This is a genomic window from Desulfonauticus submarinus, from assembly GCF_900104045.1.
Lineage (GTDB): Bacteria > Desulfobacterota > Desulfovibrionia > Desulfovibrionales > Desulfonatronovibrionaceae > Desulfonauticus > Desulfonauticus submarinus.
The window spans coordinates 228,366-286,036 of record NZ_FNIN01000002.1; the positions used below are offsets into that span (position 1 = coordinate 228,366).

The window sequence follows — 57,671 nt, forward strand, 5'->3', positions numbered from 1 at the left end:
ACAAGTAGTATATGCTAGTTCATTAGTGAGACTAAAACCAAGAACATCTAATTGAGTAAGAGGGGTATCTGATTCTAAAGTACAAAGAGGAGTGTTATATTTTCTTAAAATATCTGCTACCTCAAAACTAGGGGCAAAAACTCTTTCTGCATAAAACTCTTTTCTTGAATTGATCTCTTGATACAAAATCTTATGTCCATAATAAGACATTCCCACTTCATAGAGATCAGGAAATGCTAAGCCCACATGGACTTTTACTTGCTCTAAATCCTTATGATAAGAATTAGGTTCTGTACCTAAATAATGTGTAGGTCTTTTAAAAAATTTAAGATATTGCTTCACAATCTTTCTCTAAAAAGCAAAAAAGGCAGACCTGGGCCTGCCTTTTTTGCTTTTCCCAAGTTTAATTAGTATTTATTTCTTTAAAAAACCAGATAAATCTGTAATCTTCCCTCCAGGCCCAGCCAAATTAGATAAATCTTTTAAATCTGAAGGAGTAGATAATGTCAAATTACTAGAAGCCTCTAAATACTTTGTTTTTAACTCTTCTGGAACACTTTTATATTCATATAAAATATGCTTTCCATCTATCTCACCTGTTAACTCAGAGTCAAAAGGATACCCAAAAGGTAAAAGCATCATTTGAACTCCTGTTTGAGTTGGAACCATTTGCAAAGTAGCAGGGTCTTTGAGTTGTTTTTTCTCTTCATCCCATTTTGCTAAAACCATATCTCCATTTATAAGCTTTACTAACTTAACCTCATACGCCATTTTAAACTCCTTAATAAATATTTTTTTTGAGCTACATCTCAAAAAATAATTTATTGAAGTTAATTAGGCTTTAAGGTAGTGTCAAGAAACTTAATGGAGTAAAAAAACAAAAATCTTGTAAAAATTATCACAGAAAAAATAGGGGAGGAAACACAATGAACTTTTTAGACATAGTTTTTATAATAATAATCACTTTTTTTCTATTAAGAGGTATTTATAGAGGACTTGTGCAAGAAGTCTCTTCCCTTGTTGCTTTGTTCTTAGGATTTTTTCTTGCCAATAAATACTGGCAAGATGTCTTGCCTTATGTAGAAAAGATATTACCTCCTTCTTCTTGGACCAATGTAATTAGTTATTTTGTTGTTCTTTTAGGAGTAATGCTTGGCGTATATATCATCTCCACCATTTTAAAACATATCCTTAAAATGGCCTTTTTAGGTTGGTTTGATAGAATTGCTGGGGGGAGCTTAGGATTATTAAAAGCCATTATTCTCTGTTCTATTATGTTAATGATAATGACCTCTTTTTTGCCTACCAACGCTCCAGTACTTAAAGAATCAAAATTAGCCCCTTACATTCACCAAGCTAGCACCTCTTTAAGTGAACTTTTACCTGAAGAACTAAAAAATAATTTTGAACGAAAGAAACTTTTTTGGGAAAGAAAATGGAGGAAAACACTCCTTCCAAAATTGGAGAATAATTAATGAGCACAGCAGGTTTACATAAAATAAAAGAAGTAATCTCTACTCTCCTAGGACCTAATGGGTGCCCATGGGACAAAGAACAGACTCCTCAAAGCCTATGTGACTATCTCATAGAGGAATGTTTTGAATTAGTAGAGGCAATCCAAGAAAATAAAATAGAAGACGTAAAAGAAGAACTAGGAGACGTATTTTTTCTTCTTTTATTTATTATTCAGTTATATCAAGATAAGCTGAGTTTAGATGAAGTCTTAAATCTCTCTGCAGCTAAAATGATCGGCAGACACCCCCATGTCTTTGGAAACAAAAAAATTAAAGACATAAACGAATTACTTTCCATGTGGGAAAAAATCAAAAAACAAGAATTAGATAAAAAGAAACAATCTCGATCTATTTTTGACTCCATTCCCAAAAATCTTCCTCCTCTTTTAAAAGCATACCGTATTAATTCCAAAGCAGCACGCATTGGTTTTACTTGGCCAGACAATAAAAGCCAAGAACAAAAACTTGAAGAAGAATGGAAGGAGTGGTTAAAGGCTAAAAACGAACAAGCTCTATCTAAAATGGAAGAAGAGTTCGGGGATTATCTTTTTACGTTAACTGAATACGCTAGAAGACACAATATAAAACCAAATACAGCGTTACATCGAGCAAATCAAAAATTTCTTCTTAGATATAAAAAAATGGAAGAGCTTGCTAAACAATACAACCTAAATTTAGACTCTTTGTCTACAGAGGAACTAAATCAACTCTGGGAAAAGGCTAAAAAAGAAGTATAAAATTTATGTTTTTAAACCAAACCAAAATCAGATAAATGCTTTTTTAAGGCATTAAAAACATCTTCAAGGCTCAAATCCGTTGTATCTATAATAATTGCATCTTGCGCTGGACATAATGGAGCTATTTTTCTGGTTCTATCCTGCCTATCTCTAGCAATTATCTGTTCAAGTATTTTCTTATAATCTACCTCTATACCCTGCATTTTTAATTGTGCTAATCTTCTCCTTGCTCTTTCCTCAGGAGTAGCATCTAGAAAAAACTTCAGAGAAGCATCTTTAAAAACCACAGTTCCCATATCTCTTCCTTCAGCTACTAACGAAAATCTTTTACCTATCTCTCTTTGAGCTTGTTTTAAAAATTCTCGCACAACTCCTTTAGTAGCCAAAGCTGAAGCTAACATGCCAACTTCTTCTGTTCTAATTTCTGGTCCTAATTTTCTATTATTTAAACTTAAAACAAATTTATTGTCCTTGGAGTCTTTCTTTAAATCAAATTTAAATTCTAAAAGTTTTGTCTGTAAAGTTGTATCTGAATAATGCAAAGCTTCTTGCCCAAGCAAATAAGCTATCCCCCTAAACATTGCTCCTGTATCCAAATAGGCTATCTTTAGATAATCAGCTAATTTTCTAGCCATAGTAGTCTTACCAACTCCTGCTGGTCCATCTAAAGTGAGAATTATATGTTTAGACATTTAAAATCTCCTTCAAAACTTGAAGAAAAAAATTATTTTCATCTTCAGTGCCTACACTAACTCTAAGAAAATCATTTAAACCATAGGAACTGAGAGTTCTTATAATAATGCCTCTCTGTAACAAAAGGTTAAAAAGCTCATTCGCCTCATAAGGTGGTTTAAAAAGAATAAAATTAGCCTGCGAAGGAAATACTTCACATCCCATTTTTTTAAGAGCTGAGCTTAAATATTCTCTACCCTGCAAAACAACTTCTCTGGTCTTAGAATAAAAAAAACTGTCTTTGAGTGCTGCAATCCCTGCCTTTTCAGCTAAAATATTTACACTAAAAGGCAACCGAACTCTCCAAAAATAATCTGCAATATCTTCATTAGCTACAGCATACCCTAACCTTAAACCAGCTAAGCCAAATAATTTAGAAAAAGTTCTTAAAAAAATAACCTGAGGATAAAGCAAAAATTCATTTATAAAAGAATAATCCTCTAAAGGGTCCGCAAAGTCAATATAAGCTTCATCTAAGACTAAAAAACACCCTTGGGGAAGATTCTCTATAAATTCTTTTAAAATATCTTTTTTTACTGCATATCCTGAAGGATTATCTGGATTAGTAATAAATATTAGCTTAGTATTAGAAGTAATGCTTTGGCTTAGTTTATCAAAATTAAAACTAAAATCCTCGTTCAAAGATACCTGCTTTATACGAATTTTTTGCAATTTGGCCTGAGTTTTATAAATACTAAAACACGGTTTAAAAGTTAAGATCTCATCTTTTTCTGGATCTACCAATAAACGGATTAATATATCTATAATTTCATCAGAACCATTACCAACTATAATATTCTTTTCAGGAACTTTTAAAAAATTAGCTAATTCTTTTCTTAGCGACAAATTGCCACTTTGAGGATAGCGAAAACTATAGGCACTATATTTGTTTAAAACTTGTAAAACACAAGGAGAAACTCCTAAAGGATTTTCATTGCTTGCCATCTTGATAATCTTTCCAAGACCATATTTTCCCTTTATTTCCGATATACTCAATCCAGGTTCATAGGCCTTAAAATCCAGAAGATGTTTTTGAATGAACTGCTGCATAAATAACTCCTCCTCATTATAAAAAAAGCTCCCTTAAAACATTTTAAGGGAGCTTTAAAAAACTTATTAAAAGCTAGCAAGAAAATAATTACTCTAAAATCTTTGGTCTTATAAAAATTAAAAGCTCTTGTTTAGTCACAGCCTTATAATCATTTTTAAATAACCACCCCAATAAAGGAATTTTATGCAATCCAGGAACTCTATCTTGGGCTTCTGTAGTAGAAATCTTTCTAACTCCACCAATCACAATAGTTTCTCCATCATTCACTATTAACTTAGTTTTTGCCGTTTTTGTCTCTATATCTCCCCCTCCGCCAGGTACTGGAGTGTCATCAGATATATCCAAAGATAACACGATTTTATTGTCTGGTGTAATTTGAGGAGTGACACTTAATTTTAGAATTGCATCTTTATATTCAACTGTTGTCCCACCACTTTCTGATTCTGCAGTTACGGCAATTTTTGTTCCTTGAGTAATCTCTGCAGCTTGATTATTTAAGGTTACAATACGAGGAGAAGAAATAGTTTTGGCTAAATTCTGTGTTTCAGCCAGTTTTAATTCAGCATCCAATGTAAAAAGATCCTTACCTGCAATTTTAGCTAATTCTCCTGTAAATGTAATAGTAGAAGCAGGGGCATTTGCAGGATAATTCAATGTTGTAACACCATATTGTTTATAGTAAGCATTATTTTGACCAAAATTTTCTCCAGGATTTTGAGCTCCCCACTTTACTCCAAGAGCTCTTTTAAATTCATCCGTGGCATATACTATCCTTGCCTCTATAAGTACCTGTTTTTCGGGTCTATCTAATTTTTCTATTACTGCTTTAATTTGCTGAATATTAGATGCTGTATCTTCTATAATAAGTTGATTAGTTCTTGAATCAGAAGTTACCTTACCTCGCTCTGAGAGAAATGACTTAATTTTTGGTTCTATTTCCGCAGCTGTAGTATAATTTATTTGAATATACTCTCTAACTAGAGGCTCTAATTTTTTCATACTCTCTTTTGCCTTTTGAGCCTCTTCCCTTGCACGTCGTAAAGCTTCCCTTTCTGCCTGCAACTTTTCTTGGGTAGCAATCCGCATTATATTTCCACGAACAACCATTCCCAAATTTTTTTGCAACAACACTAAATCCAAAGCCTGATCCCAAGGAATATTAAATAATCTTAAAGAAATTTTCCCTGTAACGTCATCATCAATAATTAAATTATAATCTGTAACTGAAGTAATTAATCTTAATACATGCTCTATATCAGCGTCTTGTAAATCAATAGAAATCTTCTTCCCTGTATACTTTTTCTTCATGCCTGGTAAAATGGTATTTAACTCAGGCAAATCATTTTGAGCCTCAAAGTCGTTTTTCAATTTTTCTTTTTCTTCTGCAGTCTGTTCCCGCTTAAAATTATCAGAAGTAAGGAAAACCAAAGAAGATTTGCCTTCTATCATATCTAAATTAAACGGGACCCTCTCTGCCGTTGACAACATAATATTTAAATCACTTCCCTTATTTTGAAAGAATACGCTTTTAATTGGGGTATTAAACTTGTCCAACCGAAACACTTTTTCATAATTTGAAACAACATTTACCCCTAGTACCCTAATAAACATCTTATTCTTTTCACTTTTTAAGGGCAGCAAATTTAAAGGAACTTGAGTATCAAAACAGATAATAAGATTTCCTTTTCTATTTTTTAAAAAATCTATCTTTTGAATCTTATTTACTGCTGAACTTTGTTTATTAACTGTCTGTGCTACCTGAGAAGGTACAAAAGTAACCTCCAAAACCCCCTTCACTCTATCTCTAGATAACAAAAATTGACAAGGCTGCTTTAACTCTACCCGCAAAGATGTAGCCTTATCTCCATCTGAAGGATTATAAAAAATACCTTTTATAACTCCAGAAGGGTTGGGTAATGGAACCTTCTTATACTCTGGCAAAAACTTTAGCTCAAAGGTACTTCCATCCATTGCAGTTGTAATATTAATATTTAAAAGACCTGGAATATGAAGTGTCGTACGTTTATCCTTTATACTTATTTTAAATCTATCAACAGATTTTTCTTTTGTCTTAATCTCTGTTTTTAAAGGAGATGTTTCTAAATTATTAACATCTACCTTTTTAGGGGTATTCTTTTTAGAGGCACACCCCATACCCAAAACAAAAAGCACTACCAATAAATAAACAAAAATTCTCTTACCCATTATTCTTCCCCCTTTTTCGGGTGAAGTTTTAAAACAACTTGTTTCTTTTTTAGTTCACCAAAAATATCTACCACTTCTTCCTCCACAATAACATTATCTGGGGTAATTTTAACCACCTTACCATCATTTCTACCTACCACAAGACCAGGTTTTAAAATAAAACCTTTTCCATCTGGCAATTCAACCATTGCCCGTGCCCTATCTGGATGATCTGGATCCCACAGAATACCAACAACTCTTAATTGAGTCACCTCTATTTTTTCCAAAGGAGTTAAGCCAGCCTTTTTTCGTTTCTTAGAAGTAGAAACAACCTTATTAATAAAAGGTACAAAAGGATCTGGTTTTCCCTTTGTAGTATATCTATAATCAGAAGGTCTTAGCCACTTTGGCAAACTAGATAAAGTTTTGATAAACTTCTCCCCTTCTTCTTCCAATTGCTTTTCCACCTTGGGAGTTGTTTTAGTAAACCCTACATTACTCCACAATAAATTCATTATTATAATTCCAAAGAAAAAAATCTTTGTATTCATCTTTTATTCTTACCTTATCTTCTTCTTTTCTTTTTCTTAGCCTGTTGTTGAGCCAAAATCTCTTCCTCTGTCAAAGCCCTATATACTCTTAAATTACAATCTACTAAAAGATTACTTACATTTGTTTGTTTTCCCCGTGGAGCAAACTTTATATTTTCGATACTAACTAGTCTATTTAATCTAGTTAATTCGTCTAAATAACTCACAATATCATGAAAACTTCCAACTATCCGAATATTCACCCGTCTGGCAGCATAAAAGTCAAATTTAACTTCATTAAGAGGACGAAAATAAACAAATTCTATCCCCTTTTCTCGTCCTTTCATCTCAAAAGAGGCCAAAAGCTTTTCCAAGGCCTTTGCTCCCTCTGGCAATAAGGTTTTTGCTAAAACAAACTGTCTTTCATAAAATTTTAAATCCTTTCTCACTGCTTTCAATCTTGAAGCAATAACTCTATAGCGAGCAATCTCTGTATCTAATCTTTTCAAATTACTGGAGAGTCTATTCTGTTCCTCTAAATTAGCCCAAATACCAAAGTAACCCCATACTGCTATAATTAAAACAATAATCACTCCATAAACAATAAATCTCTTCTTTTCAGGAAGAGCAAAAAAATCCTGGATAGCTTTTTTTATCTTTTCCATTTACGACGTCTTCCCCATTACAAGATGGCATTTAAAATCTACTAATTCATATGGCCCAACTTTTTTCCTATTGGTCAACAAAATTTCTACTTGTTTGACATAAGGCGAACGCTTAAGTCTCTCAATATAAAAGGCTAGAACCTGATTATCTAAAGCCACTCCTTGAACCATTATATCTCCACTACTTGAAAGACTAAAACTTTCATACCATAATTTATTTTCTGGAATTGCCTTTATTGCTTCATCTATATAAATTACTGGTAGATTCTGTCTTTCTCTAATCTTTCTTATAGCATCTATTTTTTGTTGTAATCCTTCTACATTTTTTTTAAGTTTTTTTACTTTTGCTATAGTAAGCTGCAGTTGTCTTTTTTGACTCAACTTCTCTTTCTCTAAAGCTTTTAAAGCATCTACCTTTACTCCCAACCACCAACTTGCCCCCCCACATATACCAACAACCAACACTAAAACAACTAAAAAAACCCAAAAGTCTCCCTTTATTGGAAGGCGTTTCTTTTTTTCTTTTACAAGTAAATTTATTTTAAGCACTATAAAACACCCCTTAAAGCAAGTCCTGTAGCGGTCACCATTTGGTATTTTATTTCATCTAAATACTTTGCATCAAAAAATTTGGCATTCCGTTCTATCTTTCTCCAAGGATCTAGAAAATCTACAGGGATTTCAAACTCTTCAGACAACTTTCTATCTATCCCCACAATAGAAGTACATCCTCCGGACAAAAAGATTTTTTCTGCTTCTCCAGATTGAGGATATGTAGTCTTATAAAAATTTACTACTTTCCGCAACTCTGCAAGCCAATTTTCTATTTCTTCTTCTAATCTTTTAAAAACTTCTTTTCTTTGTTGTTTATCTAGCTCAATACCCCCATTTAACTTAACTCTCTCAGCATCTTCTACACTCACACCCAAGTAAGAAGCAATTCTATTTGTTAAATTAAATCCTCCAAAGCCCATTTCTCTAAACAACACTAGTTCTCCTTGAGAATAAACAGAAAAAATACTCTGACGTTCTCCTATATCAAACAAAAAAACTGTTTTAGCCTTTTCTTCTGGATAATTAAATTCAAAGACATTTGAGATAGCAAAAGCATCAATATCTATACACTCTACCTTTATTTTTGCTTTTGACAACCAGTTTATTTGATTATTAATAAACTCTTTCTTACAGGCTACTAAATATACTTCATACGCACTTTCCTGCTTATCTACCTTCAACACCTGATAATCTAAAACCACCTCATTCATATCAAAAGGAATGTATTGTTTAGCCTCTTTTAGTATAACTTCTTCTAAATCCTCTTCATCTTTTGCTTTAAAAATAACTTTTTTAACAATTGAGGCCTGCCCACTTACAGAAGTTGTTACTCGCACACCCTTTAATTTTAAACTCTGAAAAAATAATTTTAATTTATCCCCAAACTCTTCCTTACCTCGTTCTTCCATAGGGACAATAAAACGACCTGTTCTTAATAAAGAAAGTTTCTTACCTTTCTTTTCCAATGCCACAAGCTTAATCCATCTTGCGCCTAAATCTAAACCTACACCTGTCTTTTGCCCAAACACTTTTTAATCTCACTCCTTTTATTAAGGACGCACAGTTAACACTGGTTTGTCTGAACTTTTAACCACCTTTTCTGCTACAGAACCAAACAAAATCCTATCAATTCCTTTACGTCCATGAGTCCCCATTACTATCAGATCTACATCTTCTGTCTTAGCTAAATCCAAAATTTCTTCAGCAGCATATCCTGTACGCACAATACCAGTCGCCTTCATATCCTCAAAATTCTCTTGAATAAAGACTTCCATTGTTTTTTCTGCACCAGAAACTATCTCTCCCACAAAAGTTTCTATAGAAGCAGGAGGAACATGAAAACCAACATACTGAGAAAGAGACGGTGCTACATATAAAACAACAATTTCTCCTTTTAAAGCCTCTGCTAAAGTCTTAGCGTATTCTGCAACTTTTTTACTCATATCAGAAAAATCAATTGCACATAAAATTTTCTTAATATTCACCATAACCGCCTCCTTTTCAAAAATCAACCACTCTTTTATAAATTTACTTATCCTAAAATTAAAATTATAACAACCTTTTTTCTAACTTTTATTTAAAATATCAAAACTATGAAATTTCATCATTACACTAGCTCGTCCTTGAGTAACAGAACGCAGGTCAGTAGAGAATCCAAACATCCTTTCTAAAGCAGCAAGACATTGTATTATTCGCTGTCCTCCTCGTTCATACATATTTTCTATTCTCCCACCCTTACTACCTATTAAACTCACACATTCTCCTACAAATTCTTCAGGCGTATATATCTCTACCCACACAATAGGCTCTAGCAAAATTGGCGAAGCCTTTTCTAAAGCATTTTTCACAGCTTTAACTGCAGCCATTCTAAATCCTACTGGGCTTCCTCCTGATTGAAGCTGTAATTCTTTTACTCTTACCAAAATATCTTGAACAGGATATCCTTTGATAGAACCTGATTGTAAGGCATCTTCCACTCCCTGAAGGACACTTTCTATTATATCACTACTATATTCATTTTGATCTATTTCACAAACTATCTTTACTCCTGATTTTCTTTCTCTAGGTTCAATTATAACCTTCACCCAACCATAGTGAAATTCTTCTCCTAATTCTTTTGCAAATTCTCCCACAGCCTCAGCCTTTTTAGTAATAGTTTCTAAATATACTACCTGAGGTCTTCCAGATCGAAATTCTACTCCATACTCCCGTCTAATTCTATCCATTACTACGTCTAAATGTAGCTCCCCCATCCCAGAAAGAATAATTTGATCAGTATTTTCATCTCGTTCCACTTTTAAAGTAGGATCTTCCTGCAAAAGCTTTTGCAGGACTTCTTCTAATTTTTCTTCATGTTCTGAGTTTTTAGGTTCCAAGGCTATAGAAATAACTGGTTTATATTCGCCAATTTTTTCTAACAAAATAGGTTCTTCTGCTAAAGCCAAAGTATCGCCTGTCCTAGCCAACTTAAGTCCTGCTAAAGCTACTATCTCTCCAGCCTTTGCCCTTTCTAATTTTTCTTTATGATTTGCATGTAGCCTAAAAATGCGGGCAACCCTTTCTTGTTTTTTTTGAGTAACATTATAGATATTTTGACCTGGCTTCAGTTCTCCTGAATACAACCTAGTTAATACTAACTTTCTTCCCGTCTCCATACTTACCTTAAAAACAAGAGCAGACAACGGAGCTTTTGCAGAAATAGGAAAACTCTTTTTTTCTTTAGTCTTTGGGTCTATCCCTTCTAGTTGCGGTACGTCTAAAGGTGATGGCAAGAAATCTACTATGGCGTCTAAAACAGGCTGTATTCCTATATTCTTAAGAGCAGAGCCAGCGAGCACAGGAACAACTTTTCCTTTTAAAGTAAATTTACGTAAAGCATTCTTAATCTCGGCTAATTCAATATCTTCCCCTTCCACATATTTAATCATAATAGAATCATCTAAATCAGCCAATTTTTCCAAAAGATCATTTCTATATCTATCAACATATTCTTTTTCTTCTGAATTTAATTCCAGATATTCAAAGCTTCTACCCTGATCTTGGACATTAAAAACAACTTTCTTTTGTTGCAAAACATCAAAGACTCCTTTGAACTCCTCCCCACTTCCCCAAGGGGCTTGAATAACTACATAATTTGCATTCAATTTATCACGCATAGACTCTAAAACAAAATCAAAATTGGCTCCCAACCTGTCCATTTTATTAATAAAAGCAATCTTGGGAATATTATAAGTCTCAGATTGATGCCAAACTGTCTCGCTTTGAGGTTCCACTCCCCCCACGCCACAAAAAACAGCAACAACCCCATCTAATACTCTAAGCGCTCTCTCTACTTCTATAGTAAAATCTACATGGCCTGGAGTATCAATTAAATTAATAATTTTCTTTTTCCACTCTAAGGTTGTGCAAGCAGAAACAATAGTAATACCTCTTTCTTGCTCTTGAGGAAGATAGTCCATAGTAGCCGTGCCCTCATGCACTTCTCCCATTCTATGAATTTTTTGAGTATAAAACAGAATTCTTTCGCTTAAAGTAGTTTTACCAGCATCTATATGGGCAATAATTCCTATATTTCGAATTTGTTCCAGATACTTCTCTTTTTTCATACTAGTCTTCCCCCTTGATTAACATCACTTTATGCTGTTTAGGGATGTATCTTTCAATATCTGGCCAAATCCAACTTGTTTCCTTTCCTTTTCCTAAGACTAAAGGACTTTCAAATAAGTTTCTTTCTCCTATAGTAAGAAAAAATTTTCTTGTTTCTAATTCTTTTTCTGAAATTTTTTCAACCCAATTATTAGAAAAATAAAGAGCTTTAAATTGAATATGAGGATGCGCCCACAATAATATATTTAAATCTAATTCTTTTTCTTGCATTACTATAACCCCTGTTTCAACTTGGGGCACTCTCCAAAGTATTCCTTCAAAAGGAATTTTTTCTTTTTTAAAACCAAACCAAAACACTCCTTGTATGTCTTCTTGTTCCCAAAAAGTATAAATACTTTTCCTAGAAGCACATGCTATATTATTAATCCCTGCAAGTTCTAAAGCAGTTAAAAAATAAAATCTTTGAGAAAAATTAATTTTACCTATAAACACAATTCCAATTTGTTCTATTCCGCTTGCAATAAGGGGCAATACAACAGCCAATACCTGATTAATAGCCAAAAACTTAGGTTCTATAATACATAAAACCTTTCTAAAAGGTTTCGTTTGTTTTTTGTAAGTGCATATAGAAAAATACTTTTCTTCCCTCTTTTGAGAAGGTTGATTAAATGGATAAATATAACTTAAATCAGCAATTTGCTGTTTAAAGAAACTTCGTTGTCTTGCTGTAGTTTTTTGATATGCTTTGTCTAAAATGCTATCTTTTAAACCATATTTTTCAAAAAAATCATTCCACATTTTTACGCCTTAATAAAAAAAGCGGCTTTAAGCCGCTTTTATTTATAACCAATCAAACCACTCTTTCCAACTTCCCTGTTCCCTCTCCCGGGCCTTTTCTCCTTTTTCCTTTTGATATTCTAGATAAGCTAAGGATTTTCTTTCCCTTGCATACTCTAAAACTTCTGGCAAATCTGAATAATTTTTTTCCACATAAGAATATCTTTTCCAAGCAGCTAAATATCTACCTGTTCTCCAATAAAAATCAGCTACAAACAACTCATGCTCTGCCATTAAATAACGACATTTACGGATATATAATTTAGCTTCCTTAGCATATTTACTTGTTGGATAACTTTCCACTACTCTCGTAAAATAAGATAAAGCCTCAGCCACATTTGTATAGGGCTTGTCCACAGACTCAAACTGTTTATAATTGGCTAATCCAATTTTAAAAAGCACATAGCTTATGGCCTCATGTCTAGGATGTAAGGCTTCAAACTCTTTATACACATCCACTGCTGCCTGATAATCTCCATTTAAAAAATAAGCATCCCCCAAACTAATCTCAGCTTGAGGAGTATATGGAGAAAAAGGATAACGATCCTTTAATTTAGAAAAATACTCTATCGCCCTAGAATAATCTTTATTTTGTAATGCGTCATAACCTGCCTGAGCTAGTTCTTGGGCTGTGTCCTCAGGCGGCGATAAAAAAAGGTAATCAACGACTCCACATCCACTAAGGCTCCAACAAAGAAGAAAAAGAAGAAAAATAGGTCTAATTCTACTCATCATTTAACTGTTCCAAATACGAAGAAGCATTAAATCCAGCACAAGCCCCATCTCCTACAGCAGTAGATACTTGTCTACACAATTTAGCTCGAATATCTCCTGCGGCAAAAATCCCAGGAATATTGGTTCTCATTTCTGAGTCTGTAAATACAAAACCTCTCTCATCTTTTTTAATCTCTGAAGGCAAAAAGTCCGTATTTGGTTCAACCCCAATAAACACAAAAGCTCCATTGACATTTAATACTTTATTCTCTCCAGTTTTTACATTTTTCAGACCAACAGCTTGCAATTCTTTTTCACCCTTAAATTCTGTAACCACTGTATCCCATAATACTTCAATTTTAGGATTGGCTAATACCTTTTCTTGATAAATTTTTGTGCCGCGAAATTTATCTCTCCTATGAATAAGATAAATCTTTTTTACTATTTTTGAAAGATATAATGACTCTTCCAAGGCTGTATCACCGCCCCCAATACAAGCTACAACTTGATCTCTAAAAAAATTACCATCACATACAGCACAATAAGATACACCTTTCCCTGCAAATTCTTGTTCCCCTGGAACACCTAATTTTCTCCATCTAGCACCACTGGCGATCACAATAGCCTTTGCTTTTATTTCTTCCTCTTCTAGCTCAACAGTATGAAAATTGTCTCCTATTTTAAGTGACTTTACTTCTCCAAAAATCTTTTCAGGATTATAGAGATCTACCTGTTTCGCAAAGGCATCTGCTAGTTCAAAACCTGCAATTCCATTAGGAAAACCTGGATAATTTTCTATTTTTTCTGTTAATAAAACCTGGCCACCCGGGCTTAATTTCTCAATTAAAACAATCTTTCTTCTTGCCCGTAAAAGATAAAGGGCGGCCGTTAATCCTGCAGGACCGCCCCCAATTACGGCTACTTCAAATTCTTTCATTTTAAAGAGCCTTTTCAGAAATCATTTGTTTTAAACTAGATTTAGAAACTGCACCTGTTATTTGTTCTACTACCTGGCCACTTTTGAATAAAATAAGAGTAGGAATAGCTCTAATCCCGTATTTACTAGGCGTAGATGGGTTCTCATCAACATTCATTTTAACTATTTTTACCTGCCCTGCATACTCCTGAGCTAGTTCTTCAATAATCGGTGCAATAGCCCTACATGGACCACACCATGGCGCCCAAAAATCTACTAATACGGGCTGCTCACAATTCAATACTTCTGCCTCAAAGTTACTGTCTGTAACCTGACCTGCCATGATTCTCTCCTTTTAAGTTTTATACGTATATTCTAATTTTAAACTAGAATTTAGTTACCTATTTTAGACCTGTCAAGAAAATAAAGATTTTTAACTTCTATTTCTTGCCAAATTTCTTCCCACGAAACGTCTTTTAAAAAAAGTTCTTTTTCTTGTTCTTCTCTTTCTATCTTCTTTATCTCCCAAAAAGAATTCCATTTATCTAATAATATCTCCACTAATAATGGATCAAAATGATGTCCTTTTTCTTCTAAAAGTATCATTTCTACTTCTCTTTCAGAAAAAGGAGGCTTATAAACTCTCTTAGAGCTTAAAGCATCAAACACATCTACTATAGCAGCAATTCTTCCTATTAAGGGAATGTCTTCACCCTTCAATCCTCTAGGATATCCTCGTCCATCATAACGTTCATGATGAGTTAAGGCAACCACTTGGGCTTGTTTTAAAAGAGAAGATTTTGCATTTCTTAGAATATAGCCTCCAATAAGAGTATGTTTCTCCATAATTTTCCGTTCCTCTGAGGTAAGAGGGCCAGGTTTTTGTAAAATTACGTCAGGAATGCCTAACTTGCCAACATCATGCATAGCCACTGCCCAGTATAGCTCTGTTTCATCCATCCAACCCAATTCCTTACCTAACAATACAGCCATCTTTCCTACTCTTCTAATATGAGATGCTGTTTCTTTATCTCTATATTCTGCAGCCACACCTAACCTAAAAAGTGTATCTAAATGAGCCTCCTCTATTTCTTGATAAAGCTTTGCATTAACAAGAGCTACAGCAGCCTGTGCCGCGAAATAACGCATTGGCTCTAAAAATTCTTTTTTAAAGGGAATTATTTGCTCTCCTTGTTTTGCATTAATAAGCTGCAAAACACCAACAACTTCATTTCTCGGAGTCTTCAGAGGAAGTACTAACATAGACTTTGAATAATAGCCATTTGCCCTGTCCCATTCTCTATAAGAACAAAAATCATATTCCTCATTTTTATACAAATCATCTATTATTAAACTCTTGCCTGTCAAAGCTACATACCCTGCTACACTCTTCTTATTCATAGGAAGAGAAAAGTGTTCAAATAAATTTTTTACTTTTTCTTTACCAAACCGCTTCTCCAAGGTATCATTTTGACTAGTTAAAAACACCAAATGATTACCATCTACAGAATAAATAGTTCCCGCATCAGCATTTGTTAGCTCTCTAGCCTTAAATAAAATAAGTTCTAATAATTCATTAAGGTCTATTACGCTACTTAGGGCAATGCCAACAGATATAAGTTTAGCACTCAGATCTGAAATGACCATTTACATACTTTCCTTAAAATCCCACGGTATGGTTCTTCCTCTTGGAATTGCATCTAAAGACAAATCATGTTTAAAACCAGCCTTAGCAAAAATTTCTCCTAAATAGGCTATCATTATCCCATTATCTGTACACAGCTTAGGCGAAGGGATCCAACATTTAAGATTGTTTTCCTCACATAAAATTCTCAGTTCCTGTCTTAAAACACTATTGCAGGCTACTCCTCCTGCCACTACCAATCCCTTTACTTTAGCCAATCTAAGGGCCCTACGGATCTTTATCTTTAAAGATTCAACTAAGGCATAAATTAAAGATGCACACATATCTTTAACGTCTTGGTTAGCTAACAAGATAGCATTTTCTTCTGCTTTAGGGAAAATCACCTCTGGATGCATAGCTAAATAATTTGCAACAGCTGTTTTTATGCCGCTAAAGCTAAAATCCAAATTAGTATTATCTATATAAGGACGAGGAAACATTTTTTTATCTACTTTCCCTTCTCTAGCCAATTTATCAATAAAAACTCCCCCAGGATAGGGTAAATTCAACATTTTTGCTACTTTATCAAAGGCTTCTCCTATGGCATCGTCTAAAGTTTTACCCAACAACTTGAATTCAAAAAACGACTTGATAAGATAAAGGTGAGTATGCCCTCCTGAAACCAATAATCCCAAACAAGGAAATTCTAAATTTTGTTCCAAATCCGTAACTAATAAATGAGCAAGAAGGTGATCTATACCTATTAAATTCTTCCCAAGACTAAGAGCAAGTCCCTTTGCAAAACCAAGACCAATAAGTAAACTTGCCAACAGACCTGGCCCTCTTGTTACAGCTATTACTTCTATATCTTTAGGAGAGCACTTACTTCTTTCTAATAGAATTTCAAATAGCTGGGGCAAAACTTTTAAATGTTCTCTTGATGCCAACTCAGGGACCACCCCACCAAATACAGAATGAATTTCTACCTGACTGGCCAAGGTTTCAGCAATTACCTGTCCATTATCTACCAAGCTTAGACCTGTTTCATCACAAGAAGTTTCTATCCCTAAGGTTAACACATTCACTCCTACTTAACTCTTATAAATATCAAGCACTTTTTTTACCTCAGTAGCAGAACCAATAAATAATGGAACTCTCTGATGAAGTTCTTCTGGTAAAATATCTAAAATCCTCTGCTCTCCATCTACAGCCATTCCACCAGCTTGTTCTACTAAGAAAGCCATAGGATTCGCTTCATATAACAGTCTCAATTTGCCCCTAGGTTTTTTAGGATCTCTGCAATCTTTTGGATACATAAAAATTCCTCCATATAAAAGAGTGCGATGAAAATCAGCCACCAACGATCCTATATAACGCAGACTATATGTGGACTTCCCAGCAGAAACATCTTTAAATGAAGCTATTACTTGCTTTGTTTTATCATCCCAAAATGGAAAATATCCTTCATTAACAGAATATATTTTACCTTTTTTAGGAATCATTATATTAGGATGAGAAAGCAAAAATTCACCGACACTAGGATCTAAAGTAAATCCATGCACACCTTGTCCTGTACTGTATACCAGCATGGTAGAAGAGCCGTATAAAAAATATCCTGCAGCCACTTGTTGAGAGCCTTTTTGAAGCAATTCGCCTAATGTAGGATAATCTGTATCCTTCTCCTGCTTATAAATAGAAAAAATAGTACCTATACTTACATTGGCGTCAATATTAGAAGAACCATCTAAAGGATCAAACACTAAAAAATATTTTCCTTTTGAATATTTCTCAGGTATTTCTATAATATCTGCATTTTCTTCTGAAGCCATAGCACAAAGGACTCCTGAGCGTTGCAACCGATGAATAATCACTCTATTCGCAAACTCATCTAATTTCTGAACCTGTTCCCCTTGAACATTAATCTCGCCTGTTTCTCCTAACACATCCATCAAGCCTGCCTTATTAACTGCTCTAGAAATTATCTTAGCTGCTAAAATAAGCTCTGTTAAAAGCCTTGTAAAATTTCCTGTTGCTAATGGGTTTTCTTTTTGATGTAAAAGCAAATGCTCAATAACAGTAATCTGACGCATACCTACCTCCTTATCCTTACGCCTTCTAAACTTTTACACTGTTCCACATAGATACGCATATATTAACCATTTCTCTCCAACTTTACGAGCTAACCATAACCACTTTTCCCCATTTATTGCAAGAACTCCATTGGTTCTATGTCTTAACATCTCTGACCAATTTATACCCCTTAATTTATTATTCTCAGGCCACAAACAACTATCTTCAGTATATATCTCCACAAATGATGAATCTTGGGACTTACAAAATAGGCTTCTTAAGTCAAAATAAACAACCAATAATAAATCTATTTTTGTTGAAGTAATAAATTTTTTATAAAGCACAAATTCTGGGCCAAAGTCTGTATTTATTACTTGAAAAGATAACTTATAATCTTTTAGCCTAGAAAATTTAGGCACAATATCTTTAACCACTTGTTCCTTAGGATACTGAAAAACAACTTCTTCTTTATTATCTAAAACTTTTATACCGTTTAACCACTTATAGTCTGATATTAAAGACTTTGCCCAATTCTCATCAGGTAAAGATTCTTGAACATCTAATTTTTCAATTAAGGACTGAAGTTTACCATCCACCTCTGTTAAATAATTAGCAAAATGCTCTTTACAAGGCGGAACATCTTCCTTTTTTTCTAAGTCAACCTTGCTTACAGGATATACATATTCTTTATATAATGTCTTTGTCTCTTTCCAGACAGAACATCCGCAAATAATTAAAAGTAAAAAGATCCATCCCCAATTTTTACTCATCTCCCCCTTTTCCTCCTCAAAAATTAAAATTTATAATTGAATTTTTTAGTTATAGGCAATATAAGCCAAACTATGGAACTTGCAGCTTATCTCTTTTCCCTTTTAGTCATTGCTATTATTGATAGTATCATTATCTCCCACATTAACTCTCGGGCAGAGAAAAAATTGCTTCAACTCAATAAAGAAAAATATTCTATTCAAACAAAATATGAACAATTAAAGAAAGAAATTAAAGAAATCCAGCAAAAAATCAAAGAACAAGAAGCCAAACTCAACATACAAAAACAATTAAAACAAACTCAACAAAAAAAAGTTCTAGAAGAAGAAAATCATATCAAAGACCCTATCCTCTATATACGTAAACACAACATAGTTCCTGATAAAGAAATAAAAAGAGCTGAAGCCTATGTAAAAAAAACAGCCACCAATCTTTCTGTATTCGATGCCTTACTTCTCTTAGGAGTACTTGACGAAAAGACAGCTAATTCTATCAAAAAAAGAATAGGAAGGGAATAATGAATTTTATTCTATATTTTATACTTTTATTAGCTATTATCTCTTTTTGGGTTATAGGTTTTATTTATATAAAAAAACAAAATCAAATTTTAGCTAAAGAAAATGAGCTTGCAATTTTAAAAGCCAAAACTCGCTATAAAACTCAAACTCTTGAACAACAAAAAAAACAACTTCAAGCAAAACTAAAAGATATTCAAAAAAAATTAAAACAAATAAATAGTGAGCAACCTTCCTAATTATTCTGCTCTTTTCTCTAAAGAAGAGGCTAACTCTTCTAAAAAATCTACCATATCTTCAGAATTATCTTCCACAACCTCTTCTTCTGCACCTTGAGACTCTTCTCTCGCTTCAACTTCTTCCTTAGTATTTATTTGTTCTTCTGTAGAAACTTCTTCCACCTCTTTTTGTTTCTCATTATTTCTAATAAGCGCATTTACCTCTGAAATTTTATCTTGCCATTTATTTTTTTCTTCTAAAGATTCTGATCGCTCTTTTAGCTTCTCATAAACATCTAATGCTTTTTCATATTCGCCTTGCGAGATTAAAACTTCTCCTAAAGAAGGAGTTATGACCTGTTGATCAAAATCTAAATGCTCTACAATCTCTTCATAATGTATATCTTCGGAAACATTTTTCCCTAAAATACTCTCTAATCCTTTAAAAATAATATTATCCCAAGAAATAAATTCCCCTTTACAAGCCAGCATTAACAACTTAAGAGGAATTACAAAACCTTTTTCCTCTATATTTTCAGCAAGCAATCTCCAAAAAATAGTATTCTTTTTTAAACGACTAAAAACAGCATTAACTAATTCTATTGCTTTATCTCCTTTATTGAGTTCACTGTAAATAGAAATTAAAGAAAGTATTGTATCTAACGAATCTGGATAAAACTCTAAGCCATGTTCCAATACTTCCTGTGCTTTATCATACTCCTTATCTTCAATATAAAGTCGAGCTAAAGACAAATAAATTTTAGAGCTAGGATCTAACTTTAAAGCCTCTTCTAAAATCCTTTTTTCTTCTCCCATAATAATCTCCTTTTTTGCTACTGTACCAAATATAATATTTCATCTTTTTTTATATAATTTAATTCTTTTCTAAGAATAAATTTCTTATACGTTGGATTATTTCTTAACATTAATATTTCTGCAGAAATCAATCTATTTTTATTCTTTAATTTATCTACTTTTTCCTGCAAAAAAACCATCTTGTCCTTTAAAATAAAATATTTACGGATATTATTTTCAGAAAAAATAATTTGATATATCAAGGTTATATTTATAACAGCTAACAGAATAATGACAACTTTTTTCATTGAATATCTCTTTTGGGTTTAATCTTTTGCTGAACTAAATCTTTTATTTCTAACAAAAATCTACTTGTACTCTCCTCAATTCTTATAAGCTCACTATCTTCAAGTTCAATATCATCTAATTTAGATAAAAAATCTTTAATATAATCCATTTCACTATTTAGTTTTAAATCAAAATCACAATTAAATCTTCCTAAAGCATCTTCAAATTCTAAAATTGTTTCTAAGCAATTTCTTAATTTAGACTTAAGTTCCTTTTTCATTACTCTTCCAGCAAGTTAAGTAACTTTCATACTCATCTAAACATTGCTCTATTTTCAATAACAATTCACCACTTTTTTTATTAATATAAAAATTAGCTCCTTTTAAAAAAGCAAGCTTCTGATCAAAATCTCTCCCTGTCTCGCCTAATAGAATAACGTTTGTTTCCCGTCTTCTTAAAAGTGGCCATTTATTTATCTCTGCCAATAATCTGTCGGTATCTTTGCTTTCCTCTAAAAACATCAACGTATAGTTATTTAGAGCAAAACGGGCAAGAGCTTCTTCTATTTTTTGAACATTCCGAATAAAATATCCCTGATTTTGCAAAAAATCTTCTATTTCTGTAGATAATCTGGGATCAAAAACAAACAAAAAAGCAGATTTTTTACCCAAAGGAACATTATCTGGCTCATAATCTAAATTCACTTTAGAAGAAGGAGCTCTCTCAGTCTCTGGGTTAGCATCTACTTTGGTTTTATCTACTAAAATTCTTGAACCACATTTAGGACATTTTACAACAAATTTTGAAACTCCTTTTATTTTTTCATCTGGAATTGTGATTTTTTTATCACAATTATTGCATCTTACTATCATAATCTCCCCATCTTATTTTCTTCATCATAACTTAAATCTAATTCTAATCCATCTATCTCAGATAATTTTTCACCTCTCTTAGCCTTAATCTTATCTAAAAGCATTTTCAAACGAGATCTATCTGAACAAAATTGCATTGCGATCTCTTCTGTAATTAATCCTTGTTCATAATAAGAAGCCAAGCATTGATCAAAAGTAAACATTCCATAGGCTTCACTTTGAGATATAACATCATAAAAAGTTCTATCTTCTCTTTCTCCATTTACGATCAAATCTCTTATCCTCAAATTTTTGGTCATAACTTCAAAAGCAACGATCCTACCTCCCCCTACTTTAGGCATAATACGTTGAGAAACAACATACTTTAAACTCTCAGAGAGTCTGGAGCGGACAAGTCTCTCCTCTTCTAAGTCAAACAACCCTGTAATACGATGAATAGTTTGCCCGGCATCACTAGTATGTAATGTTCCTAAAACTAAATGTCCTGTTTCTGCTGCTTCTAAGGCAGTGGTCACAGTTTCTTTGTCTCTAATTTCACCTACAAGTATGATATGGGGGGCCTGACGCAAAGCAGAACGAAGTCCACTAGCAAATGAGGTAAAATCTGTTCCTAATTCTCTTTGATTAATAACACTTTTTTTATGAAAATGAAAAAATTCTATTGGATCTTCTAGAGTTATAATATGCCGTGCAAAATTTTCATTTATCTCATTTATCACTGCAGCTAAAGATGTTGATTTACCAGTACCTGTACCACCTGTGACTAAAATTAACCCAAACCTTTCTCTTGCCATTCGTTTAAAAACGTCTGGCAATTTTAGTTCTTCAATGGTGGGGATCCTTGGCAGAAGTTTACGCATAACAACCGCAAGAGATCCTTTTTGATAAAAAACATTAACCCTAAATCGCTCTTTATTAGGTAAGGCATAGGCAAAGTCACATGCGCCTTGTAAGGCTAAATCTTTATATAAATGTTTGTTCGGTCCAATCATACTTATAGCCATTGCCTCAATTTGAAAAGGAGTTAAGGCTTCAATATCTTCTATATTAAGACTCTTTACTTCCCCATACACAGCAGCTTTTATAGGAACATAGGGCGTCAAAATAATATCTGAAAGAGCTGGCTCTTTTTCTAAAACTTGGAAAAGAATATAATCTAAATGAGATTTTAACATACTTTAAACCTCTGTAAAATCATCAAGTTCTGCTTCATCTAAAAATTCTCTAAACTTGCTCTTATGTACTGCCTTATTAAAGGCATCTTTAGAAGAAATTATTCCTTGCTTCAACAAAGACAAAATAGAATCATCTAGACTTTGCATTCCATATTTTTTACCTGTTTCAATAACTGAATTAATTTGATAAATCTTATTTTCTCTAATTAAATTTCTTACTGCAGGAGTAGCAATTAAAATCTCCAAAGCAGCTACTCTACCAGGCTTATCTACTCTTTTAAACAACGTTTGAGAAATAATGGCCCTCAAACTTTCGGATAAACTTGAACGAATTTGAGGTTGAGTATCTCCTGGAAACACTTCTATAACTCTATCAATGGTCTTAGAAGCAGAAATAGTGTGCAACGTAGCTAACACCAAATGACCTGTTTCTGCCGCCTCTAAAGCTAAACTAATTGTCTCCAAATCTCGCATTTCACCAACCAGAATAATGTCAGGATCTTCACGTAGCGCTCCTCTCAAAGCAGCTCCAAACCCTTGGGTATCCCTTCCAACTTCTCGTTGGTTTATCAAACATTGAATAGGCTCATGGACAAATTCCACTGGATCCTCAATTGTTAGAATATGATCCTTTCTAGTCTTATTTGCATAATCTATCATCGCAGCTAAAGTAGTAGACTTACCACTTCCAGTTGGACCTGTTACTAAAACCAACCCCTTTGGCAAAGTCATAAGTTTTTTCAAAATCTGAGGTAAACCTAAGTCATCTATAGTCATTATCTTAGTTGGAATTTCTCTAAAAACTGCCCCTATTCCTCTTAAGTGCATAAAATAATTTGCCCTATATCTAGCAATACCAGGAACTTCATAGGCAAAGTCAATATCTCCTGTTTCTTCAAATTTTTTAATTTTATGTTCAGGGGTTATTTCATAAAGCAATTTTTTTAATTCAGCAGTCTCTAAAACTTTATATTTAATTCTTTGAAGTTCTCCATGTAAACGCACAATAGGTTGAGAACCTGAAGTTAGGTGTAAATCTGATGCTCCAATTTCGTGCATCATTTTAAAAAAGGCATCTATCTGAGCCATACTACCCCCTTACAATTATTTTAATACACTTTTATAAAACTTGTACACATAGTTTACCCCAGAAAACAAAGTCAAAAATAGGGCAATATAAATCAAAATCTTCCCTAAATAAATTGGATTAAAACCAAACCACGGATAATGCAAAATAAGAGGACACAAAGCTAAAATTTGAATAATTGTTTTTAACTTTCCATATTTATCAGCAGCAATAACAATACCTTTATCCATTGCAAGAGATCTAAGTCCTGTTACCATAATCTCTCTTTCCACAATCAAAATAGATATCCAGGCTTCTAACCAATGTTGATATGAAAGCATGATAAGAGCAGCCATCACCAGCAATTTATCTGCAAGAGGATCTAAAAACTTTCCCATATTAGTAACTAAATTATACTTTCTAGCAATAAAGCCATCTAACATATCAGATAAAGCTGCTAAAATAAAAATACTCATGGCAGCCAAGCAACTAATTCTATTGGGAAAGTAGAGTAAAATAACGACTATTGGCACACAAGCTATTCTAAAAAATGTAATTTTATTGGCCCAATTAAACATTTATCTTTTAAGCTCCTGATATATCTTCAAAACTTTTTTAACATATTCTTTAGTTTCTTTAAATGGGGGAATCCCTCCATATCGCTTTACATTTCCTGGCCCTGCATTATATGCAGCTAATGCTAGCTCTATACTGCTAAACCGATTTAAAAGAGATTTCAAATATCTTATCCCAGCTTCAATATTTGAGGCCGGATCAAAAGGAGTATCCAAATCTAGTTCTTTCTGAGTAATAGGAGTAATTTGCATAAGGCCCTGAGCCCCTTTGGAGGATTCCGCCTCTGGCTCAAAATTTGATTCTACCTTTATCACTGCCTTTACTAAGGCTGGATCTAGCCTATAATGCTTACTATACACCTTTATAAGCCTATCCAGTTTTTTAGGGTCATACTTATGATAGCGAAAAACTAAAAAAGGTTTATACTTAGATGAAGTAGGTAAGTCAGTAAAGTGATAAACACCATTTTCATCACAGTAATAATAAATAGTCTCTGCCCACACCCAGCAACTCAGACTTAAAAATAGCCAAATCATAAAAATCCTAAGCATCATAAATACCTAGCACCTCCAGATCTTGCGGGTAATTTATATTAAAAAACACTTTTAAATCTTTTTCCCACAAAATATGATTTCTAACATGTTCAGGTATTGCTCTACTTAACTTAAAAATTTTATTTGCTATTGCTTTTTCTATATACTTCAATGATTCATTTTCATAAATAGCAACCAATGCTTCTATAAAATTAGTTTTGGGATGAAAAAATGTAGTCATTACCTCTGTTTTCTGCCTTCTTTTACGCCCTTCTATCAATTCTTGCAACGTAATTTTATCTAAAAAAGGTAAATCACAAGATATAACTAAAAGGGGCTTACCTATATTTTTCAAACCTGTAAAAATACCGCCAATGGGGCCTATTCCTTTTATCTCATCCTGAAACCAACCATCTGCGTTTGCCTTGCATAAGGCAGGATCTTTCCCTAACACATAAACTTCTGTGACCACTTCATACAGTAAATTAATACTTCTTTCCAAAAGACTAATCTTATTAAATACTAACGTTGTCTTATCTTGGCCTAATCTTGAACTTTTACCTCCTGCTAAAACAGCTCCAACCAAGTCTCTACACACTAGCACTAGTTACCCTCTCTCCTATATCTGTAAAAACACTCAATCTATTTTCCCTAGCAAAGCCAACTAAAGTAATTTTTTCTCGCTCTGCCAAAGTAAGAGCAGCTGAGGTAATAGCAGAGCGAGACATAACAAATCTTACGCCTGCTTTGACAACTTTTTTTAAAAAAGATCTAGTAAGTCTTGCTGACACTAACAAAATGCCTTCTTGCAAATTAATTTCATTTTTCAAAGCTAGCCCTACCATTCTATCTAAGCAATTGTGTCTTCCAACATCTTCAACTTCTATGACAAAGGCTCTCTTCCTTATAGACCAAAATACTACTCTATGAAAACAACCTGTCTGCTCCCAATTACTTGATATTTTTTTTATAAACGATCCATTAATCTCTAAAAGCTTTAATACATCTATTTTAAAATCGTATTTTCTTTCCTTAATCCTCTTATAATTATCAGATATACAATTTTCTATCCAAAACCTATTTTCTTCTCTTTTTATTATTACAGGGTTACCCCCCTCTGGCAATAACTCTAACTTAGCATATCCTAAGACCAATGAACTTAAATTATAAGGAATCGTCCACAAAGAATGTACTATGCTTTTAAAAAAAATATCAACTCTCTCTTCAACTGCAATAGTATCAAAAAAATCTACTCTTCTGTCTTTAAAAAACTTACTTACTTTACACTTAACTAACACCTAGAAACCCCAAAAGCTTAAAGTTGGTCTTAAATAGCCTTCTTTTTTAGCTATAATATCTAAAGGAAGTGAAGCCAAATCGTCTAACATGGGAATGATTTGCTCATCTCTATCTCTAAAATCAATTGTTTTAATATATTTTTTACATTTATCACATATGTCTACTCTATAACCTGGCAAATCTTCTGTAGTAAAGTAAAAATGCTCTTTTTTATATGGTTCTCCACAAAAAACACATTTTGTTCTTTCTACTGGATATTCAAAAAGACAAAAAGAACAAAAATTTTTTCTCTTCCCTGATTTATCCTTTAAAACACTAATTAAGGGAAGACTACCACAAATAGGACAATGCCCAAATGGATATTCTTTTAAAGAAATCAACTCGTCAAAACCCTTAGAATAGGACGCAACAAAGGGCAAAATGCTACTTTGAATTAAAAAGGAAAGCAGACGTGGAGAATTTTCTAACTTTTCTCCATATATTCTAAAAAAAGCATCATCTCCTTCTAAAAATTTTTTTATACTTTGAGCAACAAATTCATCATCCTTAAGATCTGATTCTAATATATCTAAATATTCTTTTAGGCGTGCATAATTAGCAACAACCTTTAAAAGAGCATTTAAAAGATCCCTAATTTCCTTTAACTCTATAGGAAAATCTCTTCTTAATAAAAGAGGTTTTCCTGTAGTTAACTTGGTCTCTATTTCTTTGGATTCTATACTTTTTATAGTTCTTTGGTGATAAAAATCTAACTGTTTTAAAAAGACATCTTGAACAAAATCCAAAATCTCACTAGGGATAAACCCCTTTTGCCTTATCCTCTCTATCTTATTAACTATTTGCTTAGAGTTCATTTGTGCTCCTTTGCGTCAAAGTGTAATTTTCCCTTAATGGAAAGCTAAACTTTTATAAACCTCAAACCACATATCTCCACTTAAAACATAAAGAACCGTTGCAAGAGAAAGAAAAGGGCCATATGGAATAGCAGTTTCTGCCTCTATTTTTTTTCCTCTGCATACTAAAACCACACTTCCTAAAAGAGCAAGCAATGCTGATACAAATATAACCAAAGGTAAGCCTTTCAACCCTACCATAGCTCCCAGCATAATCATTAATTTTACATCTCCCCCTCCTAAACCATCTTTCCCTTTTGTCCATTTATACCCTTTTTGAATAAGCAAAAACAATAAAAAACCGCTTCCAGCCCCTAAGAAAGCCATCTTCGGACCAATTGGCAAGAAAAAGGAAAATCCTAAAGCCAACACACCTCCAGGGATAGTTAGAATATCTGGCAATAAAAAACTTTGAATATCAATAAAGCTTGCCACAATTAATATACCAAATAATATAAGATACAAACCAAAAGCCATGCTTAATCCAAATTTCCAATAAAGGGCTATGGTTAGCAAGCCTGAAGTAAATTCAACTATAGGATATAACCAACTGATTTTCTTTTTACAAGACGCGCATCTACCTCTTAAAATAATAAAGCTCAAAATAGGAATATTCTCCCACCAACTTAACTTATGTCCACACTGAGGACAATGGGAAGGAGGCCAAACAATAGACTCTTCGTTTAAATAACGCACTATACATACATTATAAAAACTTCCCAAACATAAACCAAAAATAAAGATACCTGCATACAAAACTTCCATAATACAATTCCTTGTAAGCCATATCCTATTTTTCTTTTTACAAAATGATTGCCTCTTCCTCAAACCACATAAATTAAAATCATTTTCTCCTAATACCGTGAACAAAAGTTCTATCTCATTTTTTCTTGACAAACACAATCCCTACCCACTTAAATAAAAAAACAAGCAATTGACAACCCCAAAATATACTGCGGAGCAAAAAAATGAATTATCGATTTTTCCCTAACTTCACAAAAGAAGAGTTAGCTAAGATTCAATTAGAAGGACTAAAATGGACAGTAAATCACGCCTATCAAGGAAGTGCTCAATATCAAAAAAAACTTAAAAAATCTGGTATTCATCCCAACGATATTAAATCCTTAGAAGATCTACAATATTTACCTTTTACTACAGTAGAAGATTTACGCGAAGGATATCCATTACCTCTACTTTCTGTACCTGAAGAAGAAGTAGTAAGAATCCATGCCTCTTCTGGAACCACAGGAAAGCGGAAAGTACTAGCATATACTCAAAAAGACATAGATACGTGGAAAATAATGCTTGCCAGATGTTTTGAATTGGCTGGTTTATCTCCTCTAGACAGAATACAAATTGCTGTTGGGTATGGATTGTGGACAGCTGGGGCCGGATTTCAATTAGGATGTGAATATTTTGGAGCTATGGCCGTTCCTATTGGACCAGGCAATTTAGATATGCAACTTCAATTATTAGTAGATTTTCAAACAACTTGTCTTTGTTCTACAGCCTCTATGGCTCTTCTTTTAGCAGAACAAGTTAAAAAACATCAACTCCAATCTAAAATTGCTTTAAAAAAAGCAATCTTTGGCGCAGAACCACATACTCCTAAAATGCGAAAGTACATAGAAGAAACATTAAACCTAGAAGATACTTTTGATATTCCAGGTATGACAGAAGTTTATGGTCCAGGCACAGGTCTAGAATGCAGCGCACACCAAGGAATACACTATTGGGCTGACTTGTTTATCTTAGAAATCTTAGACCCTAATACTCTTAAGCCTGTTCAACCTGGAGAAGTAGGAGAAATGGTTATTACAACTCTTTGTAAAGAAGCTGTTCCTCTTATTAGATATCGCACTAGGGACCTAACAAGATTTATTCCAGGAGAATGTTCCTGTGGATTAAATCTTCCACGACATGATCACATATTAGGAAGATCTGATGATATGTTTATCTTTAGAGGTGTTAATATCTATCCTGGCCAAATCGCAACTATTTTAGAACAATTCCCTGAATTGAGTTCAGAATATCAAATCTACTTAAATCGAAAACAAGGCTTAGATTTTATGACTATAAAAGTCGAAGCTCAAGAAGGGACAACAATTCCTGATAACTTAGCAACTGCAGTAGAAAAAAATATCAAAACTAAAATTCTTGTTAGCTCAAAAGTAGAAATTGTACCTCCATTAAGTCTTCCTCGTTCTTTTGGAAAAACTAAAAGACTTATAGATGAAAGAGATAACTAACTCTAAAACTAAGAACAATTAGAACAGTTGTCCAAATGTTCCTTAAATTCCAGCTCGTAAATTTGCAACATAACTAAAGCAAAAGTAAAACTAAGAGGACCATAAATAAGTCCTATAAAACCAAAACAACTAACCCCGCCTATTATTGCTAAAAATAAGAAGAAGGGAGAGATAAATTCTCCCTTCCCTATAAGATACGGACGTAAAAAATTGTCTATTCCTCCTACTAAAATAATCGACCACAAAGCTAAAAACAAACTAGCTCCCATTTTTCCCAACAAAAAAAGATATCCAACTGCAGGTAGCCATACCAAAGCAGTCCCTACTACAGGGATTAAAGAAGTCACAGCCATTAATGTTCCCCAAAAAATTGCAGGTAATCCAACTAAAGCAAGCCCAATTCCACCCACAATCCCTTGAGCTAAGGCTGTAAGCAAATTGCCTATCACTACTTTCTTAGAAACATCACTAAGGGCAAAAAGAATTTTCTCTTCTTGTTCATCTGGTAAAGGAGATAATCTTTTCAATTTATTTAACAAACTATCTAGATCTCTCAAAAAATAAAATAACATAAAGAAAAATAGTCCTGTATTAGTAAAAAAGGTTAATACATTACTTAAAATAGTTCCTCCCTCTTTGGCTATAAAAAGACTAATTTTTTTTATAGAATCTGCCAAATAGCTAGCAAACTCCTGCTGCTGTAAAAACTGTATTTTCTCAAAACCAAATTTCCTTAAAACATTTTCTAGCTTATTTATCCAAGAATCACCAATTGATGAGAAATCTAGCTTCAGTAAAAAAGTATTCACCTTGGATGCAATATCAAATCCTTGAGAAATAAGAGCTGATAATAATAGAATACAGGGAACAAAAATAAAAATAAAAAATAAAAATAAAGTTAAAAAAGAGGCAAAATTTTTTCTATTTTTTACCAAAATTAAAATCTTTTTATAAATAGGATTTAAAACCATACTAAAAATAATTGCTAGCAAGAGGACATTCCAAAAAGGTCTTAAAACAAAAAACACTAATCCCAAGGATAAACATAATAAAAACAACTGAAAAGGACGATGAGTATTGAACATATCTCCTCTCTTATAATTAAAAAGCCCATCAACGAATGTAATTTATTCTTGTTGATGGGCAAAATACATCTTAACAAGCATGTTTACTATTTATCTGGATCTATACTGTTAATGATCCAATTAAGAGCTATTTTTTCCCAATTTACAATAGAGGAAGCATCAATATACCTCTCCCAATCGTATATTCCTGTTTTTTTAGCAATACATTGAAATTGCATTTTAGTAACAGCACTCCTTAAAACAACCACTGAGCGACTCATGCCTTTTTCTTTATATAATCTCTGTCCTTCCTCTATGTATTTTTGCAGTTCAGGAGGAAGAGGATCCATTAAACGCATATCCACTAAAACACCAAATGATGGTGGAGCACTATCCAAAACTTTCCTAGACTTTTCAACCCACTCTTTTACTTCTTCCTCCTGCAAAAGTCCTTCAAAGGTAATTTTATATCCATAGTTCTTTTTTTCAATTTTATACATATTGTCTCCTAATTATTAAAAAGAACTAAAATTACCCTATACATATAATTAAAGAAAAGCACATCTTCACTTTAAAATCAAGCAATACTCAAAAAAGTTTTTATGAGTTTAGTAATTCTCCTTTAAAACCTTTTAAGAAGTGAAATATTTAAAGGCCTTATCTACAACAGACTTATCTGGTACACTAAATAAACTTACCCCTATTGCCAATAAAAAGGATACAGGAAGAGCAACGACATTAGGATCTACCCATTGTAAAAGCCAAATCCAAGATCCCTTTGTAGCTCCTGCTACTAAGGTAACTTTACCAAAAAACAATTTGCATAATCCTATTGCCTTTGCCTCTTTTAAATGAATAAATAAAAGCCAGAACATAGAAAATATAAATCCACCAACTAAAGAACATTTAGCCCCAAGAGGAGTCATCCTTTTCCAATACAATCCCAAAAAATAGCTTGGAAGAAAAGAAGCTGCACATAGACCAAAAAAGAATGCAGTAGCTCTTGCAATCACAGAGCCGGGTAAAATCCAAGCCCATAAAAGAGCAGCAGCTACAGTTAAAAACACTCCGATCTGACTTGTCTTAAAAGAAGTCTTGGTCGAAAGTGTAGAGCCTTCTACAATATCTCTTCCCAAAGAGGTACCTCCCACATGATATTGAGAAGATAAAGTAGACATAGCTGCAGCAAACATTGCAATTAAAAATAAACCAGAAAACCAGTGTGGCATTATCTTTTCAATATAAAGAGGAATAATTTTATCAATATTACCTTTGGCCATGGCAATAGAAATCTGACCAAATTCTTTATAAAAAACTGCATTAGAAAGGGCTCCTACAGTAAATGCCACCCCTGTCATAAGCAAAATAAACACTCCTCCTACAAGCACAGCACGATGCAACTCTCTATCTGATGGAACAGTCATATATCGCAAGGCTAATTGAGGTTGAGCCAAAACTCCAATCCCAACTCCATAAATGATAGTAGTATAAATAACTAACCAAATTGGTGTTCCAAACTTTGCCCCTTGTGTCCAGCCAATAAGACCTCCTGCCTTTAATTTAGCAGGGACAAGATGGACCATATCTGTTAAAGTTTGATGAGCTGAAATTACTCCTCCTAATTTAGAATAAGTAAATACTATTAAAAAAATCATCATTCCTGCCATAATACATCCTTGGAATGCATCAGTATACATAACAGCTTTAAGCCCTCCTGTAATAACATAAAGAGCGACTAAAACCGTAACCAAAACTAACCACATTTCGTAGGATATGCCCAACGATTGCGCAAAAGAAACTTCTAACATCCTACAAATACCTATCAAAACTGCTGCTGCATACAAGGGAATAAAAAGAAAAATGATTAAAGCAGAAAATTTTTGAATAAAAGTGGAATTAAAACGCCTACCTAAAAATTCAGGAAATGTATGAGCATCTAAAGCTAAGCCCATAACTCTAGTTCGTCTCCCAAAAAAAACCATGGCCACTAAAATTCCTACCACAATATTTAAAAAAGTAAGCCAAAGTAAAGGAAAACCAAATAAGGCCGCTGCTCCTCCAAAACCAATAATTGCTGAAGTAGAGATAAAAGTCGCTCCATAAGATAATGCCATAACAAAAGCATTCATTTCTCTACCAGCTAGCAAATAATCTTGAGAGCTCTTTGTATGTTTATAGCCCTTATAACCTAAAAAAAATACTACCCCTAAATATCCTAAAATACTAAGCACCTTATAAATCATTGGATTTCTCCTTATGTAAGTCTATTCTTTTTTCTACAATAAGTCCTTTTTTATTCCAATTAATAAGACCATAAATTACACATACTCCAGCGGCTAAAATACTTAAAATATACGCCAATGCCATTTCAAAACTCCCCATCCCTAACATCTTCTCCTCCTTTTTTTAAAATAAAAAAAAGGCCGCTGGTTTTCACCTGCGGCCTTTTTTCTTCTTTTTATTTTTATAGACTACTATCACTTGGCCGCAGTTCTATAACGACCAAAAAAATAATAGCCATAAAAATAAAAAGAAGATACTACCTGGTTATTCATAGAAAATTTTATTAAAATAAATAAATATAGTCGTCAAACCTTTTCTTTCTAAACGGTCAAAAATCATCGCTAATAGAGCAAAAAACACATTAAAAGGTTAATGATCAATTATAAATTATTAAAAATCATTTTCTTTAAAGATCCCTTTTTCTAGGTATTAATAATTTTAATTAAGACGTGTTGACGAAACTATTTTTCAAAGTTAAAAATAATTTATGCAACTTTCTAAAAAATTTCTTTTAACTGTAAGTGAAGATTACTCTAAATTTTTTGGGGTAAAATTTATTTCTTATTTTTTCAAAAATAAAGAAAATATCTCTTTAGATTTAATTTATATTGCCCCTAATCCAGCTAAAACATCTTCTTACAAACACGATGAAATTATTTTTAGCAAACAACTAAACCATCAATATAAAAACAAGGGAGTTACAGCCTTAAAAGAAGCTAAAGACATACTTTGTCAACATGGATTTCAAACAAATCAAATTCAAACCATTTTCAAATTTCAAAATTATTCCACAGTAACTGACTTAATCCAAGAAGCTCATAAAGGTCTATACGATGCCCTTATCTTAGGGAGCAGAGGTCTATCCTTTTTAGAAGAAAAAATTTTTGGAAGTACAAGTAAAACAATTTTAGAAGCCGAAATTGACTTTCCCGTTTGGATCTGTAGAGAGCCAGATTTTGAAACTAAAAACGTACTGGTATGTCTAGATAATTCTCAAGCAAGCCTTAGAGTCTGTGATCATGTCGGTTTTATATTACAAGACAAACCAGAACATAATATCATCCTTACCCATGTCCAAACCAACAAACACCAAGAACCAACCTCTATCTTTAACAAGGCATTAAAAGAATTTAAAAACAATAACTTTCCCTCAACCAGAATACAAACCAAACTCCTATATGGGAAAGATGTTTGTGAAACTATTTTAAATTTTGCTAAAAAACAAAAAATTGCTGTAATTGCTTTAGGACATACTGGGAAAAAAGAACATTTATTTTCTTTATTTTTTAATTCCAACTCAACTCTCTTAGAAATTTTTGAACAATTTAAAAATATGACTCTTTGGATTTCCAAATAACTTTCTTAATCTTTTTATCTCATACTGCTCTGCGAAATAAACAAAGGCATTAGATATACCCTTTAAACTTAGCCCAAGCCATTCCTAAAAGTTCATAAAAAAGACGCTCACTCTTTTGCAATCCCTTATAAGAAGGAAAATAAGACCACCATAAATAGTCAGAAGTTTTTTTAGATAAATAAGGACTTGGCGAAGGAATAGGTTTTAGACCATATTTTTTAAACAATGCAACAGCCCGCCACATATGAGAAGCAGAAGTAACTAAAATAAATTTTTTGTCCTTTAAAATATTCTTTAAAGCCTTTGCTTCATCTCTTGTATCAAAAACTTTCTTATTCAAGATAATATCCTCTTTAGGAACCCCTAGCATAACAGCAATTTTTTGCATTACAAGGGCATTACTCTGAGCATCATTTATAATGCCTCCAGAATATATAACTTTAGCTAAAGGAAACATTTTTTTTAGACGAACACTCTCTACTACTCTAGGCAAAGTCCAAGCGCTAATCTGAGAATTTGCAGGTAGAAACTCATCGCTTGTATGTCCTCCCCCAAGAACAACTATATAATCTATATCCAATTTATTATCTTGAACAGGCAAATATCTATGCTCAAAATGATACATAATTTGATCAATAAAAGGACTACAACTTACCAAATATAAAAAAATACACCCAGATAAAATTAAAACTCGCCCCACCTTGCGATAAGTTTGAGAGGCAAATTTCTTTTTCTTCCTAGTTAGCCACCAACCTAAAAGAATTATTTCTATTCCCAAAGGAAGGGGGAAAAATAATCGTGCGATTAACTTTTTTAGGGTAAAAGAAAACATATCCTTACCTTTTAATTAAAAAGTTCCCATCCTTCTCTGCAACAAAATAAAGTCCGCCAACACCAAGGCCACCATAGCCTCTAAAACAGGGACAATTCTAGGAATTGCACTAATATCGTGTCGTCCCCCAACTCTAATTTCTACTTCTCTTCCCTTAGTATCCACTGTCCTTTGGACTTTTCCTAAAGAAGGAATCGGTTTAACAGCTGCTCTTACAACAATATCCTGGCCTGAAGAGATGCCGCCTAAAATTCCACCTGCATTATTAGACATAAATCCATTAGAAGTCAAAAAATCATTGGTTTGACTACCTAACTTTTTTGCTACTTCAAAACCAGTACCAATCTCTACCCCTTTTACAGCTCCTACCCCCATCAATGCATATGCTAACCTAGCATCTAACTTATCAAATACAGGTTCCCCAAGTCCTGCAGGGACATTAAACGCTCTTATCTCAACTATGCCACCTAAAGTATCTCCTACTGACTTTACTTCTTGTATTCTATTTTCCCACTTAGGAATAACATCTTTATCCGGAGAAAAAAAATAATTTTTTTCTATTTCATTTAAATCAATTTTTTCAACCCTAATACCACCTAATTCCAAAGTATATGCTTGAATTACTATTCCTAAAGTATTTAAAAAAGCTCTTGCTATACTTCCTCCTACTACTCGGGAAACAGTTTCTCTTCCAGAAGAGCGTCCTCCACCTCTATAATCCCTAAAACCATATTTCTTGTCATAAGTAAAATCAGCATGACCTGGCCTATAAATATTCTTTATTTTACTATAATCTCTAGAACGCATATCCTCATTGGCAATAAAAAAGCCAATAGCAGTTCCCGTGGTCTTACCTTCAAAAACCCCTGACAATAACTTTACTTTATCTTTTTCTTGGCGCTTTGTGCTAGAAATCCCTTTGCCAGGCCTTCTAAGGTCTAAATATTTTTGAATAAAAGCCTCACTCAAAGGAATCCCTGAAGGACAACCTTGCACTACTCCTCCTAATCCATAACCATGAGATTCTCCAAATGTCGTTAAGATAAATACTTTCCCGAAACTATCTCCACTCATTTTTAATCTTCCTTTTAATCTCTTCTCCTATTTGTTCTGGAAGTTGCCGTGCATCAATTATATATCTCGCACACTCCAAATAATAATTTTCTCTTTCTTGCATAACTTTTTTCACTTCTTCCTCTAAACTCAAATTAGTAAGAGGCGGTCTATTTTCTTTATCTAAAGATACTAAAAGTCGTTTAATTGCCGTATCTATATCTATTTTTAAATAAAATGTATATTTTTGTGATTTTAAAAAAACTCTATTTTTTTCTTTTAATATAATTCCACCGCCTGTGGCAAGAACTAAATTATCTTTATTTTCAAAAGAAAATAAAGCCTTGCTCTCTATTTCTCTAAAATAATTCCATCCTTTATTTTGAATTATATCTAAAATACTTTTCCCCTCTTGTTTAGATATAAAAACATCAAGATCAACAAAATTTTTACCTATTTTTTTAGCAACAATTTTCCCAATTGTAGATTTTCCACATGCCCGTGGTCCTAATAAATAAATATTTTGTTTTACTTGTTTGCCCATTCTAGCTCCAATCTTTTAAGTTCTTCTGCACTATAGGAAGGCATATCATACATGCCCTGCAAATATCTTTGACGCCAAGCTTCATATAAAATAATTGCTGCAGCTACAGAAACATTAAAACTCTGAACCATACCATACATTGGTATATATAGTTCCTCTGAGACCAAAGCACATAAGTCTTCTTCCACTCCCCTATGCTCATTACCTAAAATAACAGCAACAGGTTGAGTAAAATCTATATCTATAATCTTTTTTGCTTGTTTAGAAAAACCTGTTCGGATCAACTTAAATCCCTGTTTTGATAAAAAAGTTATCATAGAAGATGGATTGGTGTGTCTCACTGTTTTTACCCATTTTTTAGCAGAGGCAGAACTTTTTCTACCTAAAACAGGAAAGGCCTCTTGCGTATATAACAAATGAACCTCTGGAACACCAAACGCATCACAACTCCGTAAAATAGCAGAAACATTATGGGGATCGTGAATATTATTCAAAACCAAAGAAAGCGTCTTCTGCCTAGTACTTAAAACTTTTTTTATTTTCTGTTGTCTTTGCGGAGTTAATGTATCCCAAATATTTTTCATCGTCCTATCCTTCTCTCCCTCACAGATTATCATCTATCTTTGCAAATAAATTAAATATTCTTGATTACCTTTCGGCCCTTTAATTTTAGAAGGTACCATCCCTATCCATCTTAATTTTAAGTCTTTAGTTACAAAAATCTCCATTGCCTTTAAAACTTCTTGTATTTTTTGAGCAGACTTCACTACTCCTTTTACTGTTTCTCCTTTTCCCACCTCAAATTGAGGTTTTACTAAAGCTATAACCTCTCCTTGTGATTTTAAAAACTTTATACACGAAGGTAAAACAAGCTTTAAAGAAATAAAAGAACAATCTACAACAATTAAATCTACTAATTCGGGCAAAATATCTAAAGAAGCATACCTTATATTAATTTTTTCCAAATTAACTACTCTTTTATCTTGTCTAAGTTTCCAATCCAATTGTCCCTGTCCTACATCTAAAGCATAAACTCTCTTTGCTCCAAACTGAAGTAAGCAGTCTGTAAAGCCACCTGTTGAAGCACCAACATCCAAACAAACCTTATTTAAAACCTGGATTTTAAAATACTCTAAGGCAGTTAATAATTTATAGCCTCCTCTACTTACAAAACGCTCTTTTTCTTTAACTTTAAAATCAGTATCAAGTGGTAATTGGTCCCCTGGTTTATTTACCTTTTGCCACTCTTTTCCTTTCAAATACCAAACAACTCCTGCCATAATATGACGTTTGGCCTTTTCTCTAGAAGATAAAACTCCCTTTTCCACTAATAATTGATCTGCTCTTTTCTTTTTCATTTTAAAATTACTTGCTTTCTCCTTTGTCCTAACTTAAAATTTTTGTTTTATAACACCTAATAATAAATGTGTATTTAAATTAAGCTAGGAGAAGAAAGTTGTCTACAAAATCACCTCAAAAAATACCTGTAAAAATAAAATTTTTATCGTCTATCCTCCATTCCTTAAATCTAGACTATGCTACCAGTTTCTCTGCTGGGTTAGATTTAAGGGCTTGTTTTAAAGAAAATCAACTAACCTTCAAACCCAGAGAAAGAAAAAAAATACCTACAGGTATTGCTATTGAAATATTAGAACCAAGTATTGCTGGCTTTGTATTTTCTAGAAGTGGTCTTGGGACTAAACAAGGACTAGTAATAACTCAAGGAGTAGGAGTAATAGACCCTGATTATAGAGGAGAGATATTTGTCTCTCTGCTCAATATAAGTGAAGAAGATCAAACTATTATCCAAGGAGAAAGGATTGCTCAACTAATCTTTTTACCTTTTTTTCAAGCCCAAATTATACCTACTGACAACCTTTCTTATTCCACAAGAGGCAACGGAGGTTTTGGACATACAGGAAAACTGTAAAATAAAAGTTTATTTTTGGGAGAAATTAAAATGTCTAATATTTTAAATTTATTTAAAAAAAAAGAAGCTACGCTTCTTTTTCCTACTTATGGCAGGTATCCAGTAGCTATCCAAAAAGGACAAGATTATTTTTTATATGATTTCTCAGGAAAAAAATATTATGACTTTTTAAGCGGAATTGCAGTATGTATTTTGGGTTATAATCACCCTGAAATTACCAAAGTTATCTGTGCTCAATCTAAAAAACTTATCCACATAAGTAATTTATTTTATCAAGAAGAACAATTAGAACTAGCAACCAAACTTCAAAAATTTGCTCCAAACTTTAAGATATTTTTTTGTAATTCAGGTGCAGAAGCTAATGAAGGCGCTATAAAATTAGTTAGAAAATACTTTCACTCCTTTAAAAAACAAGATCGCTTTGAAATTATTACTTTTAGTAATTCATTCCACGGTAGAACGTTAGCAACTTTAAGCGCAACAGGCCAAGACAAGATTAAAAAAGGTTTTTCGCCTCTTGTTCCAGGCTTTACAATACTCCCCTTTAATGATCCTGAAGCCTTAAAAAAACACGCTTCCAATCAAACTGCTGCAATTATGCTTGAGGTAATTCAAGGTGAAGGCGGTATAATCCCTGTAAAACCCCAATTTGTTAGCGCATTAAAAGAAGTTTGCACTCAAAATGATATTCTCCTAGTCATAGATGAAATACAAACAGGCATGGGAAGGACAGGTAAATTTTGGGCCCACGAACATTTTGATCTCAAGCCAGATATAATTACCCTTGCTAAAGGACTTGGAAATGGATTTCCTATTGGCGCAGTCTTGGCAAAACCAAATATTGCTGATGCCCTTGGCCCAGGTAGCCATGGAACTACTTTTGGTGGAAACGCCCTTGCTTGCAAAGTAGCCACAACTGTTCTTGAAATTATAGAGAAAAACAACCTCATTTTTCAGGCCCAAGAAAAAGGCGCCAACCTGAAACAACACCTTCAACTTTTACAAAAAAAATTCCCAGACCAAATCAAAGAAATTAGAGGAAAAGGCTTAATGTTAGGCATAGAACTGAAACAAAACGCTAAACAGATCTGGGAATCCTTACTTAAAAATGGCTTTATTCTTAATCTCACCCAAGAAAATGTGTTGCGACTTTTACCTCCTCTTATAATAGAAACAGAAGCTATACTTGCTTTTATCGCTAATTTAGAAGATATCTTATCTAAACAAAGTTAACTCCTTAAACTTGCAGCCGCTAACCTTATCTTTTAAGGTTAGCGGCTATTAAAAATACCTCCATACCTTTACAATTTTTAACCCTTGATATATTAATTATCTATTAAAATTTAAAAACCCAGACATACAGCTAAAATACACATATATAATTTTATTTTAAAATTAAAATTTAAACTTTATAAAAGGGGTTAAATTATGAACCTAAGAAATCTATTACTTGGATTACTTACTCTCTGTTTAATCTCTGTAGGGCTTTGTGTTGCTCAAATTTTCTTTTCTCAACTGTGGTGGCTATATCTTTTATTAATTCTTCTTGTTGTTTTAACTGGCGGCATATATGTTGTTATCACCAAAATTTCTAATATTTCTTCTAGCGAACCAAATATAATAGAAAAAACATCTCATTCAAATTTAAATAATGAGCTCATTACCAATCTCCAAGCTGCCTCAAGGGGTAAATTTCATGATGTAATAAAACCACAAGGTCCTCCTGCTCTCCAAGAACTTCAAAAAGCATTTAATGCAATGGTTTCCTTTATCTCTGGTTTAGTCCGTTCTATGGATAATCAAAATAAAATTTTAACAGAAGTAAAGGATTTTATTAAAGATTTTAATGAAAAAATTAATGAACAAGTCAGCAATACAGAACATATATCTCAGGAAGTTGCAGATGCTGCAGACCAATCTACAGAAGATGCAAAAACCATTTATTATTCTATTCAAGACATGTCTACTGCCACAACAGAAATTGCAGAATCTGTTGCCAAAACAGCACAAAAAACAGATGAAACACAAAAACAGGCGATTTCTGCTACAGAAACTATTTCAAAACTAGCTGAGAGTTCAAAAAGTATTGGGGAAGTTATAGAGGTTATTAAAAATATTGCATCCCAAACTAATTTATTAGCCTTAAATGCTACTATAGAAGCTGCACGCGCAGGAGAAGCAGGAAAAGGATTTGCTGTGGTTGCTAATGAAGTTAAAGACTTAGCCAAACAAACAGGGGAAGCAACAGAAGAAATTACAAAAATGATTGAAGAAATCCAAAATGATATTAAAAATGCAGTCCACAGTGTAAATGCGATTACTGAAAGCATCAAAGAAGTAAACGACCTAGCTAATACTATAGCTAGTGCTACCGAAGAACAAACAGTTACAATGAATGATATAACTTCAAATGTAAAACGTACCACAGAAGCCGCAGAAAAGGTCAAAGAGCGTAGTGCTGTACTCTTAGAATCAACTCAAAAATTTGTAGAAATTTTACCTAAAATGTCTTTAATTTATGAAAGTATAGATAGAGTAAATAAAGCAAGTACTATTATTATTTCCAGGACAAGCATAAATCCACATCTTGAAGCAGAATTAGATAAATATATTAGTGAAAGCTCAAAATTACACAATATCTTATACAAACATCTAGCATGGATTAATGCTGTGATGAGCGGTATTGTTCAAAATACTCCACCAGAAGTTGAAACAGACAGCTCTAAATGTGCCCTAGGAAAGTTTTTACAAACCTATCAAACCAAAAATCCAGAGATAAAAAAACTTCTAGAAGAATTAAAACCTATGCACGACAAATTACATGCCTCTGCGACTAAAATACATGAAGCTATTGTAAATAAAGAACCTACCGTGGTCATTTTAAACCTATTTAAATCTGAAATATCTCCTACTATTAATCGTTTCTTAGAGCTTTTAACTAAGTGGGTAGATATAGAAGACAAAACAGAAGAAAAAAAACAATTAACCGCCTTGGGAAAAGAATTAAAAGAAGATGAGTTTATGAAATGGGGAGCAAAATTTGAATTGGGTATACCCAGCATAGATAAACAGCATAAGAATCTAGTAAACATGTTAAACAAGTTGTTCCACGCCATGCAAAAAGGAGACAACTCAGCTATTGGAAACATCTTAAATGAACTTGCAGAATACACCGTGTATCACTTTCAAACTGAAGAAAAATATTTTGACCAATATAATTATCCAGAAACAGAGGAACATAAAAAAATCCACGCTCATTTGGTAGAAAAAGTTTTAGAATTTAAACAAAAATTTGAAAGTGGAGAAGAATTATTATCCCATGAACTTATGAACTTTTTAAAAGATTGGTTAACTAATCATATTTGCTTTACAGATAAAAAATATGCCCCGTTTCTAAAAGAAAAAGGAGTCCAATAAAGTTCTCTAAAAAGATTTATATATGCTCTACAAGATTTTCTAATCTATCAAAGGGAGTGCCTATTTTTTTTACCGGGCGTTTAACAATAATAAGTCGAATATTGTGTTTTTTTGTAAAGAGGTCCTTTTCTTCTAGGCCACCTTGTTTACCACTTGATTTTGTAACCAAGACTTGAATATTCTTAGGTAAGATTATTCTTTCCCATTCTACAATACTCAATCTAGGGGGAAGGGGCAAAATGTTCTTTTTATTTATACCCAAGGAAATGACTTTATTATAGCTTTTCTCAAGTACTTTAATCCAAAACGGGATATTTGCCGCAAAACAATCCCTATAAGTTAATAAATTCTTTAATCCTATAGTTAAGAGAAAAGGACGCCTCCACTTTAAAAGTAAATGCTTGGCTTCTATATGATCAGCAACTAAAAAGACATGCTCGCCACGAGGTAGCCATTCTGGCCTAATATAGGATAATAAAGGGATATTAAACTCTTTACAAACCTTAAAAGCCAGTTCACTAATCCTACAAGCAAAAGGATGGGTAATATCTATTACTGTTTGGATATCTTCTGTTTGAAGAAGGTGAACAAATTTTTCAAGAGTAAGGGGACCCTCTATTCTTTTTATATTCAAAGGAAGCTTTAAGTCCCAATCAGTAAGAGTTGAAACAATGGGACGAATTTTTCTTTGATTTAAAAGACGTAAGACATCTCTTGTCTCTGATGTTCCTCCAAGAATCAAAACTGTTTTCATCTAGCTAAATAATCTCTTAACCAACGTAATATATTAAAAGAAACCAATAAAGCTCCTTCCCAACGAGAAAGCCTCCAACCCGTTCGCATTAAAATAAGTAAACCAAAAACTGCTATTACAGAAATTTTTAAATTCAAAAGACCAATGGGAGAAATAGTTAAGGGATGAATTAACGCTGTAATACCCAAAACCCCTGCAAAATTAAAAATATCGCTTCCTATTAAATTTCCAACCAAAATTTCATTTCTCCCTCTAACTGCGGCAGCCAAGGAAGTAGCTAATTCTGGCAAAGAAGTCCCTGCAGCCACAATGGTTACCCCAATAAACCACTCACTTAATCCAAAATACCTAGCCAACGTAGAAGCATGTTCAACTAATAAATTTGCCCCTAAAGCCAATAAAACAACACCTAGGCCAAGCCTTGGGTAGTCCCACCACTTACATTTCCTATACACTACATCTACTTCTATAGGCAGTCTAGATCCCTTACTAGCAATCCAAAACAAATATCCTCCAAAAATTAATAACAATCCTATACCTGCTATCCTGCCCATGGATAGATCCCACAAAGATAACATAACCCAAGAAATTACAAATAGTAAAAAAATTCCATCTCTTAAAACCATTTTTTTATCTATTCTAAGAGGCCTAATTAAAGCCATTGTTCCCAAAATAATACCCAAATTAAAAATATTAGAACCCACTACATTAGATACAGAAATATTAGAAAGCCCCTTGATAGCAGATAAAAATGTTACCATAAACTCTGGTAAAGAAGTACCCATTGCTACAATAGTTAAACCAACAACTAATTCAGAAATCCTAAATTTAGCCGCAATTGCAGATGCACTATCAACAACATAATCAGCCCCATACCACAGAAGACCAGCTCCAAGTACTATAAATAAAACATCTATCCACATTTATTAAACACTCCTAAGCAATAATTTTTTCTTCTTTTCATCCCATTCAGGTTCTTTCCAAAAAAAATCTTTCCTATTTTTCAATCCTGCGCAAACCTCTGTACTCTCCTTCTCCCTTAAAAAAAGTACACCAAACTCTGTATGTCCACTTTGTCTTACTTTGGGCGCAAATACCAATAAAAAAGATGCAGCTAAAGTTAGGTCTTCCTTACTCCAGTTTGTACCCTTTCTTGCCAAACCTAGAGGTCCAGGAAAGTCTTTGATTTTTAATATAATATCTTCTGAAGAGCTTAATTTTATTAGGCTTTCATTATCTTCTTTATTGCGTCCAATTATTAACCATTTATTGCCCCACCAAAACTGTCTTCCAACTTTACAAAGTAAAAAATCAATAGATAACGGAGAAGAAATCTTAGAAATTAGCATTAGATAACGTTTGCCCATTTCAGGATCTGTAAGCAAACAGCCTCCCGCAGGAGAAGGAATTTCTTCTAATCCAAGTTGACGAGCTAATTCTAATTGAGCTTTTCGGCCTCTGCCTTTTATTCCCAAAAGTTTTTGTCTATCTACCAAGCCCAAGTCTTCTACTCTAGTTGAAGGAAGATTAAGAGCAGTAAGGGGTCTTAGTAAAATATCAGAGACTCCAGCCTCTTTTAAAATTAAAAAAAGAGTATCTCTACGTTGAGACATTGGCCTTTGACCCAACACCTCTCCACTAACAATAAAAGAGGCCCCATACATTGAAAGCATTTTTTTAACTTTTTTTAACATCAAAATCTTGCAATCCACACAAGGATTTAAAACCTTACCTAGCCCATGCTTTACATTCCCTAAAAGCATAGAAAGATATTCTTTAGAAATATCTACACCTAATAATTCTAAGCCATATAACTTTTCCCAATAATCAATTTTTTCAGGCGCTCCAAAAAAGGGAGAATAAAAATGGATTCCTAAAATATTTAGACCCTGCCTTTGAATAAGTTTTAGGGCTAAAATACTATCTAGTCCCCCAGAAAATAGACCTAAACCATGATATTTTTTCTTTAGCATAACTACTCATCTTAACCAATTTTTTCTTAGCTCTAACATTACCTTAATAAAACTCAAGAGAAAAAAAGTTAGTCTAAGCAAATATTCAACTTGACTTTTCCTGCCAACTCCTTAGGTTAATTTTTTGCTTTTTAAGACAAAAATTGCCTGTATTAATAAAGTCGCTATTATCCTGAACTAGCTAGGGGGGAAAATGGAAGCAAAATCTTTACGCCTTTTAAAGGTAAACCAAAAAGCAATTATAAAAAGTATAAGCGCTAGAGGCGAGTTAGGAAGAAGGATAAGAGATATGGGCCTATTACCAGGGACAGAAATACAAGTAGTGGGTAGAGCTCCATTAAAAGATCCTGTAGCTTTACGCTTAAAAGGATTTACTTTAACTTTAAGAAACAATGAAGCTGATTATATCTTAGTGGAGGAAATAAATGCCCCAGCAAATAATTAAAGTTGCTCTTGCTGGCAATCCTAATTCAGGTAAAACCACTCTTTTCAATGCTCTTACTGGAGCACGTCAACAAGTAGGTAATTATCCTGGAATTACTGTAGAGAAAAAAGAAGGTTTTTTAAATATAGATGACTTTTCTATTCACTTCGTAGATTTACCAGGCACTTACTCTCTAACAGCCTATTCTCAAGAAGAACTAGTAGCTAGAAACTTCCTCATTCAAGAACGCCCTGATTTAGTAGTAGATGTAATTAATGCTAGTTCCCTAGAAAGAAATCTTTACCTTGCAATTCAAATCTTAGAACTAGGCGCCCCTCTGATTTTGGTCTTGAATATGATGGATGAAGTAAGAGCCCAAGGGATCAATATCAATAGCCCTCTACTCTCTAAAAGACTAGGAGTCCCGGTGGTAGAAACTGTGGCAAGGCATGGATTGGGCAAAAAAATGTTAGTTCAAACTATTTTAAAAGAAGCTAAAAAAAAACCATCCTGGACACCTCTTATTTTATCTTATGGCCCAGACCTTGATCCTGCCTTGGAAAAAATGGTTACAGCAATAAAACAAGAAAACAACAATGCCTTTCCCTATCCTCCTCATTGGCTAGCTCTTAAAATCTTGGAAAACGATGAGGAGATAAAAGGTATTATTTTAAAAGAAAACCCTAAGTTATATAAGAAGTTAGACCAAATCTACCAAGAAGTAAGCGCCCATTGTGAAAAAACTCTTAACACCTATCCAGAAGCAATAATAGCAGACTATAGATACGGTTTTATATCCTCTCTTTTAAAAGATGTTGTCCAAAAAAATACTCACGCTGAACGCATTGCTGTTTCTGATAAAATAGACAAAATACTAACCCATAAATTCATAGGCCCATTGCTTATGTTTGGAGTACTTTATGCAGTGTATAAGTTAACCTTTTCCCTAGGGGAATATCCTCTTACCTGGGTAAGCAATCTCTTTGATTTTTTAGCAAATACCGTAAACAACATCCTTCCAGACGGTCTATTAAAATCTCTTATTGTCTCTGGCATTATTGGTGGAGTAGGTGGAGTAGTTAGCTTTGTCCCCTTAATAGCCCTTATGTTTTTATTTTTATCCTTTTTAGAAGACTCTGGATATATGGCTAGAGTTGCCTATATGTTAGACAGAGTATTTCGTATATTTGGACTGCATGGCAGTTCAATTATGCCCTTTATTATATCAGGTGGCATTGCAGGTGGATGTGCTGTACCAGGGGTTATGGCTGCAAGAACCCTTAGAAGCCCTAAAGAAAAGTTGGCTACAATTCTTACTGTCCCCTTTATGACCTGTGGAGCAAAACTACCTCTTTTTATCCTTTTAACTGGAACATTTTTCCCTCAAAATAAAGCTAGCATACTCTTTCTAATCTCTATGCTCGGCTGGGTAGTTGCTCTTTTAGTGGCCAAAATTCTCCGCTCTACAATAATTAGAGGACCTGCCACTCCGTTTGTTATGGAACTCCCTCCCTATAGATTGCCTACATGGCAAGGATTATTTATCCACTCTTGGGAAAAAACATGGCTATATCTAAAAAAAGCAGGCACTGTAATTCTGGCTATCTCTATTTTAATTTGGGCTCTCATGACATTTCCTACCTTACCCAAACAAAAAATAAACTTTTATCAAAAACAAATTGATCAAATTCAATCCCAAATATCCCGATTAAAAAAGAGTAATCCTCTTAATGATAAAATAAAAACGCTTCTCGCCCAACAACAAAAGCTTAAAAATAAACTCCAAAACGAACAACTAACCAATTCTTTTGCAGGAAGGATTGGTCAGGCTTTAGAAAAAGTCACCATTTTGGCAGGCTTTGACTGGAAAACTAATATTGCCTTAATTGGAGGTTTTGCAGCTAAAGAAGTAATTGTATCTACCTTGGGCACTGCCTATTCCTTAGGTGGCAATGCGGATAACTCTGTATCTTTAGCAGAAAAATTAAAAAATGATCCGTCTTGGAATACAGCAAAAGCTCTTGCTCTTATGGTCTTTGTACTTTTATATGCTCCTTGCATGGTTACTATTGTAACGATTGCTAAAGAAGAAAGCTGGAAATGGGCAGGATTTTCTCTTATCTTTAATACAATAGTGGCCTTTATATTGGCTATTTTAACGTATAATGTATTTAGTTAAAAAGAAGATTTAATATAACTAAATTAGTTGAAAAATCCTTTAAAAAGCAGCAAATTTATCAGAATTAGAAAAAATGCCCTTGCACGATGGTTACTTGAAGAAATTATAGCAGAAAAAATAGGATCTCCTTCAGATGACAAAATATTAAAGCAAATAAAAAAACACGTAACAATTGAATACAAATAACAAATATTTTAGGGAAATATAAATGCCATAAATATTATTTGATATTTTGAAAAGATTTAAATGCAGTTAAAGATGCCAAGATAGAGATAAAAAACAATGCACATATAAGCATAGTCAAGTACGTAGGAGGCAAAAACACAAAGTCTATGCCAAACCATAGAAAAAATTTCTTTAAATAATTAACTGATACGTATACTAATAATGAAGAGGTGAGACAACTTATAACCAAAATAGTAGATGAAAACAAAATAAGAGGCTTTAATACATAAAAATCACTAGCCCCTACTAAATATAAAATTTCTATTTCTTCTCTTTTATCTAACAATAACAGCCTTAAAGAAAGAAAAATTAATACGAGTACAATAATTGATAAACCCAATAATACTGGCAAAATCAAAGTAGAAGCAATCTTTTGCCAATTTTTTAGCAAAGAAATTTTTGTTTTACTAAAAACAACTCCTCGGACTAGAGGAAAAGATTCGATTTTTTTTAAAGTATTAAATACTTGCTGTTTGTGGATGGCATTATATTTAAGTTTAAAAACAGTGGTTACAGGAAATTCAATCTCTGTTAATAAAAAATCTTTTACTTTTATATTTTTTAATAAATCTTCTTTAATTTGCTCTCTACTTATATTTTTTACAAAAATTAAATTATAATCTTCTATTAATTTGTTTATCGCCTCTGATATTTGAGAGGGGCGACAATAAGACTGCCAAATTACATTAATGTTAATATAATTAGCTTTTTCATAAAAAATTTTTCCATTATAAAATAATGTACAAGTAAATACTACAAGGAATAATAAAAAAACAGAGGAAATAAAAACAAAACCTATTATTCCTTTATTTTCTCTAAAAATTATATTCGTACTCTGCATAAATAATACTCTTAAAAATTTTTTGCTTCTATATTCCCTTCTTGTAAATACAAAATTTTTGCTCTATCTTGTCTTGAAACCAATTCTTCGTTATGAGTAGCCATTACTATAGTTGTCCCATGTAAGTTAAACTGATTAAATACACTAAGAAGATGTAAAGACAAAGTTTTATCTAAATTACCTGTTGGCTCATCTGCTAATAAAATTTTAGGATTTACTACCATAGCTCTGGCAATTGCTACTCTTTGTTGTTCTCCACCTGATAATTCATCACACCTAACCGATGCTTTATTATATAGACCAATACTTCTTAATACAGCCCTTACTCTTTTTTGAATCTGAAGAGTTGGTTTTTTCTGAACTACCAAAGGCAAGGCCACATTTTCAAACACAGTGAGTTTAGTAAGAATTTTAAAATCCTGCAGGACTATACTAACCTCTCTTTTCAATAAATAATGTTTGCGAGTTGGTAATTTTTTTAAGTCATATCCTGCAACCTTAATCTCTCCTCCTTTTGGGAACAAATCGGCATGTAAAAGTTTTAACAAAGTAGTTTTGCCAGCACCTGAGGGCCCTGTTATAAATAAAAAATCTCCTTTTTCTAAGTCAAAAGAGATATTTTTTAATGCCCAGTTACGTCCAAAACTATAAGAAACATTTTTAAGATGAATCATTATTTATCCGATATTTTTTCTTTGTCTTCTTGTACTGATTCTGTCTTTTTCTTTTTTTTAGCCTTAACAGTAATTTTCTCCCATAGCTCTTTTGCAGGTGTAAATCCAGCATCTTTTTCCAAAACTTTTTTAAGATATTTTAAGGCATTATTTATATTACCTAAGTTAACATAAGCCACTGCTAAATTATACATAACCTTCTCATTTTCAGGTTCCTTTTTTAAAGCCTGTTTGTACACTTTAATAGCATCATCTATTTTACCTTGTTTCCTAAAAGATACTGCTAGGTTATTTAAAGTATCAACAGTAAGGGTATCAAAAAGCATAGGTCCAAAATCTCGCATTACTTCTTCAACTAAATCTAGTTGCAAATAAATATTCCAAATATCTTGTTTTAATTGAGTATTTTCTGGATCTGAATTTAAGGCCATAGTAAAGTAATCTCTGGCTTTATAAAGGTCTTTTTGTATTAAATAAATCTTACCCAATAAAAATAAATTGTTGGTTGAATTAGGATTAATGTTCAATGCTTTTTCAAGAGCACCTATAGCAGATAAATAATCTTTTTCCTCTAAATAAACTTCTGCCAGTAAAGACCACGCCTTAACCATTAAAGAGCTCTCTTTAACAGCTTCTTGCAGATACTCTTTACTCTTTTCTAATTTACCTAATATCCTACAAACCTTGGCAGCTTCAAAACTAAGTCTAGCTTTTAAATGAGGATATTCTTCTATGCCTTTTTCTAACAGCGAAAGGGCTTCTTTTGGCTTATTCTTTTCTACTAACTCTTGGACTTTATGTAAAAACTCTTTTACTACATAAGAAGGATTACTTTTATTTTTTAACTGTTCTATTTTCTTTATCACAGAATCTATAGTTACTGGTTTTAATAAATATCCTTCTATACCTTCCTCTGAAGCCAATGCAATATCTTCTTTTTCTCCTTTAGATGTTGTAAAAATAAAAAGCATATCCTTGTACTTGTCATTCCTTCTTATCCAGCGCAATAAATCCAAGCCATTTAATACTGGCATTTTCCAATCAGAAATAATCAATTGAATTTCATCATAATTTTTTTCTATGATATCTTTTGCTTCTTCTCCATTAGAAGCCTCAAAAAATCTTTTAAATCCAAGGACTCTTAAAATATTTAAAATGGTTTCCCTAGCAGGTTGGATATCATCTACCACTAAAATTGCTTTATCTTTATCAAGCATTTTTCTCTCCTGTTAAATAACAGGTAAAGCAAAAACGACTACCTGTAGGTTCTACATCTTCAACCCAAATCTTCCCATCCCACATATTAACGATTCTTTGACAGATAAATAATCCTATGCCTGTGCCTTGAATCTTGGCATCTCTTTCTAAGCGTTTAAATCTTCTAAAAATTAATTCTTTATGTCCCTTAGGAATTCCCTTGCCATTATCTTCTACATAAAAAATTATAAACTTAGGGAATTTATCAGACTTTCTTCTAGATCTTCTTATCTTCCACCCTAAGATAACTTTCCCATTTTTAGGAGTATATTTAATTGCGTTAGAAAGAAGATTTTGTAAAAGGTGATACATTAAATTTTCCTCTGCATATACTTCTACTTCTGGTGCACTTTGAACAATTAACTCAATATTTTTTTCCTCTGCCAAGGGTCTAAATTCTTCTACCACTCTTTCTACTACAGGTAAAAGGTTCATCGGCCCCAATTCAGTCTTTGTTTCTTTCCAAGCATCAAGACGTGCAATTTGCAAAAATTCATTTATCATCTCTAATAATTTTTTAGCTCCGTCTAATGCCGTATCTACAATGTGCTTTTGTTCCTCACCTAAACCTAAGTACTTTAATAAATCTAAATTAGAAATAACCGCAGATAAAGGACTCTTAAAATCATGCACAACCATTTGTACTAATTCACTTCTCTCTCTAGAAGCTAATAAAAGCTCTCTTTGCTTTATAGCCAGGTGTCTAGATACCTGTTCTAATTTAGCTTGGCGCTGCTTAAGTTGAGAAAGCAAATAAGAATTCTCCACCAATGGAGAAAGCATCGAGGCATAATCTTTTAATAAGCCAAAATCATGTTCACTAAAATATTCTTTTTTTTCTGGGTCACTAGCATTTATAACCCCAATAACAGTCTTTTTTCTTTTTAAAGGAACACAAATAAGAGATGATGTTTTATAATTTCTATTTCGTACCACATGTTTAAAACGTTTTGACTTAGTTACATCTTTAAAATAAACAGGTTCGCCTGTACTAAATACATACCCTGATATTGTCTCAGGAACTATTTCTACATTTAAGCCAATCAATTTTTTATTTGTAGCTGCAACAATATTGGCCTGCTTCTTTTTCTCTTCTACTAACATAATTGACCCTTGCTTTGCTCTTACCTTTTGTAAAATTAAGCTTAAGCTTTTCTCCATTTTAGGAAAAAGCTCTTCTTCTGGGTCAATTAAAATGTTGATAATCTTTTTTAGAAAAAAAAGTTCTTGTTTAAAGTTCATTGCTAGCTATAAAATCATTATTTTTAACTTCTTTTTAAAAGGACATTACATGTTCTAAACATTTTAGGCAATCAAATTCATATCTCAATTTTTTATTAACCACACTTAGTATAACCACATTCTAAGCACAAAAAACAACCTTCTTGAAAAGTCAATGCTGCACCACATTCAGGACAAACTGGCTTATTTAAACTAGAAGAAGAGTGGGTATTAATCTGCTCGCCCTGTAAATATCTCTGCTCTAAAACCCAGGCTACTGCATCTGGAATAGAAAGAAGCAATCCTTTTTTCTGAAATACTGGATGTTCTCCTCCAATTCCCTTAAGCTGTTTTACTACTTCTCGAACCTCAACTCCTGAACGCAAAGCTAAAGACACTAATCTTCCAATTGCTTCAGCTTTTGCAGTAATAGACCTGCCAGAACGTCCAATAGTTGCAAATACTTCAAAGGGTTTGCCATCTACTTCATTTACAGTAAGATAAAGAGTTCCTAAACCTGTTTTCACCTTTTGAGTAAAGCCATAAAGCACTTCTGGCCGCTCTTTTACTTTAGAAGTACATTTATTGGGTTTATCTTCTTTATCAGCCTTACCAGTACAAAGAACTTGAGCATTTTTGCATCCATCTCGATACACAGTAACTCCTTTACAACCAAGCTCATAAGCTAACCAATAAATATTCCAAATATCTTCTTGAGTGGCTGAATTAGGTAAATTAACAGTCTTTGATACAGCATTGTCTGTGTATTTTTGGAATGCAGCCTGCATTTTTAAATGATATTCTGGCTCTATATCCATAGCAGTTACAAAAACACGCTTTATTTCCTCTGGAATAAAATCCAATTTTTGAATGCTTCCTTTTTTTGCAACTTCTTCCATTAATTTAGGACTATATAATCCTTTTTGTTTTAAAACACTTTCAAAATAAGGATTAACCTCTACTAATGTTTCTCCATCCATAACATTACGAACAAAGGAAAGAGCAAACAAAGGTTCTATACCAGATGAACAGGCCGCAATAATAGAAAGAGTTCCTGTGGGCGCAATAGTGGTAGTAGTGGCATTACGATATGGACCAAGTTTTTTTTCATAATAAATAGATTCTTTATAAGCCGGAAAAGGTCCTCTCTCCTGGGCTAAACATTTTGAAGCTGCTTTGGATTCAGTTTGAATAAAACTCATCACCTGCTCTGCAAGTTTAAGCGCCTGTTGGCTATTATACGGTACTTTCAACTGAAATAACAAATCAGCCCATCCCATAACCCCAAGCCCAATCTTACGATTTAAATGAACTTTTTCTGTAATTTGAGGTAAAGGGTATTTAGATGCATCAATTACATTATCTAAAAATCTAACAGCTAGATGAATAGTTGTTTTAAGTTCTTGCCAATTTATATCCTGTTTTTTTGGGTCATAAAATTTAGCTAAATTTATAGAACCTAGATTGCATGCCTCATACGGTAACAGAGGCTGTTCTCCACAAGGGTTAGTGCTCTCAATTTCTCCTTGTTTTGGAGTGGGATTATCGCGATTTATACGATCTAAAAAAATAATCCCAGGATCTCCACTTTCCCATGCCTTTTGGACTAATAGAGAAAACACCTCTCTAGCCTTTAACTTACCTTTAACTTCTTTTCGATGCGGAGAAACTAATTCATATTCTTCATCCTTTTCTACTGCCTGTATAAAATCCTCTGTCAGAGCTACGGACAAATTAAAATTATTTAATTCTCCATCTCGTTCTTTAGCCTTAATAAAATCTAATATGTCTGGATGATCTACTCGCAAAATACCCATATTGGCACCACGTCTAGTCCCACCCTGCTTTACCTGTTCTGTAGCTGTATTAAAAATTTTCATAAAAGAAACCGGTCCTGAAGCAACTCCACCAGTAGATCCCACCCTGCTATTTTTAGGTCTTAGTCTAGAAAAAGAAAAGCCTGTGCCACCTCCTGACTTATGAATTAAGGCAGCATACTTTAAAGCATCAAATATCGCTTCCATTGAATCCTCTACAGGCAAAACAAAGCAAGCTGCCAATTGTCCTAATTTTGTACCTGCATTCATTAAAGTAGGAGAATTTGGCAAGAATTTAAAAGAAGTAATCATCTCGTAAAATATTTTAGCTAACTCTTCCCAATTATACGGTGACGCTTCATATTTTTGTTCTTCTTTAGCCACAGAAGAAGCAACTCGCCAAAATAAGCCTTTTATATCTTCTATTGACTCACCATTTGGTCCTTTTCTTAAATAACGCTTTTTTAAAACAATCTCAGCATTCCTAGTTAATTGAGGTTCTTTTAAACCTGAAGGCATTTTATTTTTACTCATATAAACTCTCCTTATAATCGTTATTATTACTATTTAGTAAACAAATTTTTATCTTTCAACAAGAATGAGAAAAAAATATTTTAATAAACTCCTATGCTTTCAAAAATTTGTTCAAGATGGCTAGAAAGGTTAGAAAATCTAATTTTTATATTTTTTTGCTTAGCTTGCTGATAAACATCTTTAAAAAAAGAAATGCCCGCCCCATTAACGCTAACACTTTTGGCAAAAATGAACTCTACATCTCTAACGTCACACCTACTAACCTCTTCCCAAATATTTTGTAAAAAGGGATAACTCTGTCCATTTACTGGGCCATTAATTCGAATCTTTGCTTTTTTCTCATCAATCACATATTCAAACTGATCTTTTCTACTGGCAGTAAGCCTTAAACGTTCCTGAGCTCTATGAAGAGCCTTTTCTATCTCTTCTTTGCCTATAGGCTTATTTAAAAAATCTGTGGCATCTAAATTTAAGGCTTTAATTGCTAAATCCATATCTCCATGCCCTGTAACTACAATAACCTCTGTTTCTGGTTTTATCCGCTTGATTTCCTTTAATACCATTATCCCATCAATTCCTGGCATCTTTATATCTGTAAATACTATTTTGGGATAATGCTCTTTAAACAATTTAAGTCCTTGCTCACCATTACTTGCAAGTAAAGATTCATAACCATATATTTTTAAATATAAATCAAAAAGTTTAAGGGCACTTGTCTCATCATCTATAATTAAAACTTTTTCCCTATAATAACTCATAACTCCTCCACACAAGGAAACCACAGTTTAAATTTTGCTCCTTCTTGAAGCGCTTCTAAATCAATTACGCCTCTATGATCTTTAATAATACTTTTTACAATAGCCAACCCCAGTCCCATACCTTTACCCTTTTCTTTTGTGGTAAAAAAAGGTTCAAAAATACGTTCTTTATTCTCAGGAGAAAGACCAATACCGTTATCTTGAATAAAAAGAATAACTCCTTTTGCTTCTCTTTGAGTACCAATAATTATTTTTCCCTTATATCTCTCTAATTTATTTAAACATTTTTTCTCTAAAATCGCATCTCTAGCATTATTGATAAGATTAAATATCACCTGTTGCATTCTATTTTCATAACCTAAAATTAAGGGTAGTTCTTCTAAAAGGTCAAGTTCAACCTCTATGTCATTTAAGCTAAGTTGTTGTTTTAAAATAGACAACACAGAATAAACTACTTTATTTAAATCTACCTTCTCTGGAATCAATCTCGATTTTCTACTAAATTGACGCAAATTATTTATAATTTCTGATGCCCTTTTTACTTGCACGCCCAAATCATTGGCAACAGCAATAATTTCATTTCTCTCTAAGGAGGCCTTCCCACTTAATACAAAAGCTAGAAGATCTGCACCCATTTTTATACTATTTAGAGGCTGATTTAACTCATGGGCTATGCCCGCAGCCATTTCTCCTAAAGCTTTCATCTTCCCAGCCTGAATAATTTGTGCATCTTTTTCTACCATTTCTGTTACATCATTAGCTGATAAAATAATTGCCTGCCTCTGTTCATAACTAATAGGACAAGCATGGATATTAACAAAAAAAGCTTTTTTATTCTTTTTAAAATGAATAACCCTACTCAAATAAAGATAACCTTGTTGAAACAAAACACTATCTTCTTCTTGTAAAAAATTCTGTGCTTCTGGCCACAATTCCCAAAAATAAAGTTTTCTTAACTCCTCATCTGTATATTCATATACTTCTGCAGCTCTAGGATTAACATCCAAAATTTTTAAATCCTTGACTTCAATAACAAAAATAGGTTCAGGCCCACTTACAAATAAAGAGCGGTATTTTTCCTCTGATTCTTTAAGCCTCTTTCTATATAAACGAATACTCCAAATCATATTAATAAAAGCACTTCTAAGCTGACTAACTTCATCTCCTTCGCCCTTTTTATAAAAAAGACATTCAGGACAACTATGCACATCTTTCTCTTGGTCTTGCCTAAAACCAAGTTCATCTAAATGCCAACAAGGAAAATGATGATTTAAAAAGGCAGGACACTGAATTTCTTGGTCGTCTCCTCCTAAACTTACTTCAAAATTGCCCCTACTAACCTCTTGAGCAGCCTTAGTTAAAGAAACCAAAGGACGGGTGATATTTGACGATATCTTATGAGACAACCAAAAAATAAAAACAATTACTAAAGAAATAAATCCTAAAAACATAACTCGTAATTTTCCTACCAAGTTATCCATATGTGCCTTATTTAAGCCCACATGGACTCTTCCTATCTCATAAATACCCTCCCTAATTGGGGTTTGAATATCAAAAATGGATTTACCTTGCACAGATAAAAGATGCACAGAAGAATCTTTTCTAACCTTATTTTGTTCTAAAAAAACCCTCAATTCTCTAGGAAATGATTGAACAAAAGTATGAGATATAACCTTATTTTCTGCGTCCACTACAAAAATATAAGCAATAAGCTCACGTCTTTCTTTTAACTTAGCTTCATCAAAAATTAATGCTAATAATCTGGGATAATCTTGTTCTAAAACAAAACCCCTTCCTCTCTCTGCTATACTATGTCCTATAGCAAAGCCCCTGGTTTCTAATTCCTGAGTTAAACTGGCTATAAGTATCCATTTTGCCAACAAAGCTATTGTTGCACTAATCAAAAGAATCGCTAAAACTATAGAAAAAAATATTTTATTTTTTAGGGAAAGAGCTTCTAAAATTTCTTTAATTCTAAAAAGATGAGCCTTCACTTCTACACTTTACCTCCTCCCAATCCTTAATCAATTCAAACTTACCACCTTTCAAAATAGTAAAGTAAACTTTATCCAACCCTTGATGATCATTTTGCCTAAAAGAAACCACCATTCCATGTCCAAGATTCAAGTGGTTAATACTTTCCAAAGCCTTTAATAAGCGAGTCCGAGTCAAATTTTTACCAGCTCTTTTTAACCCCTCAATTAATATTTTAGCATTTACAAATCCTTCTAACCCCACAAAACTTATTTCATCCTTAGGAAAGTACTTGGCTAACAAATAAGGATAGCCTTGTTTATCTTTTTTTGAAAAAAGTGACGGAGGCGGAACCACTTGAGACATAATTATCTTTTGTCCAAAATCAGCTACCCTTCTAGCTAACTCATTCGCCCCTACAAAAGATACTGCATAAAAAATTGGAAAAAACTCTTTTTTCGTAGCAAGTTGGATAAATTTTGCACAAGAATTATACGTTCCCACTAAAACCACTGCATCAGGCTTAGAATTCCAAATTTTTTTAAACCCGCTAAGTATATCAGACGTTCCCCGAATATAACTAGCTCTTACAACAGGTGCTAACCCATATTTTTTCAATGCCAACTCTGTCCCTGTAAGTCCATCAAACCCATAAGCATCATATTGATAAAAAATACCAATCCTTTTAATTCCCAAGTCTTCTACCAAATGCTCTATCGCTTGTTTAGTCTCTTCATAATAAGAGGGTCTAATATTGATTAAATAGGGATTAAAAGGATGCCGCAAAGCATGAGCACCAGTAAACATACCTATTAATGGAATCCTAGCCTCTTCAATAAAAGGCAAAACTTTTAAAGTAGTAGGAGTTCCCACATAGCAAAATAAGGCAAACACCTTGTCCTGAATTATCAAACGCTGAGTATTATACAAACATCGAGGCGGATCATAGCCATCATCATAATAAATAAGCTTTATTTTTCTACCAAACACTCCACCCCGAGCATTCACTTCCTTTAAGTAAGATAAAGCCCCTCTCAAAAACTGAGTTCCCAAATACCCAGCATGACCTGCTAAGGCTAAAGATGAACCTAAAACAACTTTATCAGAATAAACTCCACACTGCTCACAAAAACTAGCCTCTTTATCCTCTCCCCAAACACACCCTAAAGTAAAAATAAACAAAAATAAAAACCACCTTTTCACTTTTTACCCCTATATGCCTATTTTGATACAATATTTTTTATACTTATTAAAAAACAAAAAATTCATTTTTTAAAACATTTTTTTTAAAAAAATAAAATTATTTCACACCATTACCATATATCCTTCCTGTTGGATTTTAATGGCAAAATCCAACAGGAAGGTCTCTAGCAAAAGCAATACATTTCAATAAGTTACCATTAAAAAACATTTTCTTGCTTGAATTTGCACTTTTTTTTGACTGGTTGTGTAAGTTTTTAAAGTTTTTATAACGTGAAAAGGTATTTAAGTAAAATTTATTTTAACTTTTAAAATAAGGAGGAAATTTATGAAACTAGGGAGGAGGGAATTCTTAAAGCTCTCCACAGCCGCTACTTT

The 57,671-nt window shown here is 33.1% G+C and carries 63 protein-coding genes (2 of these 63 cut by a window edge); 12 read left to right on the top strand and 51 right to left on the bottom strand.

The window, feature by feature from the left end:
* A protein-coding gene (locus tag BLP60_RS03605) for a TIGR03960 family B12-binding radical SAM protein (protein WP_092063540.1) crosses the window boundary here: on the bottom strand, positions 1-342 show its 5' end (the start). Its footprint begins 2,136 nt before the window's first position; the window shows 342 of its 2,478 coding nt (coding positions 1-342); the start codon lies at positions 340-342; its stop codon lies off the left edge, out of view.
* 72 nt (positions 343-414) lie between these two features.
* Positions 415-771: a hypothetical protein gene (locus BLP60_RS03610; protein WP_092063543.1), complete on the bottom strand. Its 357-nt coding sequence runs from the start codon at positions 769-771 to the stop codon at positions 415-417.
* A gap of 155 nt (positions 772-926) precedes the next feature.
* Between BLP60_RS03610 and BLP60_RS03615 the strand changes: the two genes are divergently transcribed.
* A complete protein-coding gene (locus tag BLP60_RS03615) occupies positions 927-1,475 on the top strand; it encodes a CvpA family protein (protein WP_092063546.1) in 549 nt (182 codons plus the stop codon).
* Positions 1,475-2,251 (top strand): nucleoside triphosphate pyrophosphohydrolase, encoded by a 777-nt coding sequence (gene mazG, locus BLP60_RS03620; RefSeq protein WP_092063549.1) that lies wholly within the window; start codon positions 1,475-1,477, stop codon positions 2,249-2,251. Before BLP60_RS03615 ends, mazG begins: the two co-directional genes overlap by 1 nt.
* A gap of 11 nt (positions 2,252-2,262) precedes the next feature.
* Here the strand turns inward: mazG and cmk are convergent, their stop codons facing one another.
* The 17 genes from cmk to BLP60_RS03705 form a co-directional block, all read right to left on the bottom strand.
* On the bottom strand, positions 2,263-2,943 hold the full coding sequence (gene cmk / locus BLP60_RS03625) for a (d)CMP kinase (protein ID WP_092063553.1): 681 nt from the start codon (positions 2,941-2,943) through the stop codon (positions 2,263-2,265).
* Positions 2,936-4,033 carry a histidinol-phosphate transaminase gene (gene hisC, locus BLP60_RS03630; RefSeq protein ID WP_092063556.1) on the bottom strand — a complete coding sequence of 366 codons (1,098 nt, stop codon included), beginning with the start codon at positions 4,031-4,033 and terminating at the stop codon, positions 2,936-2,938. The genes cmk and hisC overlap by 8 nt, the downstream gene beginning before the upstream one ends.
* An 88-nt stretch (positions 4,034-4,121) precedes the next feature.
* On the bottom strand, positions 4,122-6,239 hold the full coding sequence (locus BLP60_RS03635; RefSeq protein WP_092063559.1) for a type IV pilus secretin PilQ: 2,118 nt from the start codon (positions 6,237-6,239) through the stop codon (positions 4,122-4,124).
* Complete coding sequence (locus BLP60_RS03640; RefSeq protein WP_092063562.1) at positions 6,239-6,769, bottom strand: pilus assembly protein PilP; 531 nt, start codon at positions 6,767-6,769, stop codon at positions 6,239-6,241. The genes BLP60_RS03635 and BLP60_RS03640 overlap by 1 nt, the downstream gene beginning before the upstream one ends.
* Positions 6,770-6,783: 14 nt before the next feature.
* On the bottom strand, positions 6,784-7,413 hold the full coding sequence (locus BLP60_RS03645) for a type IV pilus inner membrane component PilO (protein WP_092063565.1): 630 nt from the start codon (positions 7,411-7,413) through the stop codon (positions 6,784-6,786).
* Entirely contained in the window at positions 7,414-7,962 is a 549-nt protein-coding gene (locus BLP60_RS03650; RefSeq protein ID WP_092063567.1) for a PilN domain-containing protein, read from the bottom strand.
* Positions 7,962-8,996: a type IV pilus assembly protein PilM gene (gene pilM / locus BLP60_RS03655; RefSeq protein WP_092063570.1), complete on the bottom strand. Its 1,035-nt coding sequence runs from the start codon at positions 8,994-8,996 to the stop codon at positions 7,962-7,964. Before pilM ends, BLP60_RS03650 begins: the two co-directional genes overlap by 1 nt.
* Before the next feature lie 21 nt (positions 8,997-9,017).
* A complete protein-coding gene (locus BLP60_RS03660; protein ID WP_092063573.1) occupies positions 9,018-9,455 on the bottom strand; it encodes a universal stress protein in 438 nt (145 codons plus the stop codon).
* A gap of 78 nt (positions 9,456-9,533) precedes the next feature.
* On the bottom strand, positions 9,534-11,573 hold the full coding sequence (gene fusA, locus BLP60_RS03665; protein WP_092063576.1) for an elongation factor G: 2,040 nt from the start codon (positions 11,571-11,573) through the stop codon (positions 9,534-9,536).
* 1 nt (position 11,574) lies between these two features.
* Complete coding sequence (locus tag BLP60_RS03670; RefSeq protein WP_092063579.1) at positions 11,575-12,372, bottom strand: hypothetical protein; 798 nt, start codon at positions 12,370-12,372, stop codon at positions 11,575-11,577.
* A gap of 42 nt (positions 12,373-12,414) precedes the next feature.
* On the bottom strand, positions 12,415-13,146 hold the full coding sequence (locus tag BLP60_RS03675; RefSeq protein ID WP_092063582.1) for an outer membrane protein assembly factor BamD: 732 nt from the start codon (positions 13,144-13,146) through the stop codon (positions 12,415-12,417).
* Positions 13,136-14,062: a thioredoxin-disulfide reductase gene (trxB, locus tag BLP60_RS03680; RefSeq protein ID WP_092063584.1), complete on the bottom strand. Its 927-nt coding sequence runs from the start codon at positions 14,060-14,062 to the stop codon at positions 13,136-13,138. Before trxB ends, BLP60_RS03675 begins: the two co-directional genes overlap by 11 nt.
* A gap of 1 nt (position 14,063) precedes the next feature.
* Entirely contained in the window at positions 14,064-14,384 is a 321-nt protein-coding gene (gene trxA, locus BLP60_RS03685) for a thioredoxin (protein ID WP_092063587.1), read from the bottom strand.
* 50 nt (positions 14,385-14,434) lie between these two features.
* A complete protein-coding gene (locus BLP60_RS03690) occupies positions 14,435-15,688 on the bottom strand; it encodes an HD domain-containing phosphohydrolase (RefSeq protein ID WP_092063590.1) in 1,254 nt (417 codons plus the stop codon).
* Entirely contained in the window at positions 15,689-16,744 is a 1,056-nt protein-coding gene (tsaD, locus tag BLP60_RS03695) for a tRNA (adenosine(37)-N6)-threonylcarbamoyltransferase complex transferase subunit TsaD (protein ID WP_092063593.1), read from the bottom strand. It abuts the gene before it with no gap.
* A gap of 12 nt (positions 16,745-16,756) precedes the next feature.
* On the bottom strand, positions 16,757-17,755 hold the full coding sequence (fbp, locus tag BLP60_RS03700) for a class 1 fructose-bisphosphatase (protein ID WP_092063596.1): 999 nt from the start codon (positions 17,753-17,755) through the stop codon (positions 16,757-16,759).
* Positions 17,756-17,788: 33 nt separating this feature from the next.
* Positions 17,789-18,505, bottom strand: coding sequence for a hypothetical protein (locus BLP60_RS03705; protein ID WP_092063599.1), 717 nt, complete (start codon positions 18,503-18,505; stop codon positions 17,789-17,791).
* Positions 18,506-18,541: 36 nt separating this feature from the next.
* On the opposite strand from BLP60_RS03705, the gene BLP60_RS03710 reads away from it, so the two are divergent.
* Both BLP60_RS03710 and BLP60_RS03715 read left to right on the top strand, forming a co-directional pair.
* Positions 18,542-19,021, top strand: coding sequence for a hypothetical protein (locus BLP60_RS03710; protein ID WP_143338910.1), 480 nt, complete (start codon positions 18,542-18,544; stop codon positions 19,019-19,021).
* Positions 19,021-19,257, top strand: a complete 237-nt coding sequence (locus tag BLP60_RS03715; RefSeq protein WP_092063605.1) for a hypothetical protein — start codon at positions 19,021-19,023, stop codon at positions 19,255-19,257. Before BLP60_RS03710 ends, BLP60_RS03715 begins: the two co-directional genes overlap by 1 nt.
* On the opposite strand, the gene BLP60_RS03720 is transcribed toward BLP60_RS03715, so the two are convergent.
* Genes BLP60_RS03720 through BLP60_RS03775 form a run of 12 tightly spaced genes read right to left on the bottom strand, consistent with a single transcriptional unit; the run spans position 19,258 to position 27,498 of the window.
* A complete protein-coding gene (locus BLP60_RS03720; protein WP_092063608.1) occupies positions 19,258-20,052 on the bottom strand; it encodes a tetratricopeptide repeat protein in 795 nt (264 codons plus the stop codon).
* Between the two features lie 17 nt (positions 20,053-20,069).
* Positions 20,070-20,339, bottom strand: coding sequence for an FtsB family cell division protein (locus BLP60_RS03725; RefSeq protein ID WP_092063611.1), 270 nt, complete (start codon positions 20,337-20,339; stop codon positions 20,070-20,072).
* Entirely contained in the window at positions 20,336-20,599 is a 264-nt protein-coding gene (locus BLP60_RS03730; RefSeq protein WP_092063614.1) for a hypothetical protein, read from the bottom strand. The genes BLP60_RS03725 and BLP60_RS03730 overlap by 4 nt, the downstream gene beginning before the upstream one ends.
* Entirely contained in the window at positions 20,583-21,191 is a 609-nt protein-coding gene (locus BLP60_RS03735) for a zinc-ribbon domain-containing protein (protein ID WP_092063617.1), read from the bottom strand. Before BLP60_RS03735 ends, BLP60_RS03730 begins: the two co-directional genes overlap by 17 nt.
* The gene (locus tag BLP60_RS03740; protein ID WP_092063620.1) at positions 21,188-22,366 is read right to left on the bottom strand and encodes a type IV pilus twitching motility protein PilT; all 1,179 of its coding nucleotides are present in this window, start codon (positions 22,364-22,366) and stop codon (positions 21,188-21,190) included. The genes BLP60_RS03735 and BLP60_RS03740 overlap by 4 nt, the downstream gene beginning before the upstream one ends.
* 3 nt (positions 22,367-22,369) lie before the next feature.
* Positions 22,370-23,455 carry a type IV pilus twitching motility protein PilT gene (locus tag BLP60_RS03745; protein WP_092063623.1) on the bottom strand — a complete coding sequence of 362 codons (1,086 nt, stop codon included), beginning with the start codon at positions 23,453-23,455 and terminating at the stop codon, positions 22,370-22,372.
* A gap of 15 nt (positions 23,456-23,470) precedes the next feature.
* The gene (pgsA, locus tag BLP60_RS03750) at positions 23,471-24,010 is read right to left on the bottom strand and encodes a CDP-diacylglycerol--glycerol-3-phosphate 3-phosphatidyltransferase (protein ID WP_092063626.1); all 540 of its coding nucleotides are present in this window, start codon (positions 24,008-24,010) and stop codon (positions 23,471-23,473) included.
* The gene (locus BLP60_RS03755) at positions 24,011-24,562 is read right to left on the bottom strand and encodes a transglycosylase SLT domain-containing protein (RefSeq protein WP_092063629.1); all 552 of its coding nucleotides are present in this window, start codon (positions 24,560-24,562) and stop codon (positions 24,011-24,013) included.
* Positions 24,552-25,145: a molybdenum cofactor guanylyltransferase gene (gene mobA / locus BLP60_RS03760; protein ID WP_092063632.1), complete on the bottom strand. Its 594-nt coding sequence runs from the start codon at positions 25,143-25,145 to the stop codon at positions 24,552-24,554. The genes BLP60_RS03755 and mobA overlap by 11 nt, the downstream gene beginning before the upstream one ends.
* Positions 25,132-25,839 (bottom strand): formate dehydrogenase accessory sulfurtransferase FdhD, encoded by a 708-nt coding sequence (locus BLP60_RS03765; protein ID WP_092063635.1) that lies wholly within the window; start codon positions 25,837-25,839, stop codon positions 25,132-25,134. The genes mobA and BLP60_RS03765 overlap by 14 nt, the downstream gene beginning before the upstream one ends.
* Complete coding sequence (locus BLP60_RS03770) at positions 25,840-26,694, bottom strand: formate dehydrogenase accessory protein FdhE (protein WP_092063638.1); 855 nt, start codon at positions 26,692-26,694, stop codon at positions 25,840-25,842.
* A 33-nt stretch (positions 26,695-26,727) separates the two neighbouring features.
* Positions 26,728-27,498, bottom strand: a complete 771-nt coding sequence (locus BLP60_RS03775) for a prepilin peptidase (protein ID WP_092063641.1) — start codon at positions 27,496-27,498, stop codon at positions 26,728-26,730.
* Positions 27,499-27,701: 203 nt separating this feature from the next.
* On the opposite strand from BLP60_RS03775, the gene BLP60_RS03780 reads away from it, so the two are divergent.
* A complete protein-coding gene (locus BLP60_RS03780; protein ID WP_092063645.1) occupies positions 27,702-28,982 on the top strand; it encodes a phenylacetate--CoA ligase family protein in 1,281 nt (426 codons plus the stop codon).
* A gap of 8 nt (positions 28,983-28,990) precedes the next feature.
* Here BLP60_RS03780 and BLP60_RS03785 read toward each other — a convergent pair whose 3' ends face one another.
* The 4 genes from BLP60_RS03785 to BLP60_RS10645 all read right to left on the bottom strand — a co-directional run bounded on the left by BLP60_RS03785 (position 28,991) and on the right by BLP60_RS10645 (position 32,437).
* Positions 28,991-30,067: an AI-2E family transporter gene (locus tag BLP60_RS03785; RefSeq protein ID WP_092063648.1), complete on the bottom strand. Its 1,077-nt coding sequence runs from the start codon at positions 30,065-30,067 to the stop codon at positions 28,991-28,993.
* A gap of 86 nt (positions 30,068-30,153) precedes the next feature.
* Positions 30,154-30,546 carry a hypothetical protein gene (locus BLP60_RS03790; protein ID WP_092063651.1) on the bottom strand — a complete coding sequence of 131 codons (393 nt, stop codon included), beginning with the start codon at positions 30,544-30,546 and terminating at the stop codon, positions 30,154-30,156.
* Between the two features lie 132 nt (positions 30,547-30,678).
* A complete protein-coding gene (locus BLP60_RS03795) occupies positions 30,679-32,289 on the bottom strand; it encodes a sodium:solute symporter family protein (protein WP_092063654.1) in 1,611 nt (536 codons plus the stop codon).
* Positions 32,279-32,437, bottom strand: a complete 159-nt coding sequence (locus BLP60_RS10645; RefSeq protein WP_200779101.1) for a symporter small accessory protein — start codon at positions 32,435-32,437, stop codon at positions 32,279-32,281. The genes BLP60_RS03795 and BLP60_RS10645 overlap by 11 nt, the downstream gene beginning before the upstream one ends.
* Positions 32,438-32,816: 379 nt before the next feature.
* Between BLP60_RS10645 and BLP60_RS03800 the strand changes: the two genes are divergently transcribed.
* Entirely contained in the window at positions 32,817-33,686 is an 870-nt protein-coding gene (locus tag BLP60_RS03800) for a universal stress protein (protein WP_092063657.1), read from the top strand.
* A 49-nt stretch (positions 33,687-33,735) separates the two neighbouring features.
* On the opposite strand, the gene BLP60_RS03805 is transcribed toward BLP60_RS03800, so the two are convergent.
* The 5 genes from BLP60_RS03805 to BLP60_RS03825 are packed head-to-tail and all read right to left on the bottom strand — an operon-like array spanning position 33,736 to position 37,473.
* Positions 33,736-34,518, bottom strand: a complete 783-nt coding sequence (locus BLP60_RS03805; protein WP_092063660.1) for an ElyC/SanA/YdcF family protein — start codon at positions 34,516-34,518, stop codon at positions 33,736-33,738.
* 15 nt (positions 34,519-34,533) lie between these two features.
* A complete protein-coding gene (aroC, locus tag BLP60_RS03810; RefSeq protein WP_092063663.1) occupies positions 34,534-35,592 on the bottom strand; it encodes a chorismate synthase in 1,059 nt (352 codons plus the stop codon).
* Positions 35,579-36,115 (bottom strand): shikimate kinase AroL, encoded by a 537-nt coding sequence (aroL, locus tag BLP60_RS03815; RefSeq protein ID WP_092063666.1) that lies wholly within the window; start codon positions 36,113-36,115, stop codon positions 35,579-35,581. Before aroL ends, aroC begins: the two co-directional genes overlap by 14 nt.
* Positions 36,100-36,699, bottom strand: coding sequence for a TrmH family RNA methyltransferase (locus BLP60_RS03820; protein WP_434963928.1), 600 nt, complete (start codon positions 36,697-36,699; stop codon positions 36,100-36,102). The genes aroL and BLP60_RS03820 overlap by 16 nt, the downstream gene beginning before the upstream one ends.
* 33 nt (positions 36,700-36,732) lie before the next feature.
* The gene (locus tag BLP60_RS03825; protein WP_092063669.1) at positions 36,733-37,473 is read right to left on the bottom strand and encodes a TlyA family RNA methyltransferase; all 741 of its coding nucleotides are present in this window, start codon (positions 37,471-37,473) and stop codon (positions 36,733-36,735) included.
* Positions 37,474-37,571: 98 nt separating this feature from the next.
* Here BLP60_RS03825 and dut point away from each other — a divergent pair, with 98 nt between their 5' ends.
* From dut to BLP60_RS03840, 3 genes are all read left to right on the top strand, one after another.
* Positions 37,572-38,045: a dUTP diphosphatase gene (gene dut / locus BLP60_RS03830; RefSeq protein WP_092063672.1), complete on the top strand. Its 474-nt coding sequence runs from the start codon at positions 37,572-37,574 to the stop codon at positions 38,043-38,045.
* A 30-nt stretch (positions 38,046-38,075) separates the two neighbouring features.
* Positions 38,076-39,278: an aspartate aminotransferase family protein gene (locus BLP60_RS03835; protein WP_092063675.1), complete on the top strand. Its 1,203-nt coding sequence runs from the start codon at positions 38,076-38,078 to the stop codon at positions 39,276-39,278.
* Between the two features lie 195 nt (positions 39,279-39,473).
* Positions 39,474-41,462 carry a bacteriohemerythrin gene (locus BLP60_RS03840; protein WP_092063678.1) on the top strand — a complete coding sequence of 663 codons (1,989 nt, stop codon included), beginning with the start codon at positions 39,474-39,476 and terminating at the stop codon, positions 41,460-41,462.
* Between the two features lie 16 nt (positions 41,463-41,478).
* On the opposite strand, the gene BLP60_RS03845 is transcribed toward BLP60_RS03840, so the two are convergent.
* Genes BLP60_RS03845 through BLP60_RS03855 form a run of 3 tightly spaced genes read right to left on the bottom strand, consistent with a single transcriptional unit; the run spans position 41,479 to position 44,189 of the window.
* A complete protein-coding gene (locus BLP60_RS03845; protein WP_092063681.1) occupies positions 41,479-42,216 on the bottom strand; it encodes a precorrin-6A/cobalt-precorrin-6A reductase in 738 nt (245 codons plus the stop codon).
* The gene (locus tag BLP60_RS03850) at positions 42,213-43,139 is read right to left on the bottom strand and encodes a calcium/sodium antiporter (protein ID WP_092063684.1); all 927 of its coding nucleotides are present in this window, start codon (positions 43,137-43,139) and stop codon (positions 42,213-42,215) included. Before BLP60_RS03850 ends, BLP60_RS03845 begins: the two co-directional genes overlap by 4 nt.
* A 3-nt stretch (positions 43,140-43,142) precedes the next feature.
* On the bottom strand, positions 43,143-44,189 hold the full coding sequence (locus tag BLP60_RS03855) for a DUF814 domain-containing protein (protein ID WP_092063687.1): 1,047 nt from the start codon (positions 44,187-44,189) through the stop codon (positions 43,143-43,145).
* A 193-nt stretch (positions 44,190-44,382) separates the two neighbouring features.
* Here BLP60_RS03855 and BLP60_RS03860 point away from each other — a divergent pair, with 193 nt between their 5' ends.
* Positions 44,383-44,634 carry a FeoA family protein gene (locus BLP60_RS03860; protein ID WP_092063690.1) on the top strand — a complete coding sequence of 84 codons (252 nt, stop codon included), beginning with the start codon at positions 44,383-44,385 and terminating at the stop codon, positions 44,632-44,634.
* Positions 44,615-46,792 carry a ferrous iron transport protein B gene (gene feoB / locus BLP60_RS03865; protein ID WP_092063693.1) on the top strand — a complete coding sequence of 726 codons (2,178 nt, stop codon included), beginning with the start codon at positions 44,615-44,617 and terminating at the stop codon, positions 46,790-46,792. The genes BLP60_RS03860 and feoB overlap by 20 nt, the downstream gene beginning before the upstream one ends.
* Positions 46,793-47,012: 220 nt before the next feature.
* Here feoB and BLP60_RS03870 read toward each other — a convergent pair whose 3' ends face one another.
* The 8 genes from BLP60_RS03870 to BLP60_RS03905 all read right to left on the bottom strand — a co-directional run bounded on the left by BLP60_RS03870 (position 47,013) and on the right by BLP60_RS03905 (position 57,296).
* Complete coding sequence (locus BLP60_RS03870; RefSeq protein WP_092063696.1) at positions 47,013-47,858, bottom strand: cell division protein FtsX; 846 nt, start codon at positions 47,856-47,858, stop codon at positions 47,013-47,015.
* A gap of 11 nt (positions 47,859-47,869) precedes the next feature.
* Complete coding sequence (gene ftsE / locus BLP60_RS03875; RefSeq protein WP_092063699.1) at positions 47,870-48,532, bottom strand: cell division ATP-binding protein FtsE; 663 nt, start codon at positions 48,530-48,532, stop codon at positions 47,870-47,872.
* Complete coding sequence (locus BLP60_RS03880) at positions 48,532-49,749, bottom strand: tetratricopeptide repeat protein (protein WP_092063702.1); 1,218 nt, start codon at positions 49,747-49,749, stop codon at positions 48,532-48,534. Before BLP60_RS03880 ends, ftsE begins: the two co-directional genes overlap by 1 nt.
* Positions 49,742-51,031 (bottom strand): GAF domain-containing sensor histidine kinase, encoded by a 1,290-nt coding sequence (locus BLP60_RS03885; protein ID WP_092063705.1) that lies wholly within the window; start codon positions 51,029-51,031, stop codon positions 49,742-49,744. Before BLP60_RS03885 ends, BLP60_RS03880 begins: the two co-directional genes overlap by 8 nt.
* A 95-nt stretch (positions 51,032-51,126) precedes the next feature.
* Complete coding sequence (locus BLP60_RS03890) at positions 51,127-53,361, bottom strand: vitamin B12-dependent ribonucleotide reductase (RefSeq protein WP_092063707.1); 2,235 nt, start codon at positions 53,359-53,361, stop codon at positions 51,127-51,129.
* 80 nt (positions 53,362-53,441) lie between these two features.
* A complete protein-coding gene (locus BLP60_RS03895; RefSeq protein ID WP_092063710.1) occupies positions 53,442-54,119 on the bottom strand; it encodes a response regulator in 678 nt (225 codons plus the stop codon).
* A complete protein-coding gene (locus BLP60_RS03900) occupies positions 54,116-56,113 on the bottom strand; it encodes an ATP-binding protein (RefSeq protein WP_234970944.1) in 1,998 nt (665 codons plus the stop codon). The genes BLP60_RS03895 and BLP60_RS03900 overlap by 4 nt, the downstream gene beginning before the upstream one ends.
* Positions 56,094-57,296: an ABC transporter substrate-binding protein gene (locus tag BLP60_RS03905; RefSeq protein ID WP_092063713.1), complete on the bottom strand. Its 1,203-nt coding sequence runs from the start codon at positions 57,294-57,296 to the stop codon at positions 56,094-56,096. Before BLP60_RS03905 ends, BLP60_RS03900 begins: the two co-directional genes overlap by 20 nt.
* A gap of 325 nt (positions 57,297-57,621) precedes the next feature.
* On the opposite strand from BLP60_RS03905, the gene fdnG reads away from it, so the two are divergent.
* Positions 57,622-57,671, top strand: partial view of a formate dehydrogenase-N subunit alpha gene (gene fdnG, locus BLP60_RS03910; RefSeq protein WP_092063716.1) — the 5' portion only. 2,971 nt of this gene lie beyond the right edge of the window; 50 of the gene's 3,021 nt are visible here — the first part of the coding sequence; it begins with the start codon at positions 57,622-57,624; its stop codon lies off the right edge, out of view.

Excerpts from the sequence above, each read along its gene's own strand:
- BLP60_RS03610 (WP_092063543.1), bottom strand. The coding sequence starts at position 771 with ATGGCGTATGAGGTTAAGTTAGTAAAGCTTATAAATGGAGATATGGTT.
- BLP60_RS03615 (WP_092063546.1), top strand. The coding sequence starts at position 927 with ATGAACTTTTTAGACATAGTTTTTATAATAATAATCACTTTTTTTCTA.
- mazG (WP_092063549.1), top strand. The coding sequence starts at position 1,475 with ATGAGCACAGCAGGTTTACATAAAATAAAAGAAGTAATCTCTACTCTC.
- cmk (WP_092063553.1), bottom strand. The coding sequence starts at position 2,943 with ATGTCTAAACATATAATTCTCACTTTAGATGGACCAGCAGGAGTTGGT.
- hisC (WP_092063556.1), bottom strand. The coding sequence starts at position 4,033 with ATGCAGCAGTTCATTCAAAAACATCTTCTGGATTTTAAGGCCTATGAA.
- BLP60_RS03635 (WP_092063559.1), bottom strand. The coding sequence starts at position 6,239 with ATGGGTAAGAGAATTTTTGTTTATTTATTGGTAGTGCTTTTTGTTTTG.
- BLP60_RS03640 (WP_092063562.1), bottom strand. The coding sequence starts at position 6,769 with ATGAATACAAAGATTTTTTTCTTTGGAATTATAATAATGAATTTATTG.
- BLP60_RS03645 (WP_092063565.1), bottom strand. The coding sequence starts at position 7,413 with ATGGAAAAGATAAAAAAAGCTATCCAGGATTTTTTTGCTCTTCCTGAA.
- BLP60_RS03660 (WP_092063573.1), bottom strand. The coding sequence starts at position 9,455 with ATGGTGAATATTAAGAAAATTTTATGTGCAATTGATTTTTCTGATATG.
- fusA (WP_092063576.1), bottom strand. The coding sequence starts at position 11,573 with ATGAAAAAAGAGAAGTATCTGGAACAAATTCGAAATATAGGAATTATT.
- BLP60_RS03670 (WP_092063579.1), bottom strand. The coding sequence starts at position 12,372 with ATGTGGAATGATTTTTTTGAAAAATATGGTTTAAAAGATAGCATTTTA.
- BLP60_RS03675 (WP_092063582.1), bottom strand. The coding sequence starts at position 13,146 with ATGATGAGTAGAATTAGACCTATTTTTCTTCTTTTTCTTCTTTGTTGG.
- trxB (WP_092063584.1), bottom strand. The coding sequence starts at position 14,062 with ATGAAAGAATTTGAAGTAGCCGTAATTGGGGGCGGTCCTGCAGGATTA.
- trxA (WP_092063587.1), bottom strand. The coding sequence starts at position 14,384 with ATGGCAGGTCAGGTTACAGACAGTAACTTTGAGGCAGAAGTATTGAAT.
- BLP60_RS03690 (WP_092063590.1), bottom strand. The coding sequence starts at position 15,688 with ATGGTCATTTCAGATCTGAGTGCTAAACTTATATCTGTTGGCATTGCC.
- fbp (WP_092063596.1), bottom strand. The coding sequence starts at position 17,755 with ATGCGTCAGATTACTGTTATTGAGCATTTGCTTTTACATCAAAAAGAA.
- BLP60_RS03705 (WP_092063599.1), bottom strand. The coding sequence starts at position 18,505 with ATGAGTAAAAATTGGGGATGGATCTTTTTACTTTTAATTATTTGCGGA.
- BLP60_RS03715 (WP_092063605.1), top strand. The coding sequence starts at position 19,021 with ATGAATTTTATTCTATATTTTATACTTTTATTAGCTATTATCTCTTTT.
- BLP60_RS03720 (WP_092063608.1), bottom strand. The coding sequence starts at position 20,052 with ATGGGAGAAGAAAAAAGGATTTTAGAAGAGGCTTTAAAGTTAGATCCT.
- BLP60_RS03725 (WP_092063611.1), bottom strand. The coding sequence starts at position 20,339 with ATGAAAAAAGTTGTCATTATTCTGTTAGCTGTTATAAATATAACCTTG.
- BLP60_RS03730 (WP_092063614.1), bottom strand. The coding sequence starts at position 20,599 with ATGAAAAAGGAACTTAAGTCTAAATTAAGAAATTGCTTAGAAACAATT.
- BLP60_RS03735 (WP_092063617.1), bottom strand. The coding sequence starts at position 21,191 with ATGATAGTAAGATGCAATAATTGTGATAAAAAAATCACAATTCCAGAT.
- BLP60_RS03740 (WP_092063620.1), bottom strand. The coding sequence starts at position 22,366 with ATGTTAAAATCTCATTTAGATTATATTCTTTTCCAAGTTTTAGAAAAA.
- BLP60_RS03745 (WP_092063623.1), bottom strand. The coding sequence starts at position 23,455 with ATGGCTCAGATAGATGCCTTTTTTAAAATGATGCACGAAATTGGAGCA.
- pgsA (WP_092063626.1), bottom strand. The coding sequence starts at position 24,010 with ATGTTTAATTGGGCCAATAAAATTACATTTTTTAGAATAGCTTGTGTG.
- BLP60_RS03755 (WP_092063629.1), bottom strand. The coding sequence starts at position 24,562 with ATGATGCTTAGGATTTTTATGATTTGGCTATTTTTAAGTCTGAGTTGC.
- BLP60_RS03770 (WP_092063638.1), bottom strand. The coding sequence starts at position 26,694 with ATGAACTCTAAGCAAATAGTTAATAAGATAGAGAGGATAAGGCAAAAG.
- BLP60_RS03775 (WP_092063641.1), bottom strand. The coding sequence starts at position 27,498 with ATGGAAGTTTTGTATGCAGGTATCTTTATTTTTGGTTTATGTTTGGGA.
- BLP60_RS03780 (WP_092063645.1), top strand. The coding sequence starts at position 27,702 with ATGAATTATCGATTTTTCCCTAACTTCACAAAAGAAGAGTTAGCTAAG.
- BLP60_RS03785 (WP_092063648.1), bottom strand. The coding sequence starts at position 30,067 with ATGTTCAATACTCATCGTCCTTTTCAGTTGTTTTTATTATGTTTATCC.
- BLP60_RS03790 (WP_092063651.1), bottom strand. The coding sequence starts at position 30,546 with ATGTATAAAATTGAAAAAAAGAACTATGGATATAAAATTACCTTTGAA.
- BLP60_RS03795 (WP_092063654.1), bottom strand. The coding sequence starts at position 32,289 with ATGATTTATAAGGTGCTTAGTATTTTAGGATATTTAGGGGTAGTATTT.
- BLP60_RS10645 (WP_200779101.1), bottom strand. The coding sequence starts at position 32,437 with ATGTTAGGGATGGGGAGTTTTGAAATGGCATTGGCGTATATTTTAAGT.
- BLP60_RS03800 (WP_092063657.1), top strand. The coding sequence starts at position 32,817 with ATGCAACTTTCTAAAAAATTTCTTTTAACTGTAAGTGAAGATTACTCT.
- BLP60_RS03805 (WP_092063660.1), bottom strand. The coding sequence starts at position 34,518 with ATGTTTTCTTTTACCCTAAAAAAGTTAATCGCACGATTATTTTTCCCC.
- aroC (WP_092063663.1), bottom strand. The coding sequence starts at position 35,592 with ATGAGTGGAGATAGTTTCGGGAAAGTATTTATCTTAACGACATTTGGA.
- aroL (WP_092063666.1), bottom strand. The coding sequence starts at position 36,115 with ATGGGCAAACAAGTAAAACAAAATATTTATTTATTAGGACCACGGGCA.
- BLP60_RS03820 (WP_434963928.1), bottom strand. The coding sequence starts at position 36,699 with ATGAAAAATATTTGGGATACATTAACTCCGCAAAGACAACAGAAAATA.
- BLP60_RS03825 (WP_092063669.1), bottom strand. The coding sequence starts at position 37,473 with ATGAAAAAGAAAAGAGCAGATCAATTATTAGTGGAAAAGGGAGTTTTA.
- BLP60_RS03835 (WP_092063675.1), top strand. The coding sequence starts at position 38,076 with ATGTCTAATATTTTAAATTTATTTAAAAAAAAAGAAGCTACGCTTCTT.
- BLP60_RS03840 (WP_092063678.1), top strand. The coding sequence starts at position 39,474 with ATGAACCTAAGAAATCTATTACTTGGATTACTTACTCTCTGTTTAATC.
- BLP60_RS03845 (WP_092063681.1), bottom strand. The coding sequence starts at position 42,216 with ATGAAAACAGTTTTGATTCTTGGAGGAACATCAGAGACAAGAGATGTC.
- BLP60_RS03850 (WP_092063684.1), bottom strand. The coding sequence starts at position 43,139 with ATGTGGATAGATGTTTTATTTATAGTACTTGGAGCTGGTCTTCTGTGG.
- BLP60_RS03855 (WP_092063687.1), bottom strand. The coding sequence starts at position 44,189 with ATGCTAAAGAAAAAATATCATGGTTTAGGTCTATTTTCTGGGGGACTA.
- BLP60_RS03860 (WP_092063690.1), top strand. The coding sequence starts at position 44,383 with ATGGAAGCAAAATCTTTACGCCTTTTAAAGGTAAACCAAAAAGCAATT.
- feoB (WP_092063693.1), top strand. The coding sequence starts at position 44,615 with ATGCCCCAGCAAATAATTAAAGTTGCTCTTGCTGGCAATCCTAATTCA.
- BLP60_RS03870 (WP_092063696.1), bottom strand. The coding sequence starts at position 47,858 with ATGCAGAGTACGAATATAATTTTTAGAGAAAATAAAGGAATAATAGGT.
- ftsE (WP_092063699.1), bottom strand. The coding sequence starts at position 48,532 with ATGATTCATCTTAAAAATGTTTCTTATAGTTTTGGACGTAACTGGGCA.
- BLP60_RS03880 (WP_092063702.1), bottom strand. The coding sequence starts at position 49,749 with ATGCTTGATAAAGATAAAGCAATTTTAGTGGTAGATGATATCCAACCT.
- BLP60_RS03885 (WP_092063705.1), bottom strand. The coding sequence starts at position 51,031 with ATGAACTTTAAACAAGAACTTTTTTTTCTAAAAAAGATTATCAACATT.
- BLP60_RS03890 (WP_092063707.1), bottom strand. The coding sequence starts at position 53,361 with ATGAGTAAAAATAAAATGCCTTCAGGTTTAAAAGAACCTCAATTAACT.
- BLP60_RS03895 (WP_092063710.1), bottom strand. The coding sequence starts at position 54,119 with ATGAGTTATTATAGGGAAAAAGTTTTAATTATAGATGATGAGACAAGT.